Origin of the sequence: Synechococcus sp. 60AY4M2 (assembly GCF_002760375.1) — a bacterium.
In the GTDB taxonomy this organism is placed as follows: domain Bacteria; phylum Cyanobacteriota; class Cyanobacteriia; order Thermostichales; family Thermostichaceae; genus Thermostichus.
Genome location: NZ_AUMZ01000001.1, coordinates 1439659 through 1496010, shown reverse-complemented (window position 1 = coordinate 1496010; position 56352 = coordinate 1439659). Strand labels below are relative to the sequence as shown.

Here is a 56352-nt window from a genome sequence, read left to right as displayed (position 1 = left end):
ATTGGGAGCGGGAGATCGACCGCATTTTTATCGCAGGGGTGCGGGAGCTGGACTTTGAAAAGCGCAAGGCCCTCTACGACCGCTTTCAAGTGATCATCCAGGAACAACTGCCCCAGATCGGCACCTTCAATCCCCTGGTGCTCTCGGCCCTGCGCAACCGCCTGCAAGGGGTGGATCCCCGCCCCATCCTCGGCCCTCTCTGGAACCTGGATCAGCTCTCCATCCAGGACGTGCTGCAGGAGCGGTAGCCTACCTCACCGTCAGCTCCACCTCCCCCGTGCTTCTAAGGACGTTGATCCCCACCCCTCCTGCCTGGAGATACAGGCCGATGTCCAGGGATCCCCGCCCCACCTGAATGTTCTCAAGAGTTACATGAGGCAGCCATAGGGGCAGGGTGGGCTGAGTCAGGTGCACCCGCTGGGCCAGCCCGTCGATCTCCAGCCCCAGGCAGGCCTGCAGCAGCAAGAACACGCTGGCTGCCGCCCAAGACTGGGGCAGACAGGCCACGGGGTAAAGGGTGGGGCCCTCCCGCTGGCGCCGGCGAAAGCCACAGAACAGCTCCGGCAGCCGCCGCAGCTCCAGAAACTGGCTGGCATCGAACAAGGCCGTCAACACCTGGGCCGCTTCCGCCTTGTAGCCATAGCGGGAGAGCCCGGCTGCAATGAGGGCGTTGTCGTGGGGCCAGATGGAGCCGTTGTGGTAAGACATGGGGTTGTAGCGCCCTTCCCCTTCCGCCAGCGTGCGGATCCCCCAGCCGCTAAAAAAAGCCGGCTCCACAAGTTGGCGGGCAATGCGCTCGGCATGCTGCGGGTGGGCGATCCCGGAAAACAGGCAGTGGCCCATGTTGGAGCTGCGCACGCGGCAGGGCTGCTTGCGCCCGTCCAGAGCCAGGACATACCCCCCCAGCTCCTCGCACCAAAACTGCTCCCAAAACCGCTGCTGCAGCTTTTCTGCTTGCTGTCGCAGCTGGGCTGCCTGCGCCTGCCGCCCCAACAGCTCCGCCATCTCCGCCGCCAACCGCTTGGCCTCGTAGGCGTAGCCCTGCACCTCGCACAGGGCAATGGGCGGCTCCGCCAGGGATCCGTCGGCATGGAAGATGGCGTCTTCCGAATCTTTCCAGCCTTGGTTGCGCAGGCCCCGCCGCGCCTTGCCGGCATACTCCAAAAAGCCGTCGCCGTCGGGATCCCCGTAGGTGTCCATCCAGCTCAGGGCTGCCTCGATATTCGGCCACAACTGCCGCAACAGCTCGAGATCGCCGCTGCGGCGCACATAGCGCCCCGCCAGCACCACAAACAAAGGGGTGGCGTCGATGCTGCCGAAATAATTGCCAAAGGGGATCTCGCGGGTCTTGGCCATCTCGCTGTAGCGCTGCTCGTGCAGGATCTTGCCCGGCTCGGCATCGCGGCTGGGATCCACCTCCTGGGCCTGGTGGGCCGCCAGGTACAGCAGCACCCCCCGTGCCAAATCGGGAAACCACCAGAGGGTGGCCAAGGCGGTGATCAGCGCGTCGCGGCCAAAGACCGTGGCAAACCAAGGTACCCCGGCGTGGGGATAGAGCCCGTAGGGGGTGCGGGCCAGCATCATCACCAGGTCGTCCCGCGAGGCGTTGAGCCACTCGTTAAACTGGGCGTTGCCAGTGTCGATGCGGTGGGCCAGAGCTCTTAGCGCCGCCCGATGCTCCCGCTCCGCCTGCAGGGCCTCCTGGTAGCTCAAGAGCGGGATCTCCTCGCCGCCATAGCTGCAGACTACCCGCACCTCCAAATCCCGCTCCTCCTGGGGCGCCAGCGGCACCCACCACTGCGCCAGCTTTTCCGAGACCACCTCCGGCGCAGGAGAAAACAAGATCCGGGTTTGCCGCTCCACCCCGTCCAGGCCGCGGTAGCGCAAAGTTACCCCTTCTGAGCTCACCTGGGGTGGCAGCACTTGTCCCCGCTGCGAGCGCCGGATGCCGCGAATCTCAAACATATCGGCAAAATCGGCCTCAAAGCGCAGGGTCAGCGGCACCCGAAACGGCTCCGAGCCGTAGTTGTGGATGCGAATCCGCTCGTAGGCCACGTTGTTCCACAAAAAAGTAGTCCGCAGAACATGCAGGGTATCTTGACCGATAAACTGCCCCTTCGAGGTGGTGAACTCGGGGTTGGTCAGATCCACCGCCAGAATATCCTTGTCTTCTCGCACCTCCGAGCTAAGCAACAAAAACTGCTTCCCCTGCAAATCCAAGACCAGCCGCGACAAAAAGCGGGTATCATCCCGAAACAGGCCGTGATCCCGGATGCCGAGGGGGCGCATGTTGCCCAGCCGGTCAAAGATGGCAAAGCAGTTGTCCTGCTTGAGGACGTGGGGACGCGCCTCCACCAGCGAAGCGCTGGCGCGGATGTAGTACTGATCCTGAATCTGAATAATGTCTTCGGCCATCTCGGTCTTCTCAATATCTGGCCCAAATAAGGCGAAAAAGCGGTTCCCAAACAGCACCAGCTTCCACTGGGCAGGGTTGGCATCTGTTAAGCCACCTTTTTCGAGATCTCCTGCCGCTCGTTCACCAGTTGCCGGTAGAGGGCCTCATATTCCGACACCATCCTCTCGACGCTAAACCGCTCCTCAAACACCTGCCGCACCCCGGCTCGGTCAAGGGATCCCACCTTTTCGATTGCCTCTACGGCCTCTTCCACCGAATCGACAATAAAGCCGGAGCGGCTGTCCGCCATCACCTCAGGCACCGAGCCAAAGCGGGTGGCGATCACCGGCGTGCCGCAGGCCATCGCTTCGATCATCACCAGCCCAAAAGGCTCCGGCCAGCGGATGGGAAACAGCACCGCATAGGCCTTGCCCAAGAACTCGCTTTTCTCCTGTTCGGTGATTTCCCCCACGATCTCCACATTGGGGTGGCGGCTGGCCAAAGGCTTAATTTCCAACTCGTAGTACTGGCGATCCACCGCGTCGATCTTGATAGCAGCTTTCAGCGGCATCCCTGCCCGCGCGGCAATTGCAATGGCCGTGTCCAGCCCTTTTTCCGGCGAAACCCGACCCAGAAAGGCCAGGTAATCCCCCTTTTCTGGATAGAAACGGTGGAGATCCAGGGGCAAACCATGGTAGACCGTCCCCACCCAGCGCGCCTGGGGCAGGGGCCGCCGCTGGGCATTGGAGATGGAGACCACCGGAATGTCCTGAAACTCAGTGTAGAGAGGCTGCAGCTCCGGGATGTCCAGTCGCCCGTGTAGGGTGGCCAAAAAAGAGACTTGAGGATGGCGGCGGGCCAGGGCGTAGGGATAGTAGTCGATGTGGCCGTGGATGATGTCGAACTCGTTGGCCATCTGAAAGGCCTTCTCCACCATCAAGATGTGGGGAGCCACCGTATCAATGGCCGTGGGATCCAAGCGCAAAGCCCGCTCCCGGAAAGGGATCAAGCGAGCCTGGGTCTGAGAGTCGCCGCTAGCAAATAGAGTCACCTCGTGCCCGCGCCGCACCAGCTCTTCGGTTAGCCAAGAGACCACCCGCTCCGTGCCGCCGTAGAGCTTGGGGGGCACGCTCTCGTGCAACGGGGCAATCTGAGCAATGCGCATCGTTATCCTCCGAACTAAAAACTTGGCAGCCGTTCGGGGCTGTTGGCTGCGCCGAGCTGAAAGGCGCTTTCCGGGCGCTGATCCCGGCAGCACAGTTGTTTGACAGTCGGTCGCAGATTTTCTTGCTGCTAACAACCCCTTGGCTAAAGCAGGATAAAAACAGGATCCAGTCAGAGCCAGGTTTAGCCTCTATGCTAGCCGGCTGAGCCTGCTACAGGGGCTGGCAAGAAAACACCCCAATTCCCGAATCTGGCCGAACTTTTCCGGGATCCCTGGAGGGAGAAACGTCGGCGGCGCCTCTTGCAAACCCTAGCTTACCCCCGTGCCGGAGCCCAGCAGCCTCCTCAACTTGCAGACCTTGAACACCTGCTGCCCGGCAAGCATTTCAAAAACAACCTCGGCTCCCCAGACAGCCAAGGAACTGTCTCCGCTGGTTAGGTGGGCCTAGGCGTTGGGGTGGGCGAAGGGCTGGGACGAGGGGAAGGGCTGGGCGAAGGCGACACAGAGGGAAAAGGATTGGGCGTGCCGGTCGGGGTTGGTGTTGGGGTGGGTGAAGGCGGCGGCAGTACCCGCAAAGGGGCTTTGGCCGAGGCAATGCGGCCTTGAGTGTCTGCTACCATGGCCGTAACCTCGTAATCTCCAGGAGGGACAGAGGCCGGAATGGTGATGGGAAGGGTGCCGATGCAGGTTCTGCTGTTGACCTGACAGCCGGCGGCAGCGGCAGTGAAATCAAACGTGAGGGTGAGAGGGTTTTGTCGGATTTCCACCCGGAAGCTGATGCCGCTGCCCAAACCCGCAGGAGTTGTTACAGCCACCAAGACATTGAAGGGAACCGTCTGTCGCGCGTCCGTCAGTGCCACCACGGCAATCGAAGGTGGCTCCGCCGAGAAGGAAGCGGTGGGGGAAGGGCTGGGGAACGGATTCAAGAGTGGGGTGGGGGTCGGGGTGAGCAGAGGCGTCGGGACGGGAGTAGGCGTCGGACTGGGGACGAGAAAAGGCGTGGGCGTCGGTGCCACAACCGTTACTGGCACAGGCGTAATGGTGACCGAGGGCTGTTCGCGGGCATCTTCTTGGCAGGCCACCAGTGACAACGACACAAAAGCGGCTACACTCGCTCTCATTGCGGAGAACATCCAGCTCTGGCGGAACCTAGGGGGCTGCTGTTTCATGGGCTTTGGCTCCTCATAACACAAGCTTTGGGGTTTTGTTGGGAGAACTGAGTCTCGGCAGCGTTCAACTCAAAACCCACACAGCCCTGCTCCCTCAACTGCGAAAGCAGAGTCTCGCGGGTGCTCCTAACACTATAGATAGAGCCTCAATTTTTTGTAAACACTACGGGTGACATCTACCGCATGGGATCCGCCTCGGCGGTGAGATCTCAAGGGCGCTCAGGTTAGACTGGTAAGTGCCACAGCAAGAGGGGATCCATGGCAGCGAAGGCGGGAGCAGAACCATCTTCAGCGCAAGCAGGGCTGCAAGAGCGACCTGCTGAATTCTGGAACAGCCAGGAAGGGCCCAAAGAGGCCTGCGGGGTGTTTGGCATTCTGGCTCCCGGCGAGGAGGTGGCCAAGCTGACCTATTTTGGGCTGTTTGCCCTGCAGCATCGAGGCCAGGAATCGGCGGGCATCGCCACCTTTGAGGGGGCCTTTTGCCGAGTGCACAAGGCGATGGGGTTGGTTTCCCAAGTTTTTGACCCGGTAAATCTGGGCCAACTGAGCGGCGACTTGGCGGTGGGCCACACCCGCTACTCCACCACCGGCTCCAGCCGCGCCGCCAACGCTCAGCCGATCATTGTGGAAACCCGCCTGGGGCCGCTGGCTTTGGCCCACAATGGCAATTTGGTCAACGCCGAAGAGCTGCGGCAAGAGCTGGAAGCTGCCGACCGCCACCTCACCGGCAGCACCGACTCGGAGTGTATTGCCCACGCCATTGCCCAGGCGGTCAATCAGGGCCAAGGCTGGGTGGAAGCCACCTGTCAGGCTCTGCGCCGCTGCCGCGGGGCCTTTAGCCTGGTCATCGGCACGCCAGAAGGGCTGATTGGAGCGCGGGATCCCTACGGCGTGCGCCCGCTGGTGTTGGGGTTTTTGAGCCGCAACCCCGCTAAGCAGGAGCTGCTGCAGCCGCAGATGCTGGGGATCCTCTGCAGCGACGGCAAGCCCAACCACCCCGAAGCCCAGCCGCTGCACTACGTGTTGGCTTCGGAAACCTGTGCGTTGGATATCATCGGGGCGGAGTATCTGCGCCAGGTGGAGCCGGGGGAGCTGGTGTGGGTTGACCGGCAGGGGCTGCAATCGGTGCGCTGGGCGGAGGCCAACCCTAAACTGTGCATCTTCGAGATGATCTACTTTGCCCGCCCCGATAGTTGCATGCATGGGGAAAGCCTCTACTCCTACCGGGTGCGGCTGGGAGAACAACTGGCCAGGGAAGCTCCGGCAGAGGCCGACTGGGTGATCGCGGTGCCCGATTCCGGCACCCCGGCAGCCATTGGCTATGCCCGCCAGACAGGGATCCCCTACACGGAGGGGCTGATTAAAAACCGCTATGTAGGCCGCACCTTCATTCAGCCCACCCAGTCGATGCGGGAGCGGGGCATTCGCATGAAGCTCAACCCCCTGGAAGATGTGCTGCGGGGGAAGCGAATTGTTATTGTGGACGACTCGATTGTGCGCGGCACCACCAGCCAGAAAATCGTCAAGGCCCTGCGCCAGGCGGGGGCCACCGAAGTTCACATGCGCATCTCCAGTCCGCCGGTTACCCATCCCTGCTTCTACGGCATCGACACGGACAGCCAAGACCAGTTGATTGCCGCCAGGTATTCGGTGGCAGAAATTGCCGAGAAAATCGGGGTGGACTCTTTGGCCTACCTGAGCTGGGAAGGCATGCTGGCCGCTACGGGCCGGGATCCCAATTCCTTCTGCTCCGCTTGCTTTACCGGCCACTACCCCATCCCCATCCCGGAGGGGCTGAAGCGCTTCAAGCTGGCTTTGGAAACGGCAGCCAGCCGCAAAGACCGCTAGGAGCCTGGGGGGAGAGGAGGGTTCGCCGCAGTTTGCATTTGAATGCCTGCAATCGCCATGACTTTACGCCTGCGCCAGCTAGGGGATCCCATCCTGACTCAAGTGGCTGAGCCGGTCGCCGAGTTTGGGACGCCGGCTTTGCAAAACCTAATTGAAGAGATGCTCGCCACTTTGAAAGAGGCCCAAGGGGTGGGCTTGGCGGCCCCTCAGGTGGGATTCCCCCTCCAGGTCATCATCGTAGCCTCCCGTCCCAACCTTCGCTATCCTGATGCACCCCAGATGGAGCCGCTGGTCATGGTTAACCCCCGCCCCCTAGCTTGCAGCGAGGAGCAGGTGCTGGGGTGGGAAGGGTGCTTGAGCGTGCCCAACTGCCGCGGCCTGGTGGCCCGTTCCCGCGAGGTGGAGGTGGAGTACCACACCCCTGAGGGATCCCGGCAGCGGGTGGTCTGGCGGGATTTTCCGGCGCGCATCTTCCAGCACGAATACGATCACCTCAGGGGCCGATTGTTCCTAGATCGGCAGCCGCAGCAACTGCTCTCTGAGGCCGACTACCAAGCCCAGATTTTGGCCCAGCCCCCTGCCTGAGGATCCCAACATGCCCTACCTGGTCATCTACGACGGCCTGTGCAACCTCTGCGCCAGTGGAGTCCAGCTCTTGGAGCGCCTGGATCGCGGCCAGCAGTTTCGCTACGCCCCCATGCAGGATGGAGCTACCCTGGCCCAGTGGGGGATCCCGCCAGAGCAGATGGAATTGGGGATGATCCTGATCGACCTGGAGCAGCCGCAGCGCCGCTGGCAGGGCTCCGCCGCCGTCGAACAAATTGCCGCCCTCTTGCCCAGCGGATCCCTGTGGCTGGCCCTCTACCACAACCTTCCCGGCCTCAAGCTTTTGGGAGACTGGAGCTATGCCCAGATCCGGGATCACCGCTACGAGTGGTTTGGCCGCCGTGACACCCTTTATCTACCGGCTGTCTGTGAGCGCTGCCGGGATCCCTTGGCAGAAAAGGACTGAAGCTCTTTTTCTGTAAACTGCAATACTTATCTGCCTGGCCCAAGGGATCCCTTTGCCAAGTTTGAATTCCTATCCTCAAAGCTGGCACGTTTGAAAGGTTGAAGTTGAACATATTAGCATATCGAAATATTAGTATATCGAAGAATACCTTCCCGGTGAGAACTCCCCAAGTCTGACCTTGTCTTTATCCAGGGCCAAAGTAAAAATAGAAACGAAGTTAGCCGACAGGGAGTGGGCTGTGGCTACAACTGGATATGGAAAGACTAAAGCTGAAGGAGTTACCGGCAGTTCAGGAGCCGTTCAGCTAGTCCTTAGGAGTGGCCATCCTTATGGGGGAAACGGGACTGTTGGAAGCTTTGGTGAAAAAAGCAGAAAGATTCTTCTACAGACAACGCAGCAGCATCTGGATTGGCAGGTGCAGTTTGCAGTTTGGAAGACCTTACTAAGCTCTGGCATACCTCAACTGGTGCAAGTAGCAAAAACCTATCAAGTTCCCCTGCGTCCGGTTGGAGACATCCGAGAACGATATAGAGCCGGCGAGCGGGACTTTCGCTGGGCAGATCTGAGGAGGGCCAACCTCAGCGGGCTAAACCTAAGGGGGGTGGACTTAAGCGGGGCCAGCTTGAGTCGAGCGAGACTGGGCCAGGTCAATCTAAGCCACGCCAGCCTGGTTGGAGCCAACCTCAGTCAGGCAGACCTAAGTGGTGCAGACTTGAGGGGAGCCGACTTAAGCGGAGCCAACTTGATGGGGGCCAATCTCATTGGGGCCAACCTGCGGGGAGCCAATCTAGCAGACGCCAACTTGAAGTGGGTCGTCATTTCCCGCGAAACGCAAATTGACCGCAAGTGGCAACTGATCTGGGAAATTGTCAACGGCCACGCCCAGGGGAAAAATCTAGCTCAGGCAGACTTGAGCGGGGCGAACCTGGATTGGGCTGACCTGAGTGGGGCCAACTTGGCTCAAGCAGACCTGAGGGGAGCAAGACTTGCCGGCGCCAACTTGAGAGAAGCTAACCTGAGGGGAACCGACCTCAGGTGGGCCAACTTGGAGGGAGCCGACCTCAGGCAGGCCGACCTGGACGCCGCTTGCCTACATTTGGCCAGCCTGCGAGGAGCCATCCTTTCCCCTCAAACGCAAATTGACCGCAAGTGGCAACTGATCTGGGAAATTGTCAACGGCCACGCCCAGGGGAAAAATCTAGCTCAGGCAGACTTGAGCGGGGCGAACTTGAGCTGGGCAAATCTGAGCGGGCTCAACCTCACCGGCGTGAACTTGGTGGGAGCCGACCTGAGAGGGGCTAACCTCTGCGGCGCAGACTTAAAGTGGGCAGAGTTGAGCAAAGCCAATCTGAGCCAGGCGGATCTGAGGGGGGCCAATCTAAACCAAGCAGATCTCAGCGGCGCAGACCTAAGCGCTGCCAACCTCAGTGGCGCCAGCTTGATCAAGACCGAACTAGCCAAGGCTAAACTCGTGGGGGCCAAGTTGACACAGGCCAAGCTCATCGGAGCCAGGCTGAGGCGGGCTAAACTGAACGGCGCAGATCTAAGGGGGGCTAGCCTCATCGGGGCCGACCTCGGCGAAGCCAAACTGGGCAAGACAAGCCTAAACTTGCCTATCTTGAGAGGGGCGGTGATTTCTGCAGAGGACAGCCCGGAGAGTCGCTGGGGGTTAATTATTCTCCATGCTTGCGCCCATTCGCAGGAGCTGAGCCGGACGGACTTGAGAGAGGCGGACTTGAGAAAGGCCAACCTTAGCCAGGCAGACCTCAGGGGGGTAAGGCTCAGCGGAGCCAACCTAAGCCGGGCTTACTTGATTGGGGCAGATCTGAGCGAGGCCAACCTAGGTGGAGCCAATCTGAAGAGGGCCAAGCTGGGTGGGGCCAACCTAACCCAAGCCGATCTCAGTGGAACCCAGCTCAGTAGGGCTTATCTGGGCAGAGCCAACCTAAGCGGCGCCGACCTGAGAGGGGCAAATCTGGAGCTGGCCAATCTGCAACGAGTGATCCTTTCTCCTGAAACCCAGATCGAGGCCAAGTGGCGGCTGGTGTGGGAGATCGTCAACGGTCACGCCTCCAAGAGAAACTTGAGTGGAGCTGACCTGAGCGGCGCCAACCTGAACTGGACTAACCTGAGCGGGGCGAAACTGGTCGGTGCAAACTTGAGGGGAGCCAGCCTAGTTGGAACCGGACTGAGGGGGGCTGACCTCAGCCGGGCCAACCTCAGCGGATCCAATCTCAGTTGGGCCGACCTAAGCTACACCAGCCTGGAAGGATCCAACCTAGACCATGCCAAGGTAGGAGGCGCAAATCTCCAGGGCGCAAGACTTGATTTTCAGTGGAAGTTGACCTGGCTCTCCCTTTGGTTCAAAAGTTTGGCGAGCGTCTGGTTTGGTTACCGCGATGTCCCTCGCCTGCTTCCTCCTGCTACCTCGGATCCCCACCGGCATCCTCTAGCCAAGGGAAACTAATGGTTGGCTCCCTCAATTTCTTTGGTTAGGGCCACGCGGCTTTGTGCCTTAGCAAAACTTTTCAAGCCAAGAGGACTGCTCTAGGATAAAGCATGTTCTTCTGAGGAGAATCCCCACAGTGTCGCACTTCACCAGCATCAAGGTTCAGTTCAAAAATAAAGAGATCCTGAAAGGCGCTTTGGTTGCCCAAGGTCACGAGGTCTTGGAAAACACTTATGTCCGGGGGTATGGAGGGAACCGTGTCCAGGCAGATCTGGTGGTTAGGCGCAGCAACGGCTACGACATTGGCTTTCGCCAACGGGGGGACAGCCTGGAGATGATTGCCGACTTTTGGGGAACGGGAGTCAGCGCTGAGGCTTTCTTAGCGCCAATCCGCCAAGCCTATACCCGCGAGCAGCTTCTTGCGACGGCCGCGGAGAAGGGATTTACGGTAGAGTCGGAATCTGTGGATGAAAAAGGGCAGATCAGGATTGTGTTGGGGCGCTGGGCTTGAGGAGGCATTATGGCGGAATATCAACAGGTTGAATACATCATCGACAAAGATGGCAACGTGATTGAGCGCGTGCTCAATGTCAAAGGCAAGGGCTGCCTTGAACTAACTGAGGAAATAGAAAGGGCATTGGGCACAGTTCAAAAAAGGGAACTGTTGCCTGAATATGACCAGGTACCAGTCATAGAAGAAGATGTCCAGCGTCAGGTGGAGCGTCTATGAATGCCCCAAACCCCTTTCTTGATCCCCTGTCTGGTTTAACCAAAGGGATCCAAAAGACTCTGGCTAGGATTCCATTTTGGAGTCGTAACTCTGAAATGAAAAGTCATGATGCCCTGCTGCGCAATCTCATGCAGGCTGCCGGTATCTCAACCTGGCGAGAGCTTCGACAAAAGGCCAAACTGAGTCGAGGAGCCCTAAATGCCCTGAGAACTGGACAGGCCGAAAAGCTGAAGTTAGCCGATCTCAATCGAGCGGCCAGCATTTTGCAAGTACCCTTGCCGAACCTTATTCAGGATTTTAGCGGAATTGAGCTAGCATCGGAGTCTGTAGAAACGGCTCAGGAATTGCAGCGGCTGCACAAACAGCTAGAACAGCAGGAAGGGCAATTGCGCCATCAAATCCGCGCCGAACTGGTGGAAAAGCTCAAGCCTCTTTTGGTGCAATATCCTACCCTGCAGCAGGTTGTGCAGAGGCGACCGGATTACCCCGCGCAGCAAGTCTTGGCTTTGCTGACCTGTCTGGGCAACTTGTTGGAAGACTGGCAGTTGGAAACCATTGGCCAGGTGTGGCAACAGGTGGCCTATGACCCAGAAAGCCACCAGCCCGATGAAGAGGATATCCAGGCGGGAGAGCCGGTCTACGTTCGCTTTGTGGGCTATCGACTTAGGGATCAAGTTTTAGTTCGAGCCAAAGTCAGTCGCACTCTACCTTCCTTGGCAGCATGACGACGTTGGCTATTGATTTTGGCACTTCCAATACGGTGGTCTGTGCCTACCAAAACCAAAAACCCCTTGCAATCGATATGCCAGGGATCACCCACCGCTACGACGGCAGCCCCCCTCTAATTCCCTCGGTTCTCTTTGTCGGCCAAAATCAGCAATTTTTGATTGGGGCACCTGCCCAGGCCAAACGGGATCCCAAGCGCCTATTCAAAGGCTTTAAGCGGGATCTCTCTCAACAATTCCAGCCGGCTCCAACCTATGTGGATGGACAGGCCTACACAGCCCAAGAGGCCACGCGGATCTTTCTGCAGCAGCTTCTTGCCAAACTCCAGGCAGAGGGCTGGCAGCCCGATAAGGTGATCTTGACCGTGCCGGTGGGAGCCTACGAGGGCTATTTGCACAACCTGCAAGAGGTGTTTGGCTCCCTAGGGATCCAACAGGTCGTGTTCCTCGACGAGTCCACCGCGGCTGCTTTGGGCTACGGGATCCAGGAGCCGGGATCCCTGATTTTGGTGATCGATTTGGGGGGCGGAACTCTCGACCTCTCTTTGGTCAAAATCTTGAAGCCAGAGCAGGGCACTGCTTACCGAGCTGAGGTCATTGCCAAAACTGACCGGGCCTATGGCTGTGGCGGCGTCGATATCGATATCTGGATTGCCGAATGGGTGCTGGAGCAGTTGGGCCGCAAGCGACAGCAGGTCCCGGCCAGCAGCTTCCAGGTTCTGTGCGAGGTTGCCGAGCGGCTCAAGATCCGCCTCTCCAGCCATTCTCAGGCCAGCGAGGCCTGGCTGGATGAAGACTCCTTTGAGACCCACACTTTAACGCTTCAGCGCGAGCAACTCCAGGAGCTGTTGGAAGAGCGCGGCCTGCTGACGCGGCTGAGAGAAGCCATCGATGAGGTCATCGAGAAAGCCCACAATAAAGGGATCTCTAAACGAGATATCCACCAGGTGGTGTTGGTGGGTGGCACCAGCCTCATCCCAGGAGTGCAGCATCAGGTCATTAGCCTCTTTGGCCGCGACAAGGTCAAGTACCACAAGCCGTTTGAGGCAGTGGCCCACGGCGCTCTGGCCTTCACCCAGTTTGCCCGCCTTCAAGATCATCTCCGCCATACCTATGCCCTGCGGCTCTGGAATCCCTATTTGCAGGCGCCCGACTTTTTCCCTCTCTTTAAGAGCGGCACGGCTTATCCTGCCACGGTGGAACTGCCTCCCTTGCAGGCCAACGCCAATGGGCAAAGCCACATCAACCTGGTGGTTGGTGAGATGGCCGAGGAAGGGGCAACTGAGGTTGTTTACGATCCCGACGGTCGGATGCAGATCCGCAACAGCACCGCAGCTTCTAGCTTTCGTCCCCTTGGGATCCACAACCAGCTTTCCATTCCCCTCAAGCCGCTAGGGCGGGTGGGAGTGGATCGTTTGCAGGTCACCTTTGCCGTCGATGCCGGGCGAACTTTGCGGGTAACGGTAGTAGATTTGCAAACTCAAAAGACCCTTATGCAGCAGCAGGTGGTTGGAAGGTTAACTTGAGGTTAGGGATGGCGGAAAACTTTGATCCTGTTCTGGGTGGACAGCAACCAGCCGGATCCGATCCGGTCATGGGAGGCTTGGTGGGCATTGAGCAAGCCCTGGGCAGTCCGAATCCCAAGGTGAGAATCCAAGCAATCAAGGGTGCTCTGAGGTACGGATCCAGAGGGGCCGAGCTTGTTATCCAAGCCCTGCGAAATGATCCCAACTGGGAAGTGCAGTTTGCGGCTTGGGAGACGCTGCTGGAATCGAAGGATCCGCAGCAGGTGCAGGTGGCAAAGTCCCATCGACTTCCCCTCCGACAGGTTGGAGATGTCCGAGCAAGGTATAAAGCGGGAGAGCGGGATTTCCGCTGGGCCAACCTGAGGGGGGCCGACCTGATTGAGGCCAACCTGAGCCAGGCCAACCTGATCTGGGCCAACCTGAGCGGGGCCGACCTGAGCCAGGCCAACCTGAGCCAGGCCAACCTGATCTGGGCCAACCTGAGCGGGGCCGACCTGAGCTGGGCCGACCTGAGTGGGGCCAACCTGAGCGAGGCCGACCTGAGCAGGGCTGACCTGAGCGGGGCCAACCTGAGCAAGACCGACCTAAGCAGAGCCGACCTGAGCGGGGCCAACCTGAGCGGGGCCAACCTGAGCAAGACCGACCTAAGCAGAGCCGACCTGAGCAGGGCCAACCTGAGCTGGGCCAACCTGAGCCAGGCCAACCTGAGCGAGGCTGACCTGAGCAAGGCCAACCTGAGCGGGGCCAACCTGAGCGGGGCCAACCTGAGCAGGGCCGACCTGAGCAGGGCTGACCTGAGGGGAGCCAACTTGAGGGGAGCAAAGCTGGGTGGCACGAACCTAAAGGGGGCAAACCTATGGGGCGCAAAACTAAGTCCCGGCTGGGATCAATTCGCCGACTTGAAAGGGGCCATCCTCCCCGACGGAGCCATCCATCCCTAGCCTGATCCCTTGGCTACACTACCTACAGCCGCTCTCAGTGGATCCATGAGTCCCTCAGATCTCGCCTTTGCCAGCAATCACCAAGACATCCTCACACTGCTGGACTTAGTGGTTCGCGCCCGCTACCCTTTGATCTACCTGGTTACTCCCGAAGAAGCCCCGGCAGAGGAGCTCCTGCAAGTTCTAGCCGATTCCCTCAAGCCCAAGCGCAAACTCCTAATCTGGGATATCGTCTCCGGCTGGTCAGATAACGGCCAAAACAAAGGCCAATTGATGCCTGCTCTGGGCCGCATCGGCGCCATCAAAGAGGACGAGGCGGTTATTTGTGTTCTCAAAGACCTAAACCCCACCCTGAGAAATCCGGAACGCTCGGACAATTACCCCGTCATCCGCTACCTGAAAACCCTGGCCAGAGAGAGCCGCCACAGCCGCAAGTCCATCATCCTCTTGGGCCAAGAAGCCGTTGTCCCTGCCGAGCTGCGCGAGGAAATTGTGGTCTATGATTTTCCCCTGCCCAGCATCGCCGAAATTGAGCGGATCATTACCCGCGCGATCCCTGCCCGTCAACTGGAGCTAAGCGGCCCGGCGCGGGAACAACTGGTTCGAGCCTGCCAAGGACTGACCCGGCAGCGCATTGAGCGGATCCTGGCCCGCGCCCTAGCCGCCAAGGGCAAGGTCAGCGAGGGCGATATTGACCTTGTTCTGGAAGAGAAAAAACAATACATCCGCCAGACGGAAATCCTGGAGTTTTACAACCCCTCCGAGACCTTGCAAAATGTCGGCGGCCTGGAAAACCTCAAAGCCTGGATTCGGCAGCGCCGCAACAGTTTTAGTGCCCAGGCCCGTGCCTATGGCTTGCCCAGTCCTAAGGGCATTTTGCTGGCCGGGATCCAGGGCACCGGCAAGTCTCTATGTGCCAAAACCATAGCCCGCGAGTGGCGCATGCCCTTGCTCAGGCTGGATGTGGGGCGACTCTTCGGCGGGATCGTCGGCGAAAGCGAAAGCCGCGTGCGCCAGATGATCCAAATTGCCGAAGCCATGGCCCCTTGTGTGTTGTGGATTGATGAGTTGGATAAAGCCTTTGGCGGCGTCAACAGCGAGTTTTCAGGGGATTCGGGCACCAGCAAGCGGGTCTTCGGCAGCCTGATCACCTGGATGCAGGAAAAAACCAAACCCGTTTTTATTGTTGCCACCGCCAACAATGTCCGCATCTTGCCGGCCGAGCTGCTGCGCAAAGGCCGGTTTGACGAAATTTTCTTCGTCAATTTGCCCAACCAACGGGAGCGGGAGGAGATCTTCCAAGTCCACATCCAGCGGCTGCGGCCCAACCGCGTGCGGGATTTTGCCTACCCTGAGCTGGCCATGGCCAGCGAAAACTTCAGCGGCGCAGAAATTGAGCAGACCATCTACGATGCCATGCACATGGCCTTCAACCAGGATCCGCCCCGCGAGTTTACCCAGGAGGATATTCTCGGCGCCATTCGCCAAACCGTTCCCCTGGCCGCCATCGCCCGCGACCAGATTCAAGACTTGAAAGCGTGGGCTGCCGAGTCCGGGGCCCGAACGGCCTCCCGAGATCAACACCTTGTGCACGAGCTGCAAACCCTGGTGCAAAAAAGAGGGCTGGGCCCCATCGAAGTCGACAGCCCCTCCTCATTTAAGTTTTCTAACTAAGGCAGCTCTACCGAGGTGGGCTTGGAGGCGTAGGTTAGGCCCCAGCCCAATTTCTCCCGCATGACGCGGAAAAACTCCGGTCGGCGTAGGCGAATCAAATCTGTGCAGTAGGGGGCGCGGACAACGCGAATTTGGTCTTCTGGCAGGATGTAGCAGCCGGCATTGCCGTCCGCTACCAAAACCAGCGGCTGAGGGCTGGCGGGGCTGATCCATACCTCTTCCGAATCGGGAAAGACCAGAGCCCGTGAGGCCATCGAGTGGGGACAGATAGGGATCAACTGCAACACCGGCAGGCCGGGAGTGATGACCGGCCCTCCCGCAGAAAGGGCATAGGCGGTGGAACCGGTGGGGGTGGCTAAAATAATGCCGTCGGCAGCCACATCCAGCGGTGAGTGATCCCCAATGGTTACTTCAAAGTGGCACATGCTGGTCAAGGGCTCGCGGTGGAGCACCATCTCGTTGAGGCTGAGCACCTCCCAGCGCAATTCGTTGCCGCGGTAGGCCTGCACCAGCAACATGCTGCGGCGATCGAGAATGTACTCGCCAGCAATGGCTGCCTTGGCCGCCTCCTCCAGGTGGGTTAGGTAGGTCTCTGTCAGAAAGCCCAGGTGGCCCGTGTTCACGGCCAGCAAGGGGATCCCTTTGGGGGCCAGTTGCCGGGCTGCTGCCAAAACGGTGCCGTCTCCCCCCAGCACCACGGCAAACTTCATGCTCTCGTCAAAGCCGGCGGGGGCCAGGCTGTCCACCTTGGTCAAGCAGACGGGACTGTCGGGCTTGGCGTAGCCAAGGATGCCGCCCCAGTTGGGTGCGACACAGACTTCCCAACCCTGTTCCTGAAACCAGCGGGACAGGGTTTCGCTGCTGCGCTTGGCGGCGGGCTTGGCGTCGTTGTAGAGGATCCCGGCTTTGGGCTTGCTCATGGGGCAGTGGTGAGGCAGAGGGTGCCAAAACTCTATCAGTTCTGGATCGGCTCTGGGATCCCTTCTGCAACCAGGACGGCAGCGGTCTCGGGTTTTGGTGAAGTAAACCTAGCTTCCGTTCCGGGGTGCCCTGGGCTCGCCTCCAGCTTCGCCCTTGGGCTGGGCAGCGGATCCCGCTTTGCGGGCGCTTTTGCAGCAAACGGTGGCCGGCCCGATGGCCATAGCCAATCCCATGCTGTTTCCTCCGCCCAGGGATCCCTTGCCTTAGAATCAGGCTGGAAGGCCTCCCCAGCAAGGTCTGGTTTCCCCTTGGTTTGGACAGGCTGAGGGGAGTTGCTGTCAACCTCGCTCCTTTCCCCATGCAAGCCTGTACCCTGATTGCCCGCGCCAAGATCAATCTCTACCTAGAAATCCTCGGCTCCCGCCCCGATGGCTATTCCGAGGTGGCCATGATCCTACAGAGCATCACTTTGGCGGATCGCGTGCATCTCCAGCGCCGTCCCCACGGGATCCTCTTGATTTGCGATCACCCGGAAGTGCCGGCAGATGCCCGCAACCTGGCCTACCGCGCGGCTGAGCTGCTGCAAAGGGAATGTCGGGCTGAGCTGGGAGTGGAGATCCAGCTGGAAAAACAGATCCCAGTAGCAGCGGGCTTGGCGGGCGGCTCAGCGGATGCGGCGGCAGTTTTGGTGGGTCTGAACCAGCTTTGGGGCCTGGGCCTGACGGTAGGAGAACTGCAGAGCTTGGCGGCCCGTTTGGGATCCGATATTCCCTTTTGTGTGCAGGGGGGGACGCAGTTGGCTACGGGACGGGGAGAAGTTTTACAGCCGCTGGCCGACTGGGAAGGGATCCCGCTGCTGTTGGCCAAGCCCCGGCATCTAGGGGTTTCCACCGCCTGGGCCTATCAGGCCTTTCGGGCTCGCCACGCCGCTGCCTCGCCTTCTGGCGCGCCCTCCCGGCCCACCTTGCCTCAGGTGCTGGCTGCTCTGGAGCGTCGGGATCTGCTGGGCTTGGCCCGCAGTTTGCGCAACGATCTGGAGCAACCAGTTTTGGCCGAGCACGCTATCGTGGGAAAATTGCGCCAGGCCTTGCTCGAGGCAGGAGCGCTGGGATCCCTGATGTCGGGCTCAGGGCCGACGGTGTTTGGGATCATGGCCAGCCTGGAGAGGGCCGCCCAAGCCCGTGACAGTCTGTGCCACCACTTTCCAGAGGTGGATTTCTGGGTAACCCAGTTTGCTCCCACCGGTATTCTGCTGGAGCCGGATCCCCAGGCCCTCCGTCTCCCCTAGGGCCGGTCAGCTCAACTGGGCTAGCCCGGCCTTGGGAAAGGTGCTTTGCCCGCCCCGACCTCTGACTTGACAAGCTTTGGTAACAAGTAGGACATTGAAGCTCTACGGAAAGCAGCTCAAAACTGGCTTGGCCGCAGGCCGGAGAGGAAGATGAGCGAGAGGACGTTGTTCGACAAAGTCTGGGACGCCCATACGGTGCGGGTTTTGCCCTCGGGGCAGACGCAGTTGTTCATCGGCCTGCACCTCATCCACGAGGTCACCAGCCCCCAGGCTTTTGCCATGCTGCGGGAGCGCCATCTGCCGGTTCTCTTTCCGGAGCGGACGGTGGCTACGGTAGATCACATTATCCCCACCGACAACCGGGCGCGACCTTTTGCGGATCCCTTGGCAGAGGAGATGATCCAGGAGCTGGAGCGCAACTGTCGCCAATATGGCATCCGCTTCTACAACAGCGGCTCCGGCCAGCAGGGGATCGTGCATGTGATTGCGCCGGAGCAGGGGCTGACGCAGCCGGGGATGACCATTGCCTGCGGCGATAGCCACACGTCTACCCATGGGGCCTTTGGGGCCATTGCCTTCGGCATCGGCACCAGCCAGGTGCGGGACGTGCTGGCCACCCAAACTCTGGCCTTGTCCAAGCTCAAAGTGCGCCGCATCGAGGTGCACGGCAGGTTGGGGCCGGGGGTTTACGCCAAGGATGTGATCCTCCACATCATCCGCAAGCTGGGGGTCAAAGGCGGGGTGGGCTACGCCTACGAATACGGCGGCAGCACCATCGAGGCCATGAGCATGGAGGAGCGCATGACCCTCTGCAACATGTCCATCGAGGGGGGAGCCCGCTGCGGCTACGTCAATCCCGACGCGGTAACCTTTGAGTATCTAAAGGGACGGGAGTTTGCTCCTCAGGGATCCGACTGGGAGGAGGCAGTGGCCTGGTGGCAAAGCCTGGCCAGCGGCCCCGACGCCGTCTACGACGACGTGGTGGTGTTTCAGGCCGCAGAGATCGCCCCCACCGTAACCTGGGGAATCACCCCTGGTCAGAGCATTGGGGTGGACGAGCGGATCCCGGCACCGGAAGAGCTGCCGGAAAGCGAGCGGGAGCTGGCCAAGGAAGCCTATGCCTACATGGGCTTGCGGCCGGGGGATCCCATCGTGGGCACGCCAGTGGATGTCTGCTTCATTGGCAGTTGCACCAACGGCCGCTTGAGCGATTTGCGGGAGGCGGCCAAGATTGCCAAAGGACGGCGAGTAGCGCCTGGAGTGAAGGCGTTTGTCGTGCCCGGCTCGGAGCGGGTCAAGCAGGAGGCGGAACGCGAGGGCCTGCGCGAGATCTTTGAGGCGGCAGGGTTTGAGTGGCGGGATCCCGGCTGCTCCATGTGTTTGGCCATGAACCCAGACCGCCTCGTAGGCCGGCAGATTAGCGCCTCTTCTTCCAACCGCAACTTTAAGGGTCGCCAGGGATCCCCCAGTGGGCGCACCCTGCTCATGAGCCCGGCCATGGTGGCGGCGGCGGCCGTGAGCGGCAAAGTGGTGGACGTGCGGGAACTGCTCTAGCCAGCGGGGCCGTTCAACCTCCCCCGGCAGCCTGAGCGGCTGCCGGCTGCGAAGAAGGGGGCTAAGACTGGAGAAGCGGGTAGAAGTGCCCCACCGGCCCTTGTCCTGCGCCGATGGCCAGAGGATGCCGCAGGGCTTCGGTAACATAGGCCTTGGCTGCTAGCGTCGCCGCCAAGGGATCCTTGCCCCAAGCCAGTTGCGCCGCAATGGCTGCCGAGAGGGTACAGCCGGTGCCGTGGGTGTGGCGGGTGGGGATGCGCTCGCTTTTGAGGATCTCCAGCCGCTCGCCGTCAAACCACACATCCACCCCCTGCAGTTCCCCTGGCATACCTCCCCCCTTGACCAAAACCGCCTTACAGCCCAGGGCGTAGATGCGGCGGCCCGCCTCCTCCATATCCGCCAATGACTGCAGCTCCATCCCTGCCAAAATCTGGGCCTCGTAGCGGTTGGGGGTAACGACCTGGGCCAGCGGGATCAGCCGCTCGCGGATGGCCTGGATGGCGTCTTCTGCCAGCAGCTTGGCCCCGGTGCGGGAGACCATCACCGGATCCACCACCAGCGGCTGCAGGGCCCACCGCTCCACTTGGCGGGCCACCTCCCGCACGATCTCGACATTGAGCAACATGCCGGTTTTGATCCCTTGCACCCCGATATCCTGCACCACCGCCTCAATCTGGGCGGCCACCGCCTCCGGCGGCAGCGCATCCACGCGGTTGACCCCGAGGGTGTTTTGGGCAGTTACGCAGGTGAGGGCGGAAGTGCCGTGGACGCGCTGGAAGGCAAAGGTGCGCAGATCCGCTTGAATGCCCGCTCCGCCGCCGCTATCGGATCCGGCAATGGTGAGGGCAACAGGGGGATGCTGCTCGGCCAACATTGGAGCCGACATTGGTTCAGATGTGGGGACAGACATTGGCCAAAGGACAAAAACTGCCGAGGGTACCGCTAGCCATTTCTGTCCTTCAGCGTAGCAACGAAATGATTCCCGCTAGCCTCTGAGGTCTTGGGAAAACTCTTTCAGACCCGATAGGCAACGCAGTTGCGAACGCGCCGGCGGCGCGGGCGCTATCCCCAACTCCCCTCTTCCTAAGGAGAGGGGTGGGCTGTCTTCAATCGGAATGGCCATCGTCGGTAGTAGCTACTACCTCCACCCAAGCCCTATCCCCCTCCACCGCCGTCAGGCTCCAGCGCAGAAGCTGAGCTGGCTGTCCTAGCTCCTGGGCCACCTGCTCGGTAAGGGATCCCTCCAGTCGAGCAGCAGAAACCGGCAGGCTTAGGGGCAGGGAAAGGCGGAGAAAGTGCAGCTTCACAGGCCGTTAGAACTCCTTTGAGTAACCTGCACAGAATTGCCCTCAACGGGGGTGGATATCCAAGCAGGGCTAGGAGCCAAACTGGAGACGATAGACCTCCTCCTCTTGGTCCGTCTCCACCTCTAGATCGGAAGTAGGATAGGCTACACACAGCAGCACAAAGCCCTGAGCCTTGAGTTCCGGCCCGATCCCCATGGCGTCAGGCTGGGCCACGGATCCCGACTTCAGCCTCCCTGCACAGGTGGTACAGACTCCCGCCTGGCAGGAAGAGGGCAGCTCTAGGCCGTGTTCGAGAGCCGCCTGTAAAACTGTCTGATCTGCCGCCGCGGTAAACCGGTAGGTTTGGCCCCGGTGATGAACGGTTACCTGGTAAACCATAGCCGTCATCAGGAACGAACCCGCGAAGGAGTGCGGACCACCGTCAGCGACTGCGGCTGGCGCATTTTCTTTATCTGAACCTCGATCTTCTCAGCCCCCTCCGCCTTCAGGTCGGCGATGTAGCGACCTTTATGCGCCTCTGCTTCTTTCTCGCTGGCGAAGGGGCCGTAGTAATAGGTGCAGTCGTCGGTGGTGATCTCAACCCAGACTGCTAGGCCCCGCAGCCTATCCAACAGCCAGACCAAAGGGTTGCCCACGGGATCCATCCCCCCTATTAAGCGCAAAGGATGACTCAGGATCTTTTGCAATCACCTAGATTCTACTGCCTTCGTTGAGGATTTGTTGAGAAATGTTTCGACCTCGGTGGGGGGAGCGCTGCCGGTGGATCTCGTAGAGGGCGATGCCCGCCGCCACCGAAGCATTCAAACTTTCCGTGCGGCCCGCCAAGGGGATCGACAGCAGTTGGTCGCAGTGGCGCTGGGTGAGCAAGCTGATGCCTTCCCCTTCGGATCCCACCACCAAGGCAATAGGTCGGCGAAAGTCGGCGCTGTAGATAGGGGCAGCCCCCTGGCTGGTGGTGCCATAGACCCAAAACCCCTGCCCTTTAAGATATTCCAGGGCGCGATTTAAGTTCACCACCCGCGCCACCGGCAAAGTAGAGAGGGCCCCCGCTGCCACCTTCATCACCGTCGCAGTGACGCCTGCCGCCCGCCGCTGTGGGATCACCATCCCCTGCATGCCAAACGCCTCCACGCTGCGGGCAATAGCCCCCAGGTTGTGGGGATCCTGGATCCCGTCCAGCACCACCAGCACCGGATGGGGGCCGGACTGGCGGCTCTGTTCCACCAGCTCTTCCAGATCCACATAGCGGTAAGGGGTGGCCTGGGCGGCGATCCCCTGGTGGTTGGCTCCAGCGGTGAGAAGGTTTAGCCGCTGGAGAGACACCTCATCGATGACGGTACCCCGTGCTTTGGCTTCTTCCAACAAAGACCAAAATTGGGGGCTGTAGCGCAACCGCGGCAGCACCCACACTCGGTTAAGGGTGGCCTGGCTTCTCAGCGCAGCCAACACGGTTTGGCGACCGTAGATGATCTCTTGTTCAGGTTCGGCTTCGGGATCCCGGTTAACCTGCAGCTCCCCGTCTTCTGGACTGGCAACGGGAGGGCTGGGATTTGGCTGGGGGCGCTCCTGCTCAGCCTTGCGACGAAGCGGCTTTACGGGCGGCTCTTGCGCCGCCGGCTGGAGATGGAGCGGGGAGCCCCCCTCGCGCCGTTTGGTCTGCTTGGGCTTGTTGAAGGGTTGCCCCGCCCCTTGCCGCTGCAGCTTGCTCCGGCGAGACAGCCGTAAGGGAGGTTTGCATTGGGAAGGCTTGGGCATGGGCAGAGAACGGTGCAGAGTAAAAGCCGATCTTAACCTTCCCCCTCGCCTATCGTCTTGGCCAAAACATCGGTGAGAGCGAGAATGTGGCGTAGCCGCTCGGGATCGGTGAGGTAAAGGTAGCCCAAGATGGTTTCCAGGCCACTGGCATTCTGGTAGTCGGCCAAGGGCAAGTGGCGGGGTGGACGACCGCAGCCGTTGCGGCCCCAGCGGACGATCTCCCGCTCTTCAGGGCTGAGATAGGGCAAAAGCGCCAACAACAATCTGGCCTGAGCAGATCCGCGTACCCGCCTTACCACCTGCCGATGGTAAAGCTCTGGCCGAGTGGGAGGAAACAACTGCTGCCGTCGCACGTGCAGTTCGTAAATGGCATCTCCCAGGTAGGCCAGGGCTGCAGGCGACAGGCGACCGATCTCAGCCAAAGAGAAGCTTGCAGAAGTGGGATCGGACAGGAGATCGCTCACGACAGCTTACAAAAACTATTTGGCTATTTGGAAAAATGCCTAGAACCGCTGCCGTCGGTTCATAGCAAATTCGAGACTCCACTGGCTGGCTCAGTCTATGCTAGGGCAAGCTTCCTGCCTTCTGCCAGTCTCACTGCTGCCCTGAACTTTTCCCTCGCCTGCTCAGGTTATTGGATCACAAAGACGCTGCAAGCCTTGAAAAGCCAGCTGAAACCCCGTCAAGAAGCTGGAGAGCAAAATCCAGGGAAGCTGTGGGCAAGCGGGCCGGCATCAACGCGAAAAGCTGGAAAGCAGAGCCCATCTGGCCAAGCCGCCGCTCAGCAGAGGATGGAGAGACTCGCAAGGCCGTCCAAGACAAGGGGATGGATGGAGAGGGGAAGCCGCTTAACCAAAATTGGGAAACAACAGATCTCCATTGAGCAGAAGCAGGTAGGCGACGATTGCCCCGCCCATGCCCCCTACCAAAAAGCCGGCGGCCAGTTCGCTCCAAGATTGGGATCCCTGCACCGGCCCGTCGTTGCGCTGCGGGGAGACGGTGCCGTAGAGAGAGAGAGCTGCCGTCATGATTAAGATCAGGCCACAGGCTCCCAGGAAGCCACTCAGCAGGCCAATAGGCTCGTTGCGCAAAGGCCCGAGTTTGGCAAAGGGCCCCACCAGCCAATAGCCGTGGGCCATACCAATTTCCAGACCCCGCCAGATAGGACTGGCTCCCGGCCGGTTGATCGGCAGCCAACTTAGGAAGAGACGAACGGCAGGCGCGTGGTTAATGGGTGTCTGGAGGTTGCCAATTTGCGGATCCCCTTCTGGGGCCGTGATGTGTTCCTTACCAGAGGGAGCAGTGTCGACAGGGGACTCAGGCATGAGGCAATCTTGTGTCCAGGCCAAGAGAAGCAGGGATCCCCAAGGCTCTGTGGGGATCCCTACCCCTTTATTTAGAACGTCAAAATGTCAGGGAAGAAGCGATTGATCTCAATAAACAGGGCAAGGAAGAAGCTGGAAAACAAAATGAGGGCTACTGGAGCGGTGGTGAGAAATTTGGTGAAGTCAGCCATATCGACCTCTCACAGGGAATGGGTTGACTCAGTTCCTTCCTCAGCGAGGAGAGACGGGAACAGCCTCCTCTGGGGCTTGAATTGCACCGCTGGCCATTTCCTTGAAAGCAGCGGCAGGCCAGGCCAAAGCCGTGAGGAAACAGCGCAGCGCCAAGGGAACGTCGATGATACTTTCTTTCATCTCCGGCTCCTCGCTATCGCGAACGGCAATTAGGTAGGAGCGGCCTGCCCAGCCCAACCAGCCGGCAAGGTAGAGGAAAAGTAAGCCAGGGATGAGAAACTCACCTGCATGGCTCCAGCGGCCATCGGTAACCAGGTGAGGCAAGCCTTCTTCGCCACAGAGCAGCTTGCTGTAGCGCTCAAAACGCTTTTCGGTTTGGACCAACTTTTGCTGGTAAAGGGGAGCCAACTCAGGGCTAGCGTTGCGGATTTTCTCTTCGAGGCTGCTCAGGCGCTGATCTCGTAGAGCCTGGAAAGCAGGAACTTCGCTACAAGGCTTCAAGCCAATCAAAGGCTCTGCCTGCACTGCCTGGGTAAAACCAAGCGCTAGGCAAAGGGCCAAAAGGAGACTCAAAAGGGTTCGCATGGCAGGATGTGTCCTTGAGCTAGGGACTCAATGGGGAGGAATGCTCAGTGAAGAAACGAGCACCAAACGGTTAGTATCATACTCCTGAGCGCCTTATCCGGAGGGATCTCGGGTTTTAGCTCACACAATTCTTAAGGATCCTGAGGCATTCCCACCCCTTTTTCCCATGGCCTGTGTCCTTGCCATTGAAACCAGTTGCGACGAAACGGCTGTGGCGGTGGTGGAGGCGGAGCCAACCTGGCCAACCTTTGCCCCGCGGCAGCTCAGCTCGGTGGTGGCTAGCCAGATCGACCTCCATGCAGCCTACGGAGGTGTGGTGCCGGAGGTGGCCTCCCGCCGCCATGTGGAAACTTTGCCATTTGTACTGGAGTCAGCGCTGCAGCAGGCCGGGCTAGGCGTAGCCGAGGTGGATGCCATTGCCGTAACTTGTGCGCCGGGCCTGGTGGGATCCCTGCTGGTGGGGCTGATGGCGGCCAAGACCTTGGCGCTGCTCTACGATAAGCCCTTGATTGGGGTACATCACCTGGAGGGCCATCTCTTCAGCGGCTTTTTGGCCACAGCCGACTTGCAACCTCCCTGCCTGTGCCTTTTGGTTTCGGGAGGCCACACCAGCTTGATCTGGATGAAGGACTACGGGGAGTACCAGACAATGGGCCGCACCCGCGACGATGCTGCCGGCGAAGCCTTTGATAAGGTGGCGCGGCTGTTGGGGCTGGGCTACCCGGGGGGGCCCCAGATCGACCGCTGGGCGCAACAAGGGGATCCCCATCGCTTTCCCCTGCCGGAAGGCAAGCTGGACCACCCCTACGACACCAGCTTCAGTGGCCTGAAGACGGCTGTGCTGCGCCTCGTCCAGCACTTGCAGCAGGAAGGCCAGGAGCTGCCCATTGCCGACATTGCCGCCAGCTTTCAGGCCTGCCTAACGCGCGTCCTCACGGAAAAAGCCGTGGCCTGCGCCGAAGCTCTTGGCCTCTCAACCCTGCTGCTGACTGGCGGGGTAGCTGCCAACCGGGAGCTGCGCGCTCGCCTTCTGGAAGCGGGCCAGCAAAAGGGCCTGCGGGTGGTGATCCCGCCTGTTGCCCTCTGTACCGACAACGCCGCCATGATTGGGGCAGCCGGCCTCTGTCACTGGCTGCGCGGGGAGGTCTCCCCCTTGGATTTGGGCGTGGCTTCGCGCATGGCGCTGGAGGAGATCCCTGCTCTCTACACGGCTGGGCGCAAAGATTACCGCGAGCTGCCAACAGGTTCTGCCGTCGCTCTCTGACGCTGTCTCACCTCGAGGTAGATGAGCAAGGCGTTGATGTCGGCGGGGTTGACGCCGCCAATGCGGGCCGCCTGGCCCACGGTCAGAGGCCGGACTGCCGCCAGTTTCTCCCGCGACTCTTTGGAGAGGGTGGGGATGGAGTGGTAGTCCAGATCGGGGGGCAGGGGGCGGTGGTACTGCTTGCTCACCTGCTCGATCTGGGCTTGTTGCCGCTGGATGTAGCCGCTGTATTTGACAGCAATTTCTGCTGCCTCCTGCTCAAAGGGATCCAGCTCCTCATTTCCCAACCCCAGCTCTAGCAGGTCGGCGTAGTGGATCGGGTTGCGGCGCAGGAGCTCGGCCAAGGTGGCGGATCCTTTGATCCCCTGGCCGGTCAGTTGGCTGAGGTGGATCCCGGCGGGGTCGTGGGCCTTGACCCGCTGGGTTTCTAGGCGCTCGATCTCGGCGGCAATGCGGGCCTGCTTGGCCTGGAAGAGGGCCCAGCGGCGGTCGTCGATGAGGCCCCATTCCCGCCCCAGGGGGGTGAGGCGTTGGTCGGCGTTGTCGGCGCGTAGGATAAGGCGGTATTCGGAGCGGCTGGTGAGCATGCGGTAGGGCTCCCGCAGCTCTTTGGTACAAAGGTCGTCGATGAGGGTGCCGATGTAGCTGGACTCCCGCGGCAGGGTTACCAGCGGCTTCCCCTGCACCAGGCGGGCGGCGTTGATCCCGGCGATCAGACCCTGGGCTGCTGCCTCTTCGTAGCCGGTGGTGCCGTTAATTTGGCCGGCACAGAACAGCCCCTGCACCTTCTTGGTCATCAGGGTGGGGTAGAGCTGGGTGGCCGGCAGATAGTCGTATTCCACGGCGTAGGCAGGCCGCAGCATGACGCACCGCTCCAGGCCGGGCAGGGAGCGCAGCATCTGGATCTGGATCTTTTCTGGCATCCCCGTCGAGAACCCCTGGATGTAGAGCTCCGGCAGATCCCGCCCCTCTGGCTCAATAAAAATTTGATGGCTTTCCTTGTCGGCAAAGCGGACGATCTTGTCTTCGATGCTGGGGCAGTAGCGGGGCCCCTTGGCCTCCACCCAGCCGCCGTAGACCGGCGTCTCGTGGAGGTTTTCGCGGATGATGCGGTGGGTCTCCGGCGTGGTGCGGGTGAGATAGCAGTCCATCTGCTCCCGCGGCACCCACACCTCCGGGTCAAAGCTAAACCAGCGCAGGTCGGGATCCCCTGGCTGCCGCTCCATCACGGAAAAATCGACGCTGCGGCGATCCACACGGGCAGGGGTGCCCGTCTTCAGCCGACCTGTCTCAAAGCCCAGTTGGCGCAGGGTGTCGGTCAGGCCTTCGACGGCAAATTCCCCCGCTCTGCCAGCAGGCTGCCAGTGGCGGCCAATCCAGATGCGCCCTCCCAGAAAGGTGCCCGTGGTCAGGATCACCGCCCCACAGCCGAAGACGCTGCCAAAATGGGTAACCACGCCCACCACCTCATCGTTGCGCCCCAGCACCAGGTCGGTGACAGTGCCCTCGCGGATGCTCAGATTGGGCTGGTTTTCCACCACCGAGCGCATTACCCGCGCGTACTCGCGTTTGTCGGTTTGCGCCCGCAAGGCCCATACCGCCGGCCCCCGCGAGCGGTTGAGCACCCGCTTTTGCAAATAGGTGCGGTCGGTAACTTTGCCCATCTCGCCGCCAAGGGCGTCGATTTCGTGCACCAGTTGCGACTTGGCCGGGCCCCCCACAGCGGGGTTACAGGGCTGCCAGGCGATCTTGTCCAGGTTCAACGTCAGCATCAAGGTATTACAGCCCAGCCGCGCTGCCGCCAGGGCCGCTTCACAGCCAGCGTGTCCCCCACCCACGACGATCACGTCGTAGTGGTCGAGAAAGTCCACGTTGTCCCGTCCAACTTTGAGCATAGGATCGCCTCCGCGGAATACCGGGATCCCCTATCCCAATTAGGTTGTTACAGCTTGTTTCTCCAGTCTAGCGACGGATAGAGGGCTATCCCCAAATCTCGGCAAGAGAAAGCCAGACCTCCACCAGTCTGCCGCTCCGAGGTTGCCCAAACCGGCTACGATCCCGCTCTCCCCAGCCGGATCTAATTCAGACTATTTTAGTCGGGTTTAGTTGACGGGGTCGATCGCGGGTGATAAGATTGCCCTCGACGACGGGTAAACAAGATCCAGCCCTTTCTCCTGTCTGAGGCTTCCTATGACCCAAACCCTTTCCCACCGCCCGCTCAGCCCTGCCGATTTGCCGCCCAGCTCGGCCTTGCGCACCCTCCAGGTGGGCTTTAGGCGCTTGCGCTGTCGGGAATGTGGGGCCGAGTATGAGCCGGTGGCCAAGCACGTGTGCGACCTGTGTTTTGGCCCCCTGGAAGTGGTCTATGACTACGACTGGCTCAAGAGCGTTGTCAGCCGGCAGAGCATCCAGGCCGGGCCGCTCTCCATCTGGCGCTACCGACCTTTCCTGCCGGTCCTTTCGGAGCGGCCCATCGATGTGGGCACCGGCATGACGCCGCTGGTGAAGGCGGAGCGGCTGGGCCGGCGGCTGGGGTTAAAAAACCTCTACCTCAAGAACGACGCCGTCAACATGCCCACCCTCAGCTTTAAGGATCGGGTGGTGTCGGTGGCCCTGACCCGCGCCAAGGAGCTGGGCTTTACCACCGTTTCCTGCGCCAGCACGGGCAACTTGGCCAACTCCACGGCTGCCATCGCCGCCCACGCCGGCCTGGACTGCACCATCTTCATCCCGGCGGATCTGGAGGCGGGCAAGGTGCTGGGATCCCTCATCTACAATCCCACCGTCATGGCCGTGGAGGGCAACTACGACCAGGTCAACCGCCTCTGCGCCGAGGTGGCCGATCGCTATGGCTGGGGCTTTGTCAATATCAACCTGCGCCCTTACTACTCAGAAGGCTCGAAAACCCTGGCCTACGAGGTGGCGGAGCAACTGGGGTGGCAACTGCCGGATCAGGTAGTGATCCCGCTGGCGTCGGGATCCCTGTACACCAAGATTTACAAAGGTTTTCAGGAGTTTGTGAAGGTGGGGCTGGTGGCGGAGAAGCCGGTTATCTTCCACGGCGCCCAGGCCCAGGGCTGTGCGCCCATTGCCCAGGCCTTTCGCGAGGGGCGGGATTTTGTTACTCCGGTTAAGCCGAATACCATCGCCAAGTCTATTGCCATCGGCAACCCTGCCGACGGCATCTACGCCCTGGAGATTGCCCGCAAAACCGGCGGCCAGATCGCGACGGCCACGGATCCCGAGATCGTGGCCGGCATCAAGCTCTTGGCCGAGACCGAGGGCATCTTCACCGAGACGGCTGGCGGCACCACCATTGCCGTGCTCAAACGCCTGGCCGAATCGGGCCAGCTTGATCCTGAGGCGGTTACGGTAGCCTATATTACCGGCAATGGCTTGAAAACCCAGGAGGCGGTGCAGGCGCACGTGGGCCATCCGCTGGTGATCTCGCCCAAGCTGGAGAGCTTTGAACAGGCATTGGAGCGCGCCCGCACTCTGGAGCGGCTGGACTGGCAGGAGGCTTCGGTTTGAAGCGAGAGGGATCCCCCTGGGCTCTTAACGGCGTCTTAATGAAGAGAAGAACTGTTACGATCCCTGGCACAGACCCACTCGCTCAGGAGCTCTGCACCATGCCTATCCTCCGTTCTGTCCGTCACTTTGCGCGTCGCTGCTTGCCGGTGGCAGTGGCGGTGTTGACCCCCCTTGCTTTGGCTCCCACGGCTCGGCCTCAGGGGCTGAACACCATTGCCGTTGAGCTGGAAACTTTGCCCAGCAGCTACTCGACGTTGGCGACGGCTTTGCGGGCGGCGGGGCTGAACACGGCGTTGGCGGGGCCGGGGCCGTTCACGGTCTTTGCCCCTTCCGATGTGGCCTTTGGGCAACTGCCGCCGGGCACCGTGGAGACGTTGTTGCAGCCGGCCAATCGGGATCAGCTCACCCGCATCCTCACCTATCATGTGGTGCCGGGGCGGATTACCTCGTTTGACCTGCGGCCTGGCCAATCGGCCACTCTGACCACCTTGGCGGGGCTGCCGCTGCGGGTGCAGGTGGGAGCCGATGGCAGCATCCGGGTCAACGGGGCCAATGTGAACTTGGCGGATATTCCGGTTTCCAACGGGGTGATTCACGGCATTGACGGGGTGCTGCTACCCTAGTCTTCTAAGGTTGGTCGCTGGACGAAGCATTGGCTTATGGCAGTCAAGGTGTTAATTCCCACCACGCTGCGGGTGCTCACCCGGGATCAGGAGGTGGTAAGTTGCGAGGGATCCACCGTTCGGGAATTGCTGGAGGCCTTGGAGCAGACCTATCCGGGCATCAAGGCGCGGCTGTGCGATGAAAAGGGGGAATTGCGCCGCTTTGTCAATCTCTATGTCAACAGCGAAGACATTCGCTTCCTCCAGGGATCGGACACGCCTCTACAGGATGGGGATGAGGTGAGCATCGTCCCTGCTGTTGCCGGGGGATGAAAGTTGCCGAGCCGGCTGTGGCTGCTTGGGAGTGGTTAAGCAAGCCGGCGCCGCTGGTGGCGCCTACGTTGCTGGGCATGGTGCTGGTGCGGCAATTTGCCGATGGGCTGCAGGTGCGGGCGCAGATTGTGGAAACGGAAGCCTACACCGCCGGCGATCCGGCATGCCACGCCTATCGCCGCAAGACCCGCCGCAACCAGGTGATGTTCGGGCCGCCCGGCCATCTCTACGTCTATCGCATCTACGGCCTCTACCACTGTCTCAACATCGTCACCGAGGCGGAAGGGATCGCGTCAGCGGTTTTGATCCGGGCAGCCCAGTTGGATTGCCTGCCGGAGTGGATCCCGGCCAACAAGCGCTTGAAACCGGCGCGGGTGGCGGCGGGGCCGGGCCTGCTCTGCCAAGCGCTGCGCATCGACGGATCCCACAATGGCTGGCGGCTGGAACCGGTGGCAGCCGGCCAGGAAGGCATTTGGCTAGAGGGATCCCCTGCTTGGGAGGCACAGTTCCCCATTGTCCAAACTACCCGCATCGGCATTACCCGCGGGGTAGAGCTTCCCTGGCGCTGGTACATTAAGGGGCATCCGGCGGTGTCGCACTATTAGTGGGGGCAAGCCGACAATGCTGCCGCAAGGCAAAGACTCCTGGCAAAGGCTGTCTGGGCTGGTCAGCGGCGTTGTGCTGCTCCTGCCCGCGTTGGCCCAGCCGGTTGCAACTTCTCCAGGACTCTTGACAATGCAAGCCCAGCGCCACTCCCCCTATCGCACCAGGTTGCAGCGCTGGCATGCCCCCCAAGGTTTTCAGGGCTGGTCAGCCCGCGGGATCCGGCTGAACGCCCAAGGGCAATTGGTCTTAGATCCAGAGAGCTGGCGGCAAGAAGTCAGCCTTGAGGAGCCGCAGTCGCCATTGCGCGGACGTCCTTTTCATCCCCCCGGCAGCTATTGGGTGGGAGAAGCCATCAGCCCGGAAGTTCCCGCCAGCTTTCCTCTGGTGGAAGCAATCGTCTCCTGGAATGCCACCACCCCTCCCGGCACCTGGCTAGAAGTGGAGATCCGGGCCAAGCTTGCGGGGCGCTGGACGAAGTGGTATCACGCCGGCGTGTGGGCTGCCGATCCGCCCACCCTGGCCAGCCACTCCGTGCGCGGGCAGGAAGACGCAGATGGCAACCTGCACACGGACTTGTTGGTGCTCAAGGATACCCACAACGGGGCAGAGGCTTTCCAAGTCAGGGTGCGCCTGTTCACGCAAGAGGCGGGCCGCTCTCCCCTGGTGGATCAGGTGGCGGTTGCCTTTTCCAACCAGCCGGCCCAGCCCGACCGCCTCTCCCCTGGGGATCCCAGCCGCTGGGGCCAGGTCTTGGAGCTGCCCTTGTGTTCCCAAATGGTCTATGCCGACGGGGGAGCAGCTTGGTGCAGCCCCACTGCCTTGGCGATGGTGATGGCCTACTGGCAGCGGGATCCCCCCCCCTGTGAGCCGTTGGTGCGCGCCGCGGCGGCCGGGGTGTACGACCGGGTTTACCAGGGCCACGGCAACTGGGCCTTCAACGTGGCTCATGCCGCCGAGCGGGGTTTGGCCGGCGTGGTGGCGCGGCTGCAGAGCCTGGCCCAGGCAGAAGCCTGGATCGCGGCCGGCGTGCCGGCTATCCTCAGCTATGCCTGGGGCGAGGGCGAGCTGGAGGGGGCGCCGATCCCCAAAAGCAACGGCCATCTGGCGGTGCTGGTGGGGTTCGACCGCCAAGGGGATCCCATCCTCCACGATCCGGCGGCCAAGACCAACGAAGAAGTTCGCCGCACCTACCGCCGCGACCAGCTAGAGCCTTTGTGGTTGGCCCACTCCGGGGGTACCGTCTATTTGATCTATCCGCGAGGGTGGCCAATTCCGGACCCATAGGTTAGCCCCGGCCTTCCACCGGGCTGGAGGCTTCTGCTCGAAGAGGCTGGGATATCGAGCGGACAAAAACGAACATGGCTTGGCGAGCATCCGATTGCCATCTGGCTTTTCGACGGGGATTTGAGTAAGGATATTAAGAAGTGAGGAGTGCAACTCACCCTTGGGTGAGACGGCTTAAGCATGGATAAGGTTAGGGTTCAAGGCCTGCGAGGCTGGCTGAGGGGTTTCCCTATGCCGAGCAGGCGGTGGGGCGCGGCTGTCCGCAGAAAAAGTAGCGGGGCAATTTCTGCCGGCTTTTACGTGAGTTGCTATCGACATGGAGGTTTGGGTTCCCGCCGCTTCCCAGTTTGTGGGAGAGGATGAGCTGCATCATGCCACGACGGGCTTCCCCTGCACCGCTATCTTTGCCGGCGCTGAGTGCTCTGGTGCTGGCCCTCTCGGCCTGCGGCGAGCTCTCTTCCTCTAATTTGTCTCCCAGCGTCGTTTCCCCTTCTGCCCTGCAGCCGGTTTCCACCCCAACTCCCCTCGCCCCCGCCGCTCTCACACTCGAACAGGCCCGCCAATCGGGTTTGGCGGTGCCCAACAACCGCATCGTCCTGCTCCTCCAGGAACAAGGATCCGATCTGGTGGCCCAGCTCCCTGCCTCCGAGGTGGAGCGCTGGCTGGCTCGTACCCCCACCTGGCCGGGGGTGGAGGGGATCGATCTCAGCATTACCCTGGGCAGCTATCGCCAGACCGCCAACGCGCCCCTGCGCCTAGGGCAGCCGGCCACCTTCACTTTTACCAACCCACCTGCCGGGGAAGCGGAGCTCAGCGCCATTGCCTACCGGGGATCCACCACCTTGGCACAAGGAAAGGGATCCCTGACTCTTTCTGCCCGCTCTGGAAGCGCTGACAGCAGCAGTCGCCGCCTGAGCCTGCTGGTGCTCTCCGAGGTGGAAGTGCCGCTGCTGCACGCAGGGGCAGGGGTGCCGGCGCCTGGCCAGCCGTTGTTGCTGTCGGGGGAAAATCTGGAGCGGGTGGAAAGCGTTCTTTTTGCCTCAGCCGCCAATCCGGAGCGCATCCTGAGGGGGGAAATTCGCTCGCGCAGCCGCAACAGTCTGACGGTGATGCCGCCAGCCTCCCTTTCCGGCACGGTCTGGGTGGCGGTGGCCGACGCTGAAGGACAAGGACTGGGAACCTGGATTTACGAGTGGCCCACTCCCACCCCCACTCCTACAGCGGCCTCGGGCTGGCGAGTGGAGACCCTCCTCGATGGCCGCACCGCTGCGGCAGCCAAGCCGGAGGGCAGCAGCTCCGATAACGAGGGGGAGGCCGGGATCTCCCTGCAGCAGATCGGCGGCATTGCCGCAGACCCCGAGGGGTTCTTTTACTTAGCCGACCCGGCCCAGCACCGCATTTTCCGGCTTTCCCCCGAAGGGGAACTGGAGGTGTGGGCGGGCAGCGGCAAGGCCGGCCACCGGGATGGGGTGGCGGAGCAGGCCCAGTTTCACTCCCCCCAAGGGCTACTTTGGGATCCCAAGGGGGGGTTGTGGGTGGCCGACAGCGGCAACCATTGCCTGCGCTACATCAGCCGACAGCGGCGGGTGAGCACCTTTGCCGGCACTTGTGCAGCCGGCCACCGAGATGGAGAGCGCGACGAGGCGCAGTTTCGCGAGCCCTTTGGCCTGGCCTTGGGTCTAGACGGCAGCCTTTACGTGGCCGATCGCGCCAACCGCCGCATCCGCCGCATCACCCCCACGGGCAAGGTGACGACGGCCGCTGGCACCGGCCAGCCGGGATCCGCGGATGGGCCGGCAGACCAAGCCCAGCTTCTGGAGCCGACAGCTCTGGCAGTGGACAAGGCGGGTAACCTCTGGATTGCCGATAGGCATCGCCTGCGCCGGCTCTCTGCCGACGGACACCTGACCACCCTCTCCCAGGCGGAAGCAGGCTACCGCGATGGCCCTCTGGCGGAGGCCCGTTTTCAAACCCTTGCGGGGCTGGCTTTCGACAGTGCGGGGGTCCTCTGGCTGACTGACCAAGACAACCGCCGCATTCGCCGTCTTCAGCCCAGCGGGCAGGTCTCTACCCTGGCCGGGGGGGATGAGCCGGGCTGGCAGGATGGCCCGGTGGTCTCAGCTCGCTTCCAGCGGCCTGGCTCTCTACTTGCCTTGCCAGACGGCAGCTTGGTGGTGGTGGATGCTGGCCTGCCTGGCTTGCGGCGTCTTAGCCGCGTCGTCCCCTAGCCCGCCACTCCCGTTTCGAGGGGATCCTCCTAGCCGCCACGGTGGCGGGCCAGGGCCGCTTCGTAAGCCCGCCGACTGGCCTGCAGGGACTTTTCCAGATCCACCACAGGGCGGGGATAGTCCACCCCTAGCCGCACGCCAAACTGCTGTTGCTCAGCAGCGCTGAGGCGGTAGGGCTCGTGGATCTTGTCCCCCGGGATTCCGGCCAGCTCCGGCAGCCAGTGGCGTAAGTAGTGGCCCTGGGGATCGTAGTCGCGGGATTGCTTGGGAATGTGGAAGTAGCGAAAGCCGCGGGCATCGTTGCCCACGCCGGCGGTGTAGTTCCAGTTGCCGTAGTTGCTGGCCACGTCGTAGTCAATCAGCAGCGATTCAAACCATTCCGCCCCCAAGCGCCAGTCGATCCCCAGGTTCTTGGTGAGGAAGCTGGCCACATTCTGCCGCCCGCGGTTGGACATAAAGCCAGTGGCGGCCAGCTCCCGCATGTTGGCATCCACCAGAGGGTAGCCGGTCTCGCCGCGGCACCAAGCCTGAAAGCGGTCCCAGTCCTGCTGCCAGGGGATGGGGATCCCTTGGATCCCTGCGGGGCGAAACAGCTTGGCCCCATGCTTGGCCAAGATGAAGCGAAAGTAGTCCCGCCACAGCAGCTCAAACACCAGCCAGTAGGTGGATTCGTTGCGCACCCGCTCCTCCTCGTAGCGCTTGACTTCGGCGTAGACAACGCGAGGGGAGATGCAGCCCAACGCCAACCAGGCAGAAAGGCGCGAGCTGTCGTTGGGATCCAGCATGCCGTTGCGGGTTTCTTTGTAGACGCGCAGCCGGTCCAGATCCCAGATATAGGTCTGCAGGCGGGCCTGGGCGGCGGTGCTGCCGCCGGCATAGACAAAGCGGGCGCGGGGATCCGGCGGCGGCAAGCTCAACCCCAGCGCCGCCAGGGTGGGCAGGGGGCCAGGATCTAGCCCCGGCGGCAGGGGCGGCAGGGAGGGGATGGGCAGGGGAGCGCGAATGGCGGCCTTGGCTTCCACCTGCTGGCGAAAGCGGGTGAACACCTCCGGCAGGTCTGCCAGGGCAAAGGGGAGATCTTCGGGGTGGTAGAGGGTGTGACCCCAGTCCAGATGGAGCCGGATCCCCAAGGGCTGCAGCGCTTGCTGCAGGGCCTCAGCAACCGCCTCCTCCTCGGTGCCCACCTCTTCGTGGGCATAGACGGCCTCCACCCCCCACTCCCGCGCCAGGGCCGGGATCACCTGCTCCGGCTGGCCTTGGCGAATGACTAGGTCAGAGCCGCGGGCCCGGAGCTGCTGCCGCAGGTCGGCCAGGCTCTCCAGCAGGAACTGGGCGCGGAAAGAGCCGGTCTTGGGAAAGCCAAAGGCCGTCTGTCCAAAGTGGCGCGGATCTAGGCAATAGAGGGGAATGAGGAGAGATCCCTGCTGGCAAGCCCGCGTCAGCGGCTGGTGATCTAGCAGGCGCAAATCGGTGCGAAACCAGAGCAAAACGGCCATTCTAGACGGATGCCAGCGCTTCCGCTTCTTCTTGGGGATCCCTCCTGGGTCGCCCCAGTTCCGGGCTGGGGACGAAATGGGGCACCTGGGCAGCGGGGATGTGGATGGGGGCCTTGGTGCGCGGGTGATAGGTTTGCCGGGCCGGGCGGTAGCGCAACGAGAAGGTGCCAAAGCGCGCCAGCCGCACCGATCCTCCTTCCGCCAGACATTGGCTGATGCTGTCTAGCATTGCCTCCAGAGCAGCGGCAGCCATTTTGACGGTCAGGCCATCCACCTGGGCGGCCATCTGGCGGGCCAGCAAACGACGATTCAAATGGGGAAGAGAAGCCACGACCACTTATCCAGACAACGGCAACGGGACAACAGCGGCCCTGAGCTTGATGCTCCCAACCTGATATGGCGAGAACTCCATCGGAAAAGAGAACGGCATCTCCCAGGCCGGCTACCTGAAGCTGAAATGTAGGCTTGAGGAAACTGAGAGCTGGGGCGGCCACCTTGCGGCAACTTACACGCAGAGAGGATCCGACACCGCAACTGCCACTAATCCACTGTCTAGCCGGTAGCCAGACTGCTCAACTCGGCTCATCCTTGGCGTGGCCGGAATCGACCACTTCCAGCTCGCTCTCGAAAAACCAGTGCCGGGAGCGATCGGGAAATTCCAAAATGTAGCCGATGCCACTGCCATCGACCACCCGCCGTGCCAGCACCACAGCCTCCTTGCCCACCAGCGCGCTCACCTCTTCTTGTCCGCGATCCTGAATAGAGCGCACCCTAACCTTATCCCCAACTTTGATCACCATAGTCGATCAGGGTAACCGCGAAGAGCTTTACCACTCAAGATGGTACGCCAAAAAGGATCCCTGCCGGAATCTGGCCCGACCGGGCTGAGGCCAACGGGGATTGGCTAGGATGGAAAAAGAGCGTTGTGCCCCCGACTGCCCCTGTGATTGCCCTCTCCCTCAAGCCAGCCCACTGCTCCTGGAGCGTTATCAGCTTTCCCTCCACCCTCTATACCCAGCCGGTTCTGGATTTGTTGATTGCCAAAGTTCCCCCCCCCTGGAGGGCGGAGGTGCGTTTGGGCCTGCAAGAGGCGATCATCAATGCCGTTCGCCACGGCAATGGCCTGGATCCCAACAAGAGGGTGATCGTCGAATACGCCAGCTCCGAGCCGTTTTATCAGTGGCTGGTGCGGGATCAGGGATCCGGCTTTCGTCCCCAGGAGGAGCTAAACCGCTGCCGCTGCGGCATCCTGGAAACGGAAGAGTCAGGGCGGGGAATGCTCCTGCTCAGCCAAATTTTCGACTTTGTGCAGTGGAACGAGACGGGCAACCAGCTCTACTTGGGCAAGTACATTCACCCCGGCTGCCGGGATCCCTGGATAGTTTGACGGGCTCCACTCAGTACCACTGCCAAAATAGCTTGCCCCTCTGGAGGAGCCAGTGCCCCCGATCCGGATAGGGAGCCTCGGACAGCGTCAGGGCAGTGGTGGCGAAGGCCAGGCGCGTGGACGACCAGCGGGATCCCTGCAGTTGGGGCAGCCAAGTTTCCGGTAGAACCCCCAGGGATCCGTACCCATAGCCCAGGTTGCGGTGGGGCAGGGGGGCCACCAGGCTGCGCCAGGCGCGGCTGGCGCTCAAGGGAGGATCCGCCAGGGCCGCTTCCAAAGCCGCCAAAGAAGAAGCCAGGTAGGAGTAGCCTTCCCGGTCGGTGTGGTACACCTGGGCCGAGAGAGGCGATGCTTCCGGGATGGCGGGCAGGGCTTGGGGAAGAGCCTCTGCCGCCTGCACCCGGGGAGAGCCTCCCCTGCCGCTGACCTGCAGCAGCCCACCGGCCAAGAGGGGGATGTCTTCTCGCGGCGTGGAGTGGCTTGGCTGGGGTTGCGGCTGGGCCGCCGGCTTGCTCCAGACAGTGGCGGTGCCATGCTTAGTTGCAATCGACACCACCTGCCAGCCCTGGGCGATTGCCCGCTCATCCAGCGTTGGCGCATCCGGCCTCTTGCCAACCCACAGCCAGGCCAGTTCCCCATCCGTGGGCAAAAAGGCAAGGGCGAACTCTCCCCTTTCCGGCAACAAGTGCTGCCAGTCCAGCTCCACCTGCAATTGCAACTGCTGCAGCCATTGGCCGGGATCCAGCCGCAGGCCGAAGAGGCTCAGGGGTTGCATCCGCCCCAAGCTCTGCCAAAGGTTGGCCCAGTTCTGTCCGGAAATTAGCGCTAGCGTCTCGTCGGGCAGATGCCGAATAACCTGCGGATGAAAAGCTTCTACCGTCGGCAAAGCGAACTCAGCAGGCGTATGCCAAAGGGCGGCAGTTTCGGCCACCAACCCCCGAAAGTTGACCCCTAGCCCCAGCCCCACTGCCTGCAACGCCAGAGCGTCGGGAGAGGGCGATTCCGGATTTTGCCAGAAAGCCCAACCCACATGCGCCTCCTGTAGCGGCTGGATCACCTGCCGAAACTGCGGCTTGCTCACCAACGACAACTGCGGCAACTGCCACGCATCGATGGCGGCGCGAATGGCAGCAGCCTGTTCTGCCAGCAGCACATAGCGCTCGCCGAAAAGGGCTGCCGTGAACCCCTGCAACTCCGGAAGCGGGCTGGACACCACCTGAATGCCCTTGTAGGTATCCACCTGCACTGGCAAGCCGGCCAAGCTCTGCCGCTCCCACAACAGGTTCAGCTCGAATTGGGTAAGCGCCGCGTCGCGAGTTTCCAAGGCAACCAAGGTGCCCCACTCCGGCAAGCTGGCCAAGAGGGTGCTTTTCCCCAGCCAGGGCTGCACCTCCCGCTCGAAATCCAGGGCTCCCCCGGCCAGCATGGCTCCCAACCAGCCCGGGCCTGCGCCGGAGAAAAACTTCCGCCACTGCTGACGAGTGGCGCGTCGCTGGGAAGCGGGGGTTGCCGCTTGCCAAAATGCCTGCAAATCCTCGAGAGGGGCGGCCAGCAGCAACAGCGCCTGGGTGGAACGGGGAGCTAGGCCCACAATCGGCGGCAGCGCCGGGCGAGATAGCAACAAAGCCAGAGGGCTTTGGGTGAGCAGCCAGGTGATAGCCCACACCACCAGGGCAGCCAGAAGGCCCAGACCGATCAGGATCCCGCGCAAGAGTTGCCGTTGTCCCATACCCACATCCACAGCCTGAAAGACGCGCCGTCTTGCCTCGATGCCAGTACCTCGGCACGGCGTAACCATCTTACCTGCGAGGGGAAGTTTGCGCGCCTTGCTTGCCTTTGGCCCGAACTCGGAGTGAGCGATAATGGGTGCGGCGTTTGCAGCGATGGCTCAGCGATGCGCATTTCCTTGAAGTGGCTGCGGGAATTGGTGGACTTTGAGCTTTCCCCGGAAGAATTGGCAGAAGCCCTCACTCTGGTGGGGTTTGAGGTGGAGGAGATTGAAGATCGCCGCAGTTGGGCAGAAGGGGTGGTGCTGGGCAGGATCCTAGCCGCCGAGCCCCATCCCAATGCTGACAAGCTGCGCGTTTGCCAGGTGGACTTGGGATCTGAGCAACCGGCCACCATCGTCTGCGGAGCGGCCAACGCCCGCGCCGGCTTGCTGGTTCCTGTGGCCACGCCGGGCACTCATCTGCCCGCTGTGAACCTGACCATTGCCAAAGCGGAGAAACGGGGAGTGCTCTCGGAAGGCATGATCTGCTCTTTGGCCGAGCTGGGGCTGGAGAGGGCTTCGGAAGGGATCCACGAATTTCCGCCTGATTTGGATCTCAAGGCCCACCCGCTGGGGTCTGACGCCCGCCCGCTGCTAGGCCTGGACGATGTGGTGTTGGATCTCACTTCCACCGCCAACCGCGCCGATGCTCTGAGCATGGTGGGGATCGCCCGCGAGGTGGCCGCCCTCACCCGCAACCCGCTGCGCCTGCCGCCGGTTCAGCCCCTACAGGCCAAGCCCATCCCCAACTTCAACCTGCGCATTGCCGACGCCAAGGCCTGCCCCGCCTACAGTGGCGTGTTGATCGAGGGAGTGAAGGTCGGCCCTTCTCCCGACTGGCTCAAGCATCGCCTGGCCGCCGCTGGCATGCGCTCCATCAACAATGTTGTCGATGTTACCAACTTGATCTTGCTGGAATGGGGCCAGCCCCTGCACGCCTTCGATTGGGATCGCCTGCTGCAGGTCATGGGCAAGAAGAAGCCCACTATTGAGGTGCGCTTTGCCCAGGCGGGAGAAACCCTGAAAACCCTGGACGGCCAAACCCGCACCTTGCACCCTGAAAGCCATCTCATCGTGGCCGGCGGCCAGCCGGTAGCCCTAGCAGGTGTGATGGGGGGAGAAGAGACAGAAGTGAGCTCGGCCACCACCAGCATTTTTTTGGAGGCCGCCCTCTTCGACCCGGTGGTGACGCGCCGCTCGGCCCGCTCGCAGGGACTGCGCACGGAAGCCTCGGCCCGCTATGAGCGGGGGGTTAATTTTGCCACCCTCGACCTGGCGCGGGATCGGGCGGTGCAGTTGATTTTGGAGCTGGCGGGAGGATCGGTGGTTGGCCTCACCACCTTTGACCAACGGCCACCGCTGGAGCGGACGCTGAAGCTGCGGCTGTCGCGCCTCATCGACGTGTTGGGGGAAGAGGTGCGGCCAGAGGATGTGGAGGAGATCTTGCCGGCCTTGGGCTTTCAGCTTTCCCGCTGTCAGGCAGTTGCCCCGGAGGCTCCCCCCCTCCCTGCTACGGAGACAGCAGGCGTGGCCGGCTGCGTTTGGCAGGTGTCTGTTCCCCCCTACCGCCTGCGGGATGTCGAACGGGAGATCGACTTGATTGAGGAATTTGCCCGTCTCTACGGCTACGACCGCTTCTCGGAAACCCTGCCCACGGAGCCGCAGGTGGGATCCCTCTCTGCACGGGAAACTTTGACCCGGCAAATTCGCGAGGTGATGCGGGGCATCGGCCTGACGGAGGTGTACCACATCTCCCTCTGTCCAGCGGACGAGGACAGCTCCCTGGTCAAAATCGCCAATCCGCTTTCCCCCGAGTACTCCGCTGTGCGCAAGGCGCTGTTGCCGGGCTTGGTGGAGGCTTTTCGCTTCAACTGGGATCAGGGCAACGGCCCGCTGCAGGCTTTTGAGATTGGCCACGTCTTTGCCTATGCCCCTCCCTCCAGCCCTGAGCCCTATCAAGAGGCGGAGCACTTGGGGGGCATTCTGGGCGGGGATCTCAACCCCAATGACTGGCGGCACCACAACCGGCCCATGGACTGGTTTGAGGCCAAGGGGCTCTTGGTCTCGGCGCTGGAGCGGCTGGGGTTTACCCCAGAGTTTCGCCCGGATCCCCCTGAGGCGCAATCGCCGCTGTTGCACCCGGGTCGACAGGCTGGCATCTGGATTGAGGGATCCCGCATTGGCCTATTTGGGCAGTTGCACCCCCGCCTTTGCCAGGAGAAGGATTTGCCGGAGGAGGTCTATGGGTTTGAGGTGGATCTGGATCCCTTGTTGGCCAGCCTGGAGAAGCGGGGCCTAGTGCAATTTTCCCCCTTTTCGCCTTTTCCGGCCTCGGATCGGGATATCGCCTTCTTTGCGCCGCTGGAGCTGTCGGTGGCAGACATCGAGAAAGTAATCCGCCAGGCGGCAGGCCCTCTGCTGCAGTCGGTACAGCTTTTCGACGAGTACCGCGGCCAAGGGGTACCGCCGGGGCAGCGCAGCCTCGCCTTCCGACTGGTGTACCGCGCTCCGGATCGCACCCTCACCGATGCCGAAGTGGAAGCTGCGCAAAACCAGGTGAGGGCCCAGCTAGAAAAGCACTTTCCGGTTACCTTGCGCAGCTAGCCGTCTGCTAGTTTCTAGTACGATCTTCGGGAAGTTTTACACGGGACTTTTGGCCGTGCAGAGCAACGCCTCTCTTTTGGCAGCAACCAGCTCTCAGGCTGTGGCCTGTGATCCCCTAACACGGGCGCAGATTCTCCTCGAAGCCCTGCCCTACATCCAGCAGTACCAGGGGCGCATCATGGTCATCAAATACGGCGGCGCCGCCATGGTGCAGCAGGAGCGCCGAGCTGAGGTGCTGCGGGATATTGTTTTTCTTGCCTGTGTCGGCATTCGGCCGGTGCTGGTGCATGGCGGGGGGCCGGAAATCAACAGTTGGCTCCAGAAGCTGGACATCCCTTTCAAGTTTGTCGACGGCCTACGGGTAACCGATGCCGCCACCATGGAGGTGGTGGAGATGGTGCTGGTGGGCAAAGTCAACAAACAGATCGTCCAGCTCATTAGCCTGGCTGGCGGATCGGCGGTGGGGCTGTGTGGCCGGGATGGCAACCTCATTAGAGCTCGCTCCCAGGGTCGAGCGGAAATTGGCTTTGTGGGGGAGGTGAGCAGCGTCAACCCGCAGGTGCTGCACACTCTGCTAGAGGGCAACCAGATCCCAGTCATTGCCAGTGTGGCCGCTGACGAGACCGGCCAAGCCTACAACATCAACGCCGACACCGTGGCCGGGGAGCTGGCAGCCTCTTTAGGGGCAGAGAAGTTAATCCTCCTTACCGATACCCCAGGCATTCTCAGGGATCCTGAGGATCCCAGCTCCCTGATTACGCTCCTGGATATCGAGACGGCCCGCCAGTTGATCCAGACAGGGGTGGTCAGAGGGGGAATGATCCCCAAGGTGCAGTGCTGCATTCGCGCCTTGGCCCAAGGGGTGCGCGCTGCCCACATCCTGGATGGCGGCTCCCCTCACTCCCTGCTCCTGGAGCTGCTGACCGATGCCGGTGTGGGCACCAAGATGATCCCTTCTCAGTTCTCTGCCCAGTTGGGGAACGGAGCTTCCCTCTAGTCTTCGTTCGCGACAGCGGTGCGGCAATGGGATTTGCGCCCATGGCTGAGACATTGAACCACGGCTTGGCGGACCCTTGTCGGGTTTAGCTGGGCCCCAGCTCCTTGCTGGCGCGCGCCAATCTCCACGAGGTGTCATCAGCGTTCTTGGGTAGAAGTCCGTGAGCCTTGCTACCTCTTCCTCCAGGGATCCCCGCAGCGACTGGCGGCTGCTGCGGCTGCTCTGGCCCTATGCCCGTCGGCACCTGAAGCTGTTGTTGGCGGCCTTGGCCTTTTTGCCGCCCCTGGCCCTAGCCGATGCGGTGCAGCCGTTGATCCTGCAGCGGGCCCTGGACGGCCCCATCGCCCAAGCGCTTGCCCAAGGCGACAGTGGGATCCTCGCCGGCCTCTGGCCCTACGCGGGCCTGTTGATCCTCACCCTGCTGGCCCGCTGGGTTTTTCAGGCCCTGGAAGGGTATAGCAGCCAGAAGCTGGGGCAGTTGATGACCCGCGACATCCGCAACGATCTCTTCGCCCACGTGCTGGCCCTGCCGGCCCAATTTTTCGATCGCACCCCGGTGGGCAAGTTGATCACCCGCATCACCAGCGATGTGGAGGCCTTGGGAGATGTGTTTTCCACCGGCGCGGTCGGCATCGTCAGCGACCTCTTTACCCTGCTGGTAATCGGGGTGGTGATGCTCAGCCAGCGCTGGGATCTGGGCCTGCTGCTGATCCTCATCGTCCTGCCAGCCAGCGCTGTAGTGGTCGAGCTGCAGCGCCGCTTTCGCGATGCCAACTTTCGCGTGCGGGAAGAGCTCTCTAAGCTCAACGCCTGGATCCAGGAAAACGTCTTGGGCATTGCCGTGGTGCAACTGTTTCGGCGGGAGCGGCTCAACAGCGAGATTTTTCAAACCATCAACCGCCGCTACATCCAAGAGGTGGATCAGACCATCCTCTACGACGCTGCCCTTTCCGCCGTTTTGGAGTGGGTTGCCTGGCTGGCGGTGGCCGCTCTCCTCTGGGTGGGCGGGCAGCAGGTGCTGGCAGCCGGCAGGGGGGAGTGGCTGGGATCCCTGCCCCGAGAACCTCTCACCTTCGGCAGCCTCTACGCCTTCATCCTCTTTTCCCAGCGCTTTTTCAACCCGCTGCGCCAGTTGGCGGAAAAGTTTACCGCCCTGCAGGCGGGGTTCACCGCCGTGGAACGCATCGACCACATCCTCCGCCTGCCCGTCGCCATCCGGGATCCCGTCAGCCCCCGCCACCTGCCCCCAACCGCCAAAGGAGAGGTGCAGTTCGAGCATGTTTGGTTTGCCTACAACCCCGGCGAGTGGGTGCTCAAAGACCTCAGCTTCACCATCCGCCCCGGCGAAAAGGTCGCCCTCGTGGGGCCCACCGGCGCTGGCAAAAGCTCCATCATTCGCCTACTTTGCCGCCTTTACGAAGTAACTCGCGGCTGCATCCGCATCGACGGCGTGGACATTCGCCACCTGCCTCAGGCCGAGCTGCACCGTCACCTGGGCGTGATCCTGCAAGATGGATTCTTGTTCTCTGGAGATATCCAGCAAAACATCACTCTAGGAGAGGAGGGCGAGCTGGCAGAAGTGGAGCGGGTGGCCCGTCAACTCCACCTGCACGAGCTCATCCGCGATCTGCCCCAGGGCTACGCCACCCCCGTGCGGGAGCGGGGCAGCAACCTCTCCAGCGGCCAAAAACAGCTCATCAGCTTTGTGCGGGCCCTGTGGCGGGATCCGAAAATCTTGGTCTTGGACGAGGCCACCGCCAGCCTAGATGTGGGCACCGAGGCCCTGATCCAATCCGCCCTGGAAACCCTGCTGCGGGATCGCACCGCCCTGATCATCGCCCACCGCCTCTCCACCATCCGCCACGTGGATCGCATCCTCGTGCTGCAGCGAGGGGAACTGAAAGAACAGGGATCCCACGCCGAGCTCATGGCCCTCAACGGGCTCTACGCCCACCTCTACCGGCTGCAAGATTTGGGCAGCTAGCGACCAGAACCAAAGCGAGACCGAAGCGCCCGCAGGGTGGTGAAGCTGGCATCCGCAAGCGCGATGCGGGCTTTGCAGAGGAGCAGATTGCCATTATCTAAAGCCGTGTCTTTCAGGCTGGCCAAACCGTCGCCGGCCTGCACCAGAAACCGACGGCTCCAGGTGGAGAAGTTTTTGCTGAAGGTGTTGATCAGGCGTTCCATGGGGACTGCTCGTTCCGCTTTGAGTCTCCTACTTAGCCTACTCCGCCGGCAAGCGATCTCCGCAAGCCTGAGCAATTCCCGAGAAAATTGTTACAGATTATTAAAAACTTGCTGTCAAGGCGGCAGACTAGCTATCATGAACCGCAAGTCCGGCATACAACGAGAAACAGTTAGCCATGAGTCAGCGGCCAGAGGTTGTGGAAGGCGCAGAGGCCAAGCAAAAGGTGACGTTGTATCTCCCACCCGAGTTGCACCGGAATCTGAAGATTCGGGCTGCCGTGGAGCGGGAGCCGATGTCGGCAGTAGCGGAGAAGGCCCTCACCTTCTACCTGCTTCACCCGGAGGTCATCGAAGGGGTGCAAGGCAGCGCCTACCGCGTCCACCGCTGCCCTGAGTGCGGCCATCCGTTTGTCATCCGCAATGGGGAGGTGGTTTCGCTTCACCAGCAATCCGCTTCTGAAGCCATCCTCGAAGAGGTGGAGCCGGAATACTGGGGAGCGGCCTCGGCCTCCGAAGAGCAACGACAAGACGAGCTGGTGCCCTGCTAAGGCTTTTTGCGCTGTTTCAAAGGTATGCCTCTTTGTGAGCTTGAGCAGACAGGAGGGGTATAAAACAAGGGTTAGTAAAGAGCAAGTCAGGATATCTCAAGTACTTTGAAGACAGGCAAACTCCAGACGCCGTTTTCCTTCCTTTCTGTCGGTTTCGCTTAGATTTCCCTCCGCGCAGTTGGTGTTTCCCATGCAAGAGCTCAGCATTCTCATCCAAGCTCAATACCCACTGCTCTACCTGGTCACTCCAGAGGAAGAACGGGCGGAGGCAGCTCTGGCGGCGATCGCTCGCACCCTCAAGCCGCAGCGGCGCCTGTTTGTCTGGACGGTTACCCACGGCATTGTTGAATACGGCAACCCCCGCAGCCTCACCCAGCACAACACCCAATCCCCCCAGCCGGCTATTCAGTGGGTGATGGAGCAAAAAGATCCCGCCATCTGCGTCTTCAAAGATCTGCACGACTTTTTGGACAACACCGAAGTCAAACGCTGGCTGCGCGATGCCATCGCCAGCTTGAAGGGATCCCACAAAACCATCTTGCTGATGTCGCCGGTGCAGGTAATTCCCGTCGAGCTGGAAAAAGACATTTGCGTGGTGGACTTTCCCTTGCCGGACATGGCCACCCTGGAGCGCACCCTCAACCGGCAGTTGGAGCAGCTTCCCCGCGGCGGATCCCTGAGCCCTGAGGCGCGGGAAAAGCTGGTCAAGGCAGCCCTTGGCCTAACGCAAGACGAGGCGGAAAAAGTTTACCGCAAGGCGGTGGTGATGCACGGCCGCCTCAGCGAGGCAGAGGTGGATATCATCCTCTCTGAGAAAAAGCAGCTGATCCGGCGCAACGGCATCCTCGAATTCATCGAAGAAGACGAGACCATCGACGCCGTCGGCGGCCTAGAGGAGTTAAAGCGCTGGCTGCTGCAGCGCTCTGAGGCCTTTACCGAGCGGGCCCGCGCCTATGGCTTGCCTCAGCCCAAGGGACTCTTGATTCTGGGCGTACCTGGCTGTGGTAAGTCCTTGATCGCCAAGACCACCGCCCGCCTCTGGGGCCTGCCGCTGCTGCGCCTGGATATGGGCCGGGTCTACGATGGCTCTATGGTCGGCAAGTCGGAGGCCAACCTGCGCAGCGCCCTGCGCACTGCTGAATCGCTGGCGCCGGCCATCCTTTTTATCGACGAGCTGGACAAAGCCTTCGCCGGAGCGGCAGGTTCCAGCGACTCCGACGGCGGCACCTCCAGTCGTATCTTTGGCTCCTTTCTCACTTGGATGCAGGAGAAGCGCTCGCCGGTGTTTGTCATGGCCACGGCCAACCGCGTGGATCGCCTGCCGGGCGAATTCCTGCGCAAAGGCCGTTTTGACGAGATTTTCTTCGTGGATCTGCCCAACATTAACGAGCGCATGGAGATTTTCCGGATCCACCTGAAGAAGCGGCGGCGCGACATCAGCCGCTTTGATCTGCGCCAGCTAGCCGCCGCCTGCGAGGGCTTCTCCGGCGCGGAGATCGAACAAGTTTTGATTGCTGCCATGTACGAAGCGTTTGCCCAGAACCGCGAATTTACCCAACTGGACATTTTGGCAGCAACGAAAGCAACTCAACCGCTATCTCGCACCATGACGGAGCAAGTGGTAGCGTTGAGGGAATGGGCCCAGCAGCGGGCTCGGCCTGCAGCAGCCTCTGTAGCCGAGTACCAGCGGCTGGAGTTCTAGCAGGGGGGTGAAAGGCCAGAATCGCCTTGGCAGAGGCAGAGACGGCTAAAGCTCAACCTTCCCCGCTAGGCGTTGCCCATTGTTTGTGTTGATGTTCCAACCCCTACACATACACAAAGGAGAGAAACACCATGTCTCATTTTAGCACCTTGCGCACCAAGATCACCGATGGCCAGATCCTGGTTAACTCCCTGCGCGATCTCGGCTACACCGTTAAGCTGAACGCCGATGTGCGTGGCTACAACGGCCAGCGTGTTCGTGCCGACATCGTGGCCCAGTTGGAGGGCGACTACGATCTGGGCTGGTCCAAGAACCCCGACGGTTCCTACGACCTGATCGCCGATCTGTGGGGCGTGGCCAAGAAGCACAACCAAACCGAGTTGATCAACTCCATCAACCAGAAGTACGCCGTCAACAAGACCTTGGCCGAGGTGAAGCGCCCTGGCTTGAACAACGCCAACGTTAAAGTGGTGATGCACTAAGCCGGATCCCGTCTCGCCATTGCTGCGGCCATCTGCGCCGAGCAGATTAAAAGAGGGGCTGAACTCAGCCCCTACTTTTTTGCTTTTTGCTGCTTTTGGGTTAATGAGCCGAGCTACCCTACGCTTCGCTAAGGGCGGCGATGCCGGGCAGCTCTTTGCCTTCCAGCAGCTCCAGGCTGGCGCCGCCGCCGGTGGAAATGTGGGTCATTTTGTCGGCTAGGCCCACTTTTTCCACAGCCGCCACCGAGTCGCCGCCGCCGATAATAGTGATGGCACCGGCCTGGGTGAGGTCGGCCAGGGTGCGGGCAATGGCTTCTGTGCCAGCGGCAAAGCGGTCGAACTCAAACACACCCATCGGCCCGTTCCAGACTACGGTTTTGCACCCTTGCAGGGCGGCCTGGAAGGCTTTGACCGATTCGGGGCCGATGTCCAGGCCCATCCAGTCTTCCGGAATGGCGTGGATGGAAACCGTCTGGGCGTTGGCGTCTTTGTCAAACCTATCGGCGACCACCACGTCCACCGGCAGCAGCAGCTCCACGCCCCGCGCTTTGGCCTTCTCCATCAGGGAGCGGGCCAGATCCAGCTTGTCGGTTTCCACCAAAGACTTGCCGGTTGGGATCCCTTGGGCTTGGTAGAAGGTGAAGATCATGCCGCCGCCCAGCAGAAGCTTGTCCACTTTTTCCAGCAGGCGCTCGATGACGCCAATCTTAGTAGAGACTTTGGAGCCGCCGATGATGGCCGCTAGCGGTCGCTGGGGGTTCTCGATGGCGCCTGATAAAAATTGCAGCTCCTTTTCCACCAGGTAGCCGGCCACAGCGGGCTGGAGGTAGGCGGTGACGCCGGCAGTGGAGGCGTGGGCGCGGTGGGCGCTGCCAAAGGCGTCGTTGACAAACAAGTCGGCCAGGGAGGCCAGCTTGCGGGCAAATTCTGGATCGTTGGCTTCCTCTTCGGGGTGGAAGCGGACGTTTTCCAGCAGGGCCACCTGGCCGTTTTCCAGAGAGCTGACCACGGCTTCGGCCTCAGGGCCAATGCAATCGGGGGCAAAGGCCACCGGCTGGCCCAGGAGCTGGGCAAGGCGGACGGCCACAGGGGCGAGGCTATTGCCCTCGCGGGCGATCTGGATGGCGCCGGTCGCCTTGTCTTTCTGGATGGGGCGGCCCAGGTGGCTGGTGAGGATGACCTTGGCGCCCGCCTGGGCCAAGGCTTGGATGGTGGGCAGGGAGGCGCGAATGCGGGTGTCGTCGGTGATGTTGCCCTGGGGATCCAGAGGGACGTTGAAGTCGGCCCGCACCAGCACACGCTTGCCCTTGAGATCAAAGCCGGATGACAGCAGGGATCCCAGTGTTTGTTTGGCCATCGTCGTCCCTCCCCCTGGAGCCAAGAGAATTTTTTTCTAGTTTTTCTCCCGTATCCTACCAGGGATCGGATCCCGGCGGGAAACCCGGGCTCTGGAAATCCTCTCCTCCCTGCCTGCGGCCTGAGCGATTGTAACGGTTTGCAAATAGAATGAAAGTGTTGCTTGATCGTCATCATCATGCGTGTTGCCATTGCTGGGGGAGGGCTGGCGGGGCTGGCCTGTGCCAAGTATCTCTGTGATGCCGGGCATCAGCCGCTGCTGTTTGAGCGGCGGGAGGTGCTGGGGGGGCTAGTGGCCGCCTGGAAAGATGCCGACGGGGACTGGATCGAGACGGGGCTGCACAACTTTTTCGGCGCCTACCCCAACACCCTGCAACTGTTCCGGGAGCTGGGCATCTCCGACCGCCTGCAGTGGAAGGAACACAGCTTGATCTTCAACCAGCCGGACAAGCCGGGCACCTACTCCCGCTTTGACCTGCCGGACATTCCCGCTCCCTTTAACGCCATTGTCGGCATCCTGCGCAACAACGACATGCTCACCTGGAGCGAAAAGGTGAAATTTGCCCTGGGGCTGGTGCCGGCCATGGTGCGCGGCCAGCGCTACGTGGAGCAGATGGATCGCTACAGCCTCTTAGAATGGCTGCGCCGGCAGGGCATCGATGAGCGGGTCAACACGGATATTTTCATTGCCGTCTCCAAGGCGTTGGCGTTCATCAACCCGGACGAGATCTCGGCCATGGTGCCCCTGACGGCTCTGAACCGCTTTTTGCGGCAAAAGGACGGCTCTAAGATTGCCTATCTGGATGGCGCCCCGCCGGAGCGGCTTTGCCAGCCGATGGTGGACTCCATCGTGGCCCGCGGCGGCCAGGTGCATTTGAATGCGGCATTGCAGGCCATCGACCTCAACCCCGATGGCAGCGTGGCTGGCTTCCGCTTCGCCACCCCTGCCGGGCCCTTGCAGGTCACTGCCGACGCCTACGTGTCGGCCCTTTCGGTGGATGCGCTCAAGGAGCTGCTGCCGGCTCGGTGGTGGGAAATGCCCTATTTCCAGCAACTGCGCGAGCTGGAAGGGGTGCCGGTGATCAGCCTGCAGATTTGGTTTGACCGCAAGCTCACCCACATCGACCACTCGCTCTTTTCCCGCTCGCCGCTCTTGAGCGTGTATGCCGACATGAGCAACACCTGCCGCGCCTATGCGGATCCAAAGCGCTCGATGCTGGAGCTGGTGCTGGCCCCGGCTGCCGAGTGGATCGAGCGCAGCGATGAGGAGATCTTTGCCGCCACGCTGGAGGAGCTGAAAAAACTCTTCCCCCAGCACCTCACCGGCCCCAACCCCGCGCGGGTGCGCAAATGGGTGGTGGTGAAAACGCCGCGCTCGGTCTACAAGGCTACCCCTGGCAGACAGCAGTATCGCCCCACTCAAGTTACCCCCATTCCCAACTTCTTCTTGGCGGGCAGCTACACCCTACAGCCCTTCCTGGGCAGCATGGAGGGGGCCATCCTCTCCGGCAAGTGGGCGGCGGAGGCCATCAACAAGGGGATCCCATTTCAACGCGCTTCTGTCTCGGCCTCAACTCTGGCAGCTGCGGGGGTCTAGCTCTCCGCCGTCCGCCTCCTATGCCTTTTGAATCTTTCTTTACAACCTCTTCTAGGCTATCCGCGGCGTCCGCTTTCCCGTAGTGTTGATATGTGCCCTCGCCGTTTCCCTTCCTTCTCTATCCTGGCCCTGTGCTCCTGGAGATAGCCAGATGAGTCCACTTGAGCAATCTTTTGCCCTCTGTCGCCAGATTACGGCCAAGCACGCTAAGACTTTCTACCTGGGATCCCTGCTCTTGCCCCAGTCCAAACGGCGGGCCATCTGGGCCATCTACGCTTGGCTGCGGCAAACCGATGAGTTGCTGGATGGACTGGAAGCCAGCCAGGCAGAGGTGGAGGTCACCCGCAGCAAGCTGGAGCAGTGGGGATCCCATCTGGAGTCGCTCTTCCAGGGAGGCGAGCCGCAAGTCCCCACGGACCTCGCTTTGATCCACACCATCCGCACCTACCGCCTTTCCATCGAGCCGTTTCGCGAGATGCTGCGGGGGCAGAGCATGGACTTGGATACCCAGCGCTACGCCACCTGGGAGGATCTGCGGGTCTACTGCTACCGCGTGGCTGGGGTGGTGGGGCTGATGTGCTCGGAGATCATGGGGTTTGTGCCGGGCCGGGATGGCCGCGAGGAGGCGGTGGCGCTGGGGATCGCCATGCAACTGACCAACATCTTGCGCGATGTGGGGGAAGATGCCCGCCGCGGGCGGATCTACCTCCCTCTAGAGGATCTGCGCCGCTTCAACTACTCGGAGCGGGATCTGTTTAACTACGTCATCGACGAGCGCTGGATGGCCCTGATGGACTACGAGATCCGGCGGGCTCGAGAGCTCTATGCCCAAGCGGAACGGGGGATCCCCACGCTGCAGCCGGACTCCCGCTGGCCGGTGGCGGCATCTCTGATGCTCTACCGGCAGATCCTCAACGCCATTGAGCGCAACCACTACCAGGTGTTTCGCACCCGCGCCTATGTGTCTACCCTGAGCAAGGCGCTGGCGCTGCCGGTGGCCTGGTGGCGGTCGTGGCGCTCCAACTACTACGGCTACTAGCTGCGCTGGCAAGAGGAAGATCTATGCTGAACCAGGCCTTGCACCGACCCTATCGGCAAATCTGGGAAGACAGTTTAACCATCTTCTGGCGCGACTGGCTGGATCTGCGCGGGCGGGTCTGGCAGGTGGTGGCTTCGGGGCTGGTGGCCCCCCTCATCTACATCGTCGCCTTTGGGGTCGGGCTGGGCGGATCCCTGCGGGCCGAGGCTTTGGCCGACGTGGCCGGAACCACCGCAGCCGGTTCTTACTTGCGCTTCATTTTGCCGGGGATGGTGGCTCTTTCGGCCATGACCATCAGCTTTGCCGGCACCACCTTCTCCATTTGCGGATCGCGGCTGTTTACCAAAAGCTTTGAGGAATTGCTGTTGCTGCCGGTACACCCGCTGGCGCTGCATTTGGGCAAGGTGCTGGCGGGCATTGTCCGCGGCTTGCTCACGGCTTTGGGGGTGTTGGCGGTGGGGGTGCTGGGCACCGGTGCTGGGGGCCTGCTCCATCCCCTGTCGCTGCTGGTGCTGCTTTTGGATTGCGCCGTCTTTGCCGGCATTGGGGTAATCGCCGGCTTGAAGGTGCCCAGCCTGGAGAGTGTGGGGGTGCTGACTAACTTTCTGATTACGCCCATGTCCTTTCTGGGGGCCACGTTTTTTGATCCCAGTCAGTTGCCAAGTTACCTGCAGGTCTTGGTCTATTGCCTGCCCCTTTCCTACGCCAGCATCGGCATGCGGGCAGCCGCCTACCAGCCCCTGGCGGAGTTCCCTTGGTACACCGTGGCGGTGCTGGCAGGGTTGGCGGCCATCCTGGCCCTGGTGGGAGCTTACCTGTTTTCCCACCAGCAGGATTAGTTGCCCTTGCCAAACACCTCTGGGTAGCGAGCCAGTTGCTCCCGCAGGTCTTGGTCGTAGCGCAGGGCAATTACTCGGTAGCCGTGCCCCAAAAGCTGAGAGCGCAGTTGGCGATCCTGGGCAGCCTGGGCGGGATCGTCGTGCACTGCGCCGTCGCAGAAGATGCAGATGTTGGGATCGTAGAAGAAGTCGGCCACGCAGCGGGGCTCGGCGAGGGCTTTCTGGGCCTCATCGGGAAGGCGATAGCCCCCTTCGGCCAGCAGCTCCAGGAAGCGGCGCTCCAGTTCCGAGCGGGGATCGATGAGCTGGCGCAGCCACTCCAGTTGCTCTTGGCGGGAGCGGCCCAGGGAGCGCAGCTCGGTGCGGCTATGGGCCAGCTCCCCCAGAAGATCTCGAATCTTGTATCGGTCGAGCTCCAGCGCCTCCCGTTGGTTGGCGTAGCTGAGCAGACACTCGTAGCAGGCTGCGCGGCACTCGGGCCGCAGGTCTTGGATCCCGGCTTCTGAGAGCTGGAAGTGGCAGATCTCTAGCGCCGCCTGGGCCACTTCGGCAAGGGCCTGGGGTTCCTCCACCAGCCGCCGCAGGACGCCAGCTCCCCCTTCGGCGGTCTCGTAGAGGAGGATGGCGCGATGGGATCCCTGGCCGATGCACTCGGCGGCCAGCTCTGTCTCCTCCAGCTCAAAGGTCTCTTCGATTCCCCGCTTGAGGGCATAGCGCAGGGTCGTTTCTAGGGCCTGCAGATTCCCCAGGCTGGGCTGAACCAGCCGCACCAGCAAGAGGTTTTGGGTAGCGCGCACTGCCAGGCGGATGGGCTGCAAGGACATCTGGCTAGACGAGCTAGCCCTATTGCCCCCAAGCTGAGCTCGAGAAGGGACTTCGCCATTGTCAAAGTTGACCAGGAAACCTCGCCCCCCACTGCCCCGCCAGCCGGAGTTGATGCGCAGTAGCGTGGCGGCTGGGGCATAGCGCAACTGCAGCAAGGGAGTTTCGCCCCTTAGCACGTCGGCTTCCTGGACGCGGTAGCCCGAACTTTCGGGAGCAAACTGAAAGAAAGTCTGCAGCTCGTATCCCTGTCGCCGCCGCTCTTCTTCGTCGGCAGTAATGCGATCCCGGCGCCGCATGCGCACATTAGGCATTTCCAGAAGCTGCGTTAAAAGGCTATTTTGCCCATCGAAGCGGGTACCGCAGACGGGGCAGCAATCCAAGGAGGGATCCCCAAAGGCCCCACAGCTAAAGCAGAGCTTGTGGCTGCTTTTGCGCTCCTCCAGGCCGCCGGGCGGAGCCTGAAAGGCCACCGATTCCCACTGGCAGCCCTCGTGGTAGAGGAAGTTGTGGGGGGCAAACTCGCGAATGGCCAAAAACCGGGGCCGGGCGATGAACTCCCCTTCGCTGCCGCGGGGCACCCAGGCGCGCACGGGCAAGGCAGGGAAGTTGTAGCCGGGCAGGAACCCCTCGCTGGCTAAGTAGCGGTAGGGGTAGAAGTCGCTTTCCTCCCGCTGGGTATCGATTTGCAACAGCAGGTTCCGCTGGCGCAGAGCCTCCTGCTGGCGGCGCCTGGCTTCCTGCTGGTCTTCCCGGCGGCGAGCCGTCTGCAGTTGCTGGTTAGCGGCTTCCAACTGTTGCGTGGCGGCCCGATAGAGCTCCCGCCAGCGGTCAAAAGCGCGGTCAAAGGCGCGGGGGGCTTCTTCAATAACCTGCTGGATCCAGCGCCGGCTAAACCAGCCGCTGCGCTCTAGCACTTCCCGGTCAGCAGCCAAGAGCGCCTCCACCCGCTCTGCCACCTCTTGGCGGGCTGCCTCCCCTAGCTGGATGGAGGCAACCACCTCTTCCCGCAGGGGCAACTCTGGCCGATCCAAGTTGATGACCGTTTCGATGGAGTTGCCCAAGGGCAGGCGCACCTGGGCCAGCCAGACGGCGTGGATGTGGGCCTGCAGCAGCGATTCGTTGGCTAGATCCAGGCGGGGAGGGCGCACGCGACCGGCCACCATCTCGGGGCGGCGGCGGAAGTAGTACTGGTCGTGGCTGTTGAAGGCGCCGCAGTAGCTGAGGATGAGCCCCGGCTGCCCCTGGCGACCGGCCCGACCGCTGCGCTGGGCGTAGTTGGCTGGCGTTGGGGGAACGTTGCGCAGGTGCACCAGATCCAGATCGGCAATGTCGACCCCCAGCTCTAGGGTGGGAGAGCAAATGAGGTAGGGAAGGCGGCGCTCCCCGGGCTCATTGCGGAAGCGTCTCTCTCGCCGCTCCCGCTCCCCCGGCTGGACCACCTGGGCGGTGTGCTCTCTGGCTTCCAGGGATCCCAGCCCTGCTGCCCCGGCTCGGTAGAGCTCCTGAAAGAAGGGGTTGATGGGACGGCGGACAGAGGTGTAGCCCTCCTGCTGGGCGCTGCGGGAATACAGAGGATCCGGCGGCGGCAGGCCATCCCCCAGACACCAGCGCAGACAGCCGGCGTCTAGCTGGTAGGCTACCTGGCCATTTTCCACGTGGCGCCGTAGCAGGCCCTGTCTGACCAGGAGAGACAGCAGGGACTCCAAAAACCTGTCGTAGGCTTCTTGGTTCAGATCAAGGCGCCTGCGGAGGAAGCAACCAATGGTGCTGCGGGGGCCCAGGCTGAGCATTTGCCCGTTTTCCCGGGAAGGGTTCTGGCGCACAACGTAGCTAGCCGTCCGCAACTCCTCATGCTCTTCCAGGCCCCAAAACTCATTGAGATATTGCTGGGCGCGCCGGCGCAGCCTTCTCTGGGGCTCTGCCTTGAGCACGGGCACATCGATGGCCAATTGGCGCCGAAACCGATCCAACAGAGCCCGCAGCAGTTGCTCTTGCTCCTCAGGGCTGGCTTGGGCAAACCAGGGGTGAAGGGAAGCCAGGGCTGAATTTTGGCAGAGCTCCCCGAGGCCGCGGTACTCGATTTTCAGCAGGCCCACCTGTTCCAAGTTGGGGTGGGTAACCCGCCAGCCGCGCCGCAGATCTTCATAGAGCCGGTACTCGGTTAGCTCGCTAAAGGTCTGCCACACTTCCTCGGCACTGGGCGAGGCAGGGTCCAAAGCCGGGTTTTGGGCAATGTCGGCAAGCTCCAGGCCAGAAGCCCGCACCACTTCCTGGGCCACCTCGTCAAAGCCCAGCTCTTTTTTCTTGAGGAGGGCAGCATAGAGCGAGGCCCGCAGAAGGGCCACATGCACAAAATCGTTGAAGTGGCCGGCCTGCAGGGAGGCGTCCTGGCGGTTGTCGGTAAAAGTCAGCAGCTTGCTGCAAGCGGCCTGGGTTTGCTCGGCATGGCGCAGCAGGGAGGTGGCAAGGATGGTGGTGGCGCTGGAGCGGCCTTCGCTAGAGAGGGAAGCCAGCTTGACAAACTCCCGCTCGCGGCCACTGTAGTACTCGCCGCAGGCCAGGCACAGGGAAAAGGGGTGGGGCTGCCACCACATCTTCTGCGCCTCCGCCTGGGGGTACTCGGAAAAGGAGCCATCCGGGCGCACCCAAACTGCTTGGGGGACGCGCTTTTTCCAGTGGGGTTTGAGCCGGTTTTCAGGGGTGTACCAATCTTCCGGGATCTGCTCCAGCGACCACTCGTTGTCAAGAGGATCCAAGCTGAGGTAGCCGGCCTGCTGGTCTTCGCCTTCCTCAACCTCTTCCCCCAGAGGATAGGGCAGGAAGTGAGTCTTTGACCTGAGGACGTGGTAGTAGTCCTGGCCACAGTGGCGGCAGAACTTGACGGGGAAAAACAGCTTTCCTTCCCCTGCTTGCACTTGTCCTTCCAGGGAAAACTGCCGCTTGTCCCGACTTTCCAGGGTGGCATAGAGGGTGCGGCCCTGGGAGATAAACTGGTGCAACTTCAAGGCCGGGCCGCGGCTAGAGCCCTCCCGCAGGCTGCTGGCGTGGGCCAGAAACTGGCGTAGGGACTCGGTGCAGCTCTCAGGGGTAGTGCTGGTCAGCTCTGCCAGTTGGGC

General features: G+C 61.7%; 51 protein-coding genes (2 of these 51 cut by a window edge). 30 read left to right on the top strand and 21 right to left on the bottom strand.

Going from position 1 to position 56352, the window contains the following annotated elements; genetic code table 11:
• Positions 1-248 carry the end of an ABC transporter substrate-binding protein gene (locus SYN60AY4M2_RS06525; protein WP_099813278.1) on the top strand. It extends 1534 nt beyond the left edge of the window, so only the last 248 of its 1782 coding nucleotides appear in the window; its start codon lies beyond the left edge, outside the window; its stop codon occupies positions 246-248.
• Position 249: 1 nt separating this feature from the next.
• Here the strand turns inward: SYN60AY4M2_RS06525 and SYN60AY4M2_RS06520 are convergent, their stop codons facing one another.
• From SYN60AY4M2_RS06520 to SYN60AY4M2_RS14065, 3 genes are all read right to left on the bottom strand, one after another.
• On the bottom strand, positions 250-2415 hold the full coding sequence (locus tag SYN60AY4M2_RS06520; protein ID WP_099813277.1) for an amylo-alpha-1,6-glucosidase: 2166 nt from the start codon (positions 2413-2415) through the stop codon (positions 250-252).
• An 86-nt stretch (positions 2416-2501) separates the two neighbouring features.
• Positions 2502-3560 carry a glycosyltransferase family 4 protein gene (locus SYN60AY4M2_RS06515; protein ID WP_099812553.1) on the bottom strand — a complete coding sequence of 353 codons (1059 nt, stop codon included), beginning with the start codon at positions 3558-3560 and terminating at the stop codon, positions 2502-2504.
• Between the two features lie 434 nt (positions 3561-3994).
• Positions 3995-4681 carry a hypothetical protein gene (locus tag SYN60AY4M2_RS14065; protein ID WP_168173319.1) on the bottom strand — a complete coding sequence of 229 codons (687 nt, stop codon included), beginning with the start codon at positions 4679-4681 and terminating at the stop codon, positions 3995-3997.
• 306 nt (positions 4682-4987) lie between these two features.
• On the opposite strand from SYN60AY4M2_RS14065, the gene purF reads away from it, so the two are divergent.
• The 10 genes from purF to SYN60AY4M2_RS06460 all read left to right on the top strand — a co-directional run bounded on the left by purF (position 4988) and on the right by SYN60AY4M2_RS06460 (position 15634).
• Positions 4988-6577: an amidophosphoribosyltransferase gene (gene purF, locus SYN60AY4M2_RS06505; RefSeq protein ID WP_099812551.1), complete on the top strand. Its 1590-nt coding sequence runs from the start codon at positions 4988-4990 to the stop codon at positions 6575-6577.
• A gap of 57 nt (positions 6578-6634) precedes the next feature.
• The gene (gene def, locus SYN60AY4M2_RS06500; RefSeq protein WP_099813276.1) at positions 6635-7162 is read left to right on the top strand and encodes a peptide deformylase; all 528 of its coding nucleotides are present in this window, start codon (positions 6635-6637) and stop codon (positions 7160-7162) included.
• A gap of 10 nt (positions 7163-7172) precedes the next feature.
• Entirely contained in the window at positions 7173-7589 is a 417-nt protein-coding gene (locus SYN60AY4M2_RS06495; protein ID WP_099812550.1) for a DCC1-like thiol-disulfide oxidoreductase family protein, read from the top strand.
• Between the two features lie 466 nt (positions 7590-8055).
• Positions 8056-10056, top strand: coding sequence for a pentapeptide repeat-containing protein (locus tag SYN60AY4M2_RS06490; RefSeq protein WP_143597302.1), 2001 nt, complete (start codon positions 8056-8058; stop codon positions 10054-10056).
• A gap of 118 nt (positions 10057-10174) precedes the next feature.
• Positions 10175-10549: a DUF1257 domain-containing protein gene (locus SYN60AY4M2_RS06485; protein ID WP_099812548.1), complete on the top strand. Its 375-nt coding sequence runs from the start codon at positions 10175-10177 to the stop codon at positions 10547-10549.
• A 9-nt stretch (positions 10550-10558) separates the two neighbouring features.
• Positions 10559-10768 carry a DUF2997 domain-containing protein gene (locus tag SYN60AY4M2_RS06480; RefSeq protein WP_099812547.1) on the top strand — a complete coding sequence of 70 codons (210 nt, stop codon included), beginning with the start codon at positions 10559-10561 and terminating at the stop codon, positions 10766-10768.
• Positions 10769-10863: 95 nt separating this feature from the next.
• The gene (locus tag SYN60AY4M2_RS06475; protein WP_168173627.1) at positions 10864-11493 is read left to right on the top strand and encodes a helix-turn-helix transcriptional regulator; all 630 of its coding nucleotides are present in this window, start codon (positions 10864-10866) and stop codon (positions 11491-11493) included.
• Complete coding sequence (locus SYN60AY4M2_RS06470; RefSeq protein WP_099812545.1) at positions 11490-13019, top strand: Hsp70 family protein; 1530 nt, start codon at positions 11490-11492, stop codon at positions 13017-13019. The genes SYN60AY4M2_RS06475 and SYN60AY4M2_RS06470 overlap by 4 nt, the downstream gene beginning before the upstream one ends.
• An 8-nt stretch (positions 13020-13027) precedes the next feature.
• A complete protein-coding gene (locus tag SYN60AY4M2_RS06465) occupies positions 13028-13960 on the top strand; it encodes a pentapeptide repeat-containing protein (protein ID WP_143596992.1) in 933 nt (310 codons plus the stop codon).
• A 45-nt stretch (positions 13961-14005) separates the two neighbouring features.
• Complete coding sequence (locus SYN60AY4M2_RS06460; RefSeq protein WP_168173318.1) at positions 14006-15634, top strand: AAA family ATPase; 1629 nt, start codon at positions 14006-14008, stop codon at positions 15632-15634.
• On the opposite strand, the gene SYN60AY4M2_RS06455 is transcribed toward SYN60AY4M2_RS06460, so the two are convergent.
• On the bottom strand, positions 15631-16554 hold the full coding sequence (locus SYN60AY4M2_RS06455) for an NAD(+) kinase (protein WP_011429193.1): 924 nt from the start codon (positions 16552-16554) through the stop codon (positions 15631-15633). The two genes, SYN60AY4M2_RS06460 and SYN60AY4M2_RS06455, sit on opposite strands and share 4 nt — an antisense overlap.
• A 359-nt stretch (positions 16555-16913) precedes the next feature.
• Between SYN60AY4M2_RS06455 and ispE the strand changes: the two genes are divergently transcribed.
• Complete coding sequence (ispE, locus tag SYN60AY4M2_RS06450; protein ID WP_099812544.1) at positions 16914-17843, top strand: 4-(cytidine 5'-diphospho)-2-C-methyl-D-erythritol kinase; 930 nt, start codon at positions 16914-16916, stop codon at positions 17841-17843.
• Positions 17844-17993: 150 nt separating this feature from the next.
• Positions 17994-19397 (top strand): 3-isopropylmalate dehydratase large subunit, encoded by a 1404-nt coding sequence (leuC, locus tag SYN60AY4M2_RS06445; protein ID WP_099812543.1) that lies wholly within the window; start codon positions 17994-17996, stop codon positions 19395-19397.
• Between the two features lie 61 nt (positions 19398-19458).
• Here leuC and thiD read toward each other — a convergent pair whose 3' ends face one another.
• From thiD to SYN60AY4M2_RS06400, 9 genes are all read right to left on the bottom strand, one after another.
• Positions 19459-20283: a bifunctional hydroxymethylpyrimidine kinase/phosphomethylpyrimidine kinase gene (thiD, locus tag SYN60AY4M2_RS06440; protein WP_228375400.1), complete on the bottom strand. Its 825-nt coding sequence runs from the start codon at positions 20281-20283 to the stop codon at positions 19459-19461.
• Between the two features lie 220 nt (positions 20284-20503).
• Positions 20504-20704, bottom strand: a complete 201-nt coding sequence (locus SYN60AY4M2_RS06435) for a hypothetical protein (protein WP_011429198.1) — start codon at positions 20702-20704, stop codon at positions 20504-20506.
• Between the two features lie 69 nt (positions 20705-20773).
• Complete coding sequence (locus tag SYN60AY4M2_RS06430; protein ID WP_168173317.1) at positions 20774-21091, bottom strand: 2Fe-2S iron-sulfur cluster-binding protein; 318 nt, start codon at positions 21089-21091, stop codon at positions 20774-20776.
• The gene (locus SYN60AY4M2_RS06425) at positions 21091-21348 is read right to left on the bottom strand and encodes a DUF1816 domain-containing protein (protein ID WP_011429200.1); all 258 of its coding nucleotides are present in this window, start codon (positions 21346-21348) and stop codon (positions 21091-21093) included. Before SYN60AY4M2_RS06425 ends, SYN60AY4M2_RS06430 begins: the two co-directional genes overlap by 1 nt.
• Before the next feature lie 46 nt (positions 21349-21394).
• Positions 21395-22459 (bottom strand): 23S rRNA (guanosine(2251)-2'-O)-methyltransferase RlmB, encoded by a 1065-nt coding sequence (gene rlmB, locus SYN60AY4M2_RS06420; protein ID WP_011429201.1) that lies wholly within the window; start codon positions 22457-22459, stop codon positions 21395-21397.
• Positions 22460-22491: 32 nt separating this feature from the next.
• Positions 22492-22923, bottom strand: coding sequence for a ribonuclease III domain-containing protein (locus tag SYN60AY4M2_RS06415; RefSeq protein ID WP_011429202.1), 432 nt, complete (start codon positions 22921-22923; stop codon positions 22492-22494).
• 384 nt (positions 22924-23307) lie between these two features.
• Positions 23308-23784 carry a photosystem I reaction center subunit XI gene (locus SYN60AY4M2_RS06410; protein WP_099812541.1) on the bottom strand — a complete coding sequence of 159 codons (477 nt, stop codon included), beginning with the start codon at positions 23782-23784 and terminating at the stop codon, positions 23308-23310.
• Between the two features lie 71 nt (positions 23785-23855).
• A complete protein-coding gene (locus SYN60AY4M2_RS06405) occupies positions 23856-23975 on the bottom strand; it encodes a Photosystem I reaction center subunit IX (RefSeq protein WP_099812540.1) in 120 nt (39 codons plus the stop codon).
• A gap of 40 nt (positions 23976-24015) precedes the next feature.
• Positions 24016-24561: a Photosystem I reaction center subunit III gene (locus tag SYN60AY4M2_RS06400; RefSeq protein ID WP_099812539.1), complete on the bottom strand. Its 546-nt coding sequence runs from the start codon at positions 24559-24561 to the stop codon at positions 24016-24018.
• A gap of 166 nt (positions 24562-24727) precedes the next feature.
• On the opposite strand from SYN60AY4M2_RS06400, the gene tsaD reads away from it, so the two are divergent.
• Positions 24728-25825, top strand: coding sequence for a tRNA (adenosine(37)-N6)-threonylcarbamoyltransferase complex transferase subunit TsaD (gene tsaD / locus SYN60AY4M2_RS06395; protein ID WP_099812538.1), 1098 nt, complete (start codon positions 24728-24730; stop codon positions 25823-25825).
• Here tsaD and mnmG read toward each other — a convergent pair.
• A complete protein-coding gene (mnmG, locus tag SYN60AY4M2_RS06390) occupies positions 25786-27720 on the bottom strand; it encodes a tRNA uridine-5-carboxymethylaminomethyl(34) synthesis enzyme MnmG (RefSeq protein ID WP_099812537.1) in 1935 nt (644 codons plus the stop codon). The two genes, tsaD and mnmG, sit on opposite strands and share 40 nt — an antisense overlap.
• 295 nt (positions 27721-28015) lie before the next feature.
• Between mnmG and thrC the strand changes: the two genes are divergently transcribed.
• From thrC to SYN60AY4M2_RS06360, 6 genes are all read left to right on the top strand, one after another.
• Complete coding sequence (gene thrC, locus SYN60AY4M2_RS06385; protein WP_240527756.1) at positions 28016-29356, top strand: threonine synthase; 1341 nt, start codon at positions 28016-28018, stop codon at positions 29354-29356.
• 98 nt (positions 29357-29454) lie between these two features.
• A complete protein-coding gene (locus tag SYN60AY4M2_RS06380) occupies positions 29455-29979 on the top strand; it encodes a fasciclin domain-containing protein (RefSeq protein WP_099812536.1) in 525 nt (174 codons plus the stop codon).
• 36 nt (positions 29980-30015) lie between these two features.
• The gene (locus SYN60AY4M2_RS06375; RefSeq protein ID WP_011429210.1) at positions 30016-30291 is read left to right on the top strand and encodes a ubiquitin-like small modifier protein 1; all 276 of its coding nucleotides are present in this window, start codon (positions 30016-30018) and stop codon (positions 30289-30291) included.
• On the top strand, positions 30288-30896 hold the full coding sequence (locus SYN60AY4M2_RS06370) for a DNA-3-methyladenine glycosylase (RefSeq protein ID WP_049749704.1): 609 nt from the start codon (positions 30288-30290) through the stop codon (positions 30894-30896). Before SYN60AY4M2_RS06375 ends, SYN60AY4M2_RS06370 begins: the two co-directional genes overlap by 4 nt.
• A gap of 16 nt (positions 30897-30912) precedes the next feature.
• Positions 30913-32181, top strand: a complete 1269-nt coding sequence (locus tag SYN60AY4M2_RS06365) for a peptidase C39 family protein (RefSeq protein WP_011429212.1) — start codon at positions 30913-30915, stop codon at positions 32179-32181.
• Positions 32182-32552: 371 nt separating this feature from the next.
• Positions 32553-34409, top strand: coding sequence for a hypothetical protein (locus SYN60AY4M2_RS06360; protein WP_240527755.1), 1857 nt, complete (start codon positions 32553-32555; stop codon positions 34407-34409).
• A gap of 29 nt (positions 34410-34438) precedes the next feature.
• Here the strand turns inward: SYN60AY4M2_RS06360 and SYN60AY4M2_RS06355 are convergent, their stop codons facing one another.
• From SYN60AY4M2_RS06355 to SYN60AY4M2_RS06345, 3 genes are all read right to left on the bottom strand, one after another.
• The gene (locus SYN60AY4M2_RS06355) at positions 34439-35905 is read right to left on the bottom strand and encodes a DASH family cryptochrome (RefSeq protein ID WP_099812534.1); all 1467 of its coding nucleotides are present in this window, start codon (positions 35903-35905) and stop codon (positions 34439-34441) included.
• 1 nt (position 35906) lies between these two features.
• Complete coding sequence (locus SYN60AY4M2_RS06350) at positions 35907-36236, bottom strand: HU family DNA-binding protein (RefSeq protein ID WP_240527754.1); 330 nt, start codon at positions 36234-36236, stop codon at positions 35907-35909.
• A 241-nt stretch (positions 36237-36477) separates the two neighbouring features.
• Positions 36478-36705 (bottom strand): cytochrome b6f subunit family protein, encoded by a 228-nt coding sequence (locus tag SYN60AY4M2_RS06345; protein WP_240527287.1) that lies wholly within the window; start codon positions 36703-36705, stop codon positions 36478-36480.
• 125 nt (positions 36706-36830) lie between these two features.
• Here SYN60AY4M2_RS06345 and SYN60AY4M2_RS06340 point away from each other — a divergent pair, with 125 nt between their 5' ends.
• A complete protein-coding gene (locus SYN60AY4M2_RS06340; protein WP_276307361.1) occupies positions 36831-37292 on the top strand; it encodes an ATP-binding protein in 462 nt (153 codons plus the stop codon).
• Between the two features lie 10 nt (positions 37293-37302).
• On the opposite strand, the gene SYN60AY4M2_RS06335 is transcribed toward SYN60AY4M2_RS06340, so the two are convergent.
• Entirely contained in the window at positions 37303-39090 is a 1788-nt protein-coding gene (locus SYN60AY4M2_RS06335) for a DUF3352 domain-containing protein (RefSeq protein WP_240527753.1), read from the bottom strand.
• Positions 39091-39186: 96 nt separating this feature from the next.
• On the opposite strand from SYN60AY4M2_RS06335, the gene pheT reads away from it, so the two are divergent.
• The 3 genes from pheT to SYN60AY4M2_RS06320 all read left to right on the top strand — a co-directional run bounded on the left by pheT (position 39187) and on the right by SYN60AY4M2_RS06320 (position 44645).
• Entirely contained in the window at positions 39187-41664 is a 2478-nt protein-coding gene (gene pheT, locus SYN60AY4M2_RS06330) for a phenylalanine--tRNA ligase subunit beta (RefSeq protein WP_099812531.1), read from the top strand.
• A 100-nt stretch (positions 41665-41764) separates the two neighbouring features.
• A complete protein-coding gene (argB, locus tag SYN60AY4M2_RS06325; RefSeq protein ID WP_099813268.1) occupies positions 41765-42661 on the top strand; it encodes an acetylglutamate kinase in 897 nt (298 codons plus the stop codon).
• Between the two features lie 160 nt (positions 42662-42821).
• Entirely contained in the window at positions 42822-44645 is a 1824-nt protein-coding gene (locus tag SYN60AY4M2_RS06320; protein ID WP_099812530.1) for an ABC transporter ATP-binding protein, read from the top strand.
• On the opposite strand, the gene SYN60AY4M2_RS06315 is transcribed toward SYN60AY4M2_RS06320, so the two are convergent.
• Positions 44642-44848, bottom strand: a complete 207-nt coding sequence (locus tag SYN60AY4M2_RS06315) for a hypothetical protein (protein ID WP_041438058.1) — start codon at positions 44846-44848, stop codon at positions 44642-44644. The two genes, SYN60AY4M2_RS06320 and SYN60AY4M2_RS06315, sit on opposite strands and share 4 nt — an antisense overlap.
• Positions 44849-45024: 176 nt before the next feature.
• On the opposite strand from SYN60AY4M2_RS06315, the gene SYN60AY4M2_RS06310 reads away from it, so the two are divergent.
• From SYN60AY4M2_RS06310 to SYN60AY4M2_RS06300, 3 genes are all read left to right on the top strand, one after another.
• Positions 45025-45396: a hypothetical protein gene (locus tag SYN60AY4M2_RS06310; RefSeq protein WP_099812529.1), complete on the top strand. Its 372-nt coding sequence runs from the start codon at positions 45025-45027 to the stop codon at positions 45394-45396.
• Between the two features lie 190 nt (positions 45397-45586).
• On the top strand, positions 45587-47098 hold the full coding sequence (locus tag SYN60AY4M2_RS06305) for an AAA family ATPase (RefSeq protein ID WP_011429223.1): 1512 nt from the start codon (positions 45587-45589) through the stop codon (positions 47096-47098).
• Between the two features lie 131 nt (positions 47099-47229).
• The gene (locus tag SYN60AY4M2_RS06300; RefSeq protein ID WP_011429224.1) at positions 47230-47580 is read left to right on the top strand and encodes a DUF1257 domain-containing protein; all 351 of its coding nucleotides are present in this window, start codon (positions 47230-47232) and stop codon (positions 47578-47580) included.
• A 118-nt stretch (positions 47581-47698) separates the two neighbouring features.
• On the opposite strand, the gene SYN60AY4M2_RS06295 is transcribed toward SYN60AY4M2_RS06300, so the two are convergent.
• Entirely contained in the window at positions 47699-48937 is a 1239-nt protein-coding gene (locus SYN60AY4M2_RS06295) for a phosphoglycerate kinase (protein WP_011429225.1), read from the bottom strand.
• Positions 48938-49114: 177 nt separating this feature from the next.
• On the opposite strand from SYN60AY4M2_RS06295, the gene pds reads away from it, so the two are divergent.
• The 3 genes from pds (at position 49115) to SYN60AY4M2_RS06280 (ending at position 52411) form a co-directional block, all read left to right on the top strand.
• A complete protein-coding gene (gene pds / locus SYN60AY4M2_RS06290; protein ID WP_099813267.1) occupies positions 49115-50533 on the top strand; it encodes a 15-cis-phytoene desaturase in 1419 nt (472 codons plus the stop codon).
• A gap of 151 nt (positions 50534-50684) precedes the next feature.
• Positions 50685-51572 carry a phytoene synthase gene (locus SYN60AY4M2_RS06285; RefSeq protein WP_099812528.1) on the top strand — a complete coding sequence of 296 codons (888 nt, stop codon included), beginning with the start codon at positions 50685-50687 and terminating at the stop codon, positions 51570-51572.
• Between the two features lie 23 nt (positions 51573-51595).
• Complete coding sequence (locus SYN60AY4M2_RS06280; protein ID WP_099812527.1) at positions 51596-52411, top strand: ABC transporter permease; 816 nt, start codon at positions 51596-51598, stop codon at positions 52409-52411.
• Here SYN60AY4M2_RS06280 and SYN60AY4M2_RS06275 read toward each other — a convergent pair.
• Positions 52408-56352: the 3' portion of a DEAD/DEAH box helicase gene (locus tag SYN60AY4M2_RS06275; protein WP_099812526.1), read on the bottom strand. It continues 1113 nt past the right edge of the window; the window shows 3945 of its 5058 coding nt (coding positions 1114-5058); its start codon lies beyond the right edge, outside the window — the gene reads right to left on this strand; its stop codon occupies positions 52408-52410. The two genes, SYN60AY4M2_RS06280 and SYN60AY4M2_RS06275, sit on opposite strands and share 4 nt — an antisense overlap.

Coding starts and splice junctions, on each gene's coding strand:
- SYN60AY4M2_RS06300 (WP_011429224.1), top strand. CDS start 47,230: ATGTCTCATTTTAGCACCTTGCGCACCAAGATCACCGATGGCCAGATC.
- SYN60AY4M2_RS06475 (WP_168173627.1), top strand. CDS start 10,864: ATGAAAAGTCATGATGCCCTGCTGCGCAATCTCATGCAGGCTGCCGGT.
- SYN60AY4M2_RS06375 (WP_011429210.1), top strand. CDS start 30,016: ATGGCAGTCAAGGTGTTAATTCCCACCACGCTGCGGGTGCTCACCCGG.
- SYN60AY4M2_RS06380 (WP_099812536.1), top strand. CDS start 29,455: ATGCCTATCCTCCGTTCTGTCCGTCACTTTGCGCGTCGCTGCTTGCCG.
- leuC (WP_099812543.1), top strand. CDS start 17,994: ATGAGCGAGAGGACGTTGTTCGACAAAGTCTGGGACGCCCATACGGTG.
- pds (WP_099813267.1), top strand. CDS start 49,115: ATGCGTGTTGCCATTGCTGGGGGAGGGCTGGCGGGGCTGGCCTGTGCC.
- SYN60AY4M2_RS06480 (WP_099812547.1), top strand. CDS start 10,559: ATGGCGGAATATCAACAGGTTGAATACATCATCGACAAAGATGGCAAC.
- thrC (WP_240527756.1), top strand. CDS start 28,016: ATGACCCAAACCCTTTCCCACCGCCCGCTCAGCCCTGCCGATTTGCCG.
- SYN60AY4M2_RS06315 (WP_041438058.1), bottom strand. CDS start 44,848: ATGGAACGCCTGATCAACACCTTCAGCAAAAACTTCTCCACCTGGAGC.
- SYN60AY4M2_RS06430 (WP_168173317.1), bottom strand. CDS start 21,091: ATGACGGCTATGGTTTACCAGGTAACCGTTCATCACCGGGGCCAAACC.
- SYN60AY4M2_RS06365 (WP_011429212.1), top strand. CDS start 30,913: ATGCTGCCGCAAGGCAAAGACTCCTGGCAAAGGCTGTCTGGGCTGGTC.
- SYN60AY4M2_RS06370 (WP_049749704.1), top strand. CDS start 30,288: ATGAAAGTTGCCGAGCCGGCTGTGGCTGCTTGGGAGTGGTTAAGCAAG.
- SYN60AY4M2_RS06400 (WP_099812539.1), bottom strand. CDS start 24,561: ATGCGAACCCTTTTGAGTCTCCTTTTGGCCCTTTGCCTAGCGCTTGGT.
- thiD (WP_228375400.1), bottom strand. CDS start 20,283: ATGTCGGCTCCAATGTTGGCCGAGCAGCATCCCCCTGTTGCCCTCACC.
- def (WP_099813276.1), top strand. CDS start 6,635: ATGACTTTACGCCTGCGCCAGCTAGGGGATCCCATCCTGACTCAAGTG.
- mnmG (WP_099812537.1), bottom strand. CDS start 27,720: ATGCTCAAAGTTGGACGGGACAACGTGGACTTTCTCGACCACTACGAC.
- SYN60AY4M2_RS06460 (WP_168173318.1), top strand. CDS start 14,006: ATGAGTCCCTCAGATCTCGCCTTTGCCAGCAATCACCAAGACATCCTC.
- SYN60AY4M2_RS06355 (WP_099812534.1), bottom strand. CDS start 35,905: ATGGCCGTTTTGCTCTGGTTTCGCACCGATTTGCGCCTGCTAGATCAC.
- SYN60AY4M2_RS06360 (WP_240527755.1), top strand. CDS start 32,553: ATGCCACGACGGGCTTCCCCTGCACCGCTATCTTTGCCGGCGCTGAGT.
- purF (WP_099812551.1), top strand. CDS start 4,988: ATGGCAGCGAAGGCGGGAGCAGAACCATCTTCAGCGCAAGCAGGGCTG.
- SYN60AY4M2_RS14065 (WP_168173319.1), bottom strand. CDS start 4,681: ATGAGAGCGAGTGTAGCCGCTTTTGTGTCGTTGTCACTGGTGGCCTGC.
- pheT (WP_099812531.1), top strand. CDS start 39,187: ATGCGCATTTCCTTGAAGTGGCTGCGGGAATTGGTGGACTTTGAGCTT.
- tsaD (WP_099812538.1), top strand. CDS start 24,728: ATGGCCTGTGTCCTTGCCATTGAAACCAGTTGCGACGAAACGGCTGTG.
- SYN60AY4M2_RS06310 (WP_099812529.1), top strand. CDS start 45,025: ATGAGTCAGCGGCCAGAGGTTGTGGAAGGCGCAGAGGCCAAGCAAAAG.
- SYN60AY4M2_RS06495 (WP_099812550.1), top strand. CDS start 7,173: ATGCCCTACCTGGTCATCTACGACGGCCTGTGCAACCTCTGCGCCAGT.
- SYN60AY4M2_RS06405 (WP_099812540.1), bottom strand. CDS start 23,975: ATGGCTGACTTCACCAAATTTCTCACCACCGCTCCAGTAGCCCTCATT.
- rlmB (WP_011429201.1), bottom strand. CDS start 22,459: ATGCCCAAGCCTTCCCAATGCAAACCTCCCTTACGGCTGTCTCGCCGG.
- SYN60AY4M2_RS06280 (WP_099812527.1), top strand. CDS start 51,596: ATGCTGAACCAGGCCTTGCACCGACCCTATCGGCAAATCTGGGAAGAC.
- SYN60AY4M2_RS06470 (WP_099812545.1), top strand. CDS start 11,490: ATGACGACGTTGGCTATTGATTTTGGCACTTCCAATACGGTGGTCTGT.
- SYN60AY4M2_RS06345 (WP_240527287.1), bottom strand. CDS start 36,705: ATGGTGATCAAAGTTGGGGATAAGGTTAGGGTGCGCTCTATTCAGGAT.
- SYN60AY4M2_RS06465 (WP_143596992.1), top strand. CDS start 13,028: ATGGCGGAAAACTTTGATCCTGTTCTGGGTGGACAGCAACCAGCCGGA.
- SYN60AY4M2_RS06425 (WP_011429200.1), bottom strand. CDS start 21,348: ATGGATCCCGTGGGCAACCCTTTGGTCTGGCTGTTGGATAGGCTGCGG.
- SYN60AY4M2_RS06285 (WP_099812528.1), top strand. CDS start 50,685: ATGAGTCCACTTGAGCAATCTTTTGCCCTCTGTCGCCAGATTACGGCC.
- SYN60AY4M2_RS06295 (WP_011429225.1), bottom strand. CDS start 48,937: ATGGCCAAACAAACACTGGGATCCCTGCTGTCATCCGGCTTTGATCTC.
- SYN60AY4M2_RS06305 (WP_011429223.1), top strand. CDS start 45,587: ATGCAAGAGCTCAGCATTCTCATCCAAGCTCAATACCCACTGCTCTAC.
- SYN60AY4M2_RS06520 (WP_099813277.1), bottom strand. CDS start 2,415: ATGGCCGAAGACATTATTCAGATTCAGGATCAGTACTACATCCGCGCC.
- SYN60AY4M2_RS06455 (WP_011429193.1), bottom strand. CDS start 16,554: ATGAGCAAGCCCAAAGCCGGGATCCTCTACAACGACGCCAAGCCCGCC.
- SYN60AY4M2_RS06515 (WP_099812553.1), bottom strand. CDS start 3,560: ATGCGCATTGCTCAGATTGCCCCGTTGCACGAGAGCGTGCCCCCCAAG.
- SYN60AY4M2_RS06335 (WP_240527753.1), bottom strand. CDS start 39,090: ATGGTTACGCCGTGCCGAGGTACTGGCATCGAGGCAAGACGGCGCGTC.
- ispE (WP_099812544.1), top strand. CDS start 16,914: ATGCAAGCCTGTACCCTGATTGCCCGCGCCAAGATCAATCTCTACCTA.
- SYN60AY4M2_RS06410 (WP_099812541.1), bottom strand. CDS start 23,784: ATGCCTGAGTCCCCTGTCGACACTGCTCCCTCTGGTAAGGAACACATC.